The sequence below is a fragment of the Fusibacillus kribbianus genome, from assembly GCF_030053595.1.
GTDB lineage: Bacteria > Bacillota > Clostridia > Lachnospirales > Lachnospiraceae > Lientehia > Lientehia kribbiana.
In genome coordinates, this window is sequence record NZ_JASGBQ010000019.1 from 1 (window position 1) to 56,540 (window position 56,540).

Here is a 56,540-nt window from a genome sequence, read left to right on the forward strand (position 1 = left end):
GCCAAACCCCGGCCGAGATATCCCAAAATGATATCTGAGCCGGGGTTTCTGAGCTAAAAACGAAGGAGCGTTGCTCCTGACCTACAATCGTTCAGATTTTAGGTCATTCTGCAACACTCCCTGCCCTGCCGGCTATCTGCCGGCTTTTTTCTTTTGTTTTCTGTTTTCCTCTATCATCTCATGAAGCCTTCCGAGAGCTTTGTCAATGCCGCCCACCTGACGGATCAGCCCCAGGCGGACTGCATCCTCTCCCACCAGCAGGGTTCCCAGATCCTTGGTCAGATCCTGGGTATTCATCATCAGCTCCTCAATTTTATCCTGAGGGATTCTGCTGTGATCGGCAATAAATCCGGTGATCCTGTCCTGGATCCGCTGAAAATAATGATAGGTCTGAGGTGCCCCAATGGTCATTCCCGTCATCCGCACCGGATGGATCAGCATGCTGGCCGACGGAACGATGAAGGAATCATCCGCCGATACCGCAAGGGGCACACCGATGGAATGGCTGTCTCCGATCACCAGAGAAACCGTAGGTTTGCTTAAGGAGGCTACCATCTCAGCCAATGCCAGTCCGCAGGAGACATCTCCTCCCTGGGTATTGATCAAAAGGAGAACCCCCTCGATCCTGTTGCTGTCCTCGATCTCAGCCAGCTTTGGCAGCACGTGCTCATATTTTGTCGTTTTGCTGCTGCCGTTTAAATTTTCATGGCCCTCGATTTCCCCGATGATGGAAAGAAGATAAATATTTTCCCCTCCCGTTCCCTCATCCAGCATAACCTGGCCGTACTCTTCAATTCTCTCATCGTTCTCCGACTGCCGGCCGGATGAACCGCTCCCACTGTTTGTGACTGACATGCCTTTTCGCCTCTTTCCTTTCTTTTTACCCATAACCTTCCTCCGTATGGCCTTTTTTATAATATGGGAAAAAAGAGGCACTTCTATTCAGCGAAGCTGTCAATCCACAGAATACCTCATCTCAACCTGACTCTCCCGAAGCTGTCCTTTGGAATAGGACCAGAGCTCTTTGATCTGAGGCTCCAGCTCCTCATAGGTCCAGGTTTGCTGACTTCTTTCCGGACTGTTCGGATCATGGACAAGAAGCTCGTCTCCCTTGCGGCCACAGATAACAATAAAATGGCCGGTGGAGGTGAAATCCCCGGGCTTCATGCTTAAGATCAGCGGATGTCCCATGTCCAGCTCCGAATAAATTCTGTTTTTACTGAGCCCCGGATTGCTCCAGGTCAGTCCCAGCTTTCCTGCACCGGAACTCATGAGCTCCCAGCTGGTGCCCACATTTTCCAGATAAAATCCGTTCTCTGCGGAAAATTGCGCCATAGCCCGCGGATTCATCGATGTATCTCCGCTGAGTCCCACGTACACCATGGAAAGACAGGTGGGACCGCATCCGCTCAGGGCGATCAAATCATCTCCGTAAGTCTCATACCCCCACCGTTTATCCCATTGAATCAGGAGGGGGATCTCGCCCTTCGTATAATCTCCCGACAGATCGATCTCCTGGGATGCCTGATCCTTATACTCCGGGTAATGGAACACAAACTCGGTGGCCTCCGGTGTATTTTCCAGGAACGTCCTCAGGTAATCGGGATATTCCGCCGGATGGCTCTGCACGTAATTTCGCATATCGGTCAGGGTCATGGAGGGCTCCTCTTTGCTTCCGTCTCCCTCCGACAAGGTGCTGAAGCCTCCAGCCTCGATATTCCAGGCTGCTGTCTGGACTGCTCCGCCGCCCTTGGCTCCCTCCTTTTTGGAAACAGATGCCCGTCCTGCCAGAAATGAAAGAATACAGAGAACCACCACAAGGCTGATGCAGAAAATCTTTTTGTTTCTCCGCTGTCTTGCCCTCACACGCTTCTTCTCTTCCATTCTGGCTATGCTGTTCGTCCGTTTATCCCGCGGCATTTTTCTGACAGTATTCTGACCCATGTCCCGACTCCTTTACAATTTTCTTGTAAATACTATATCATACAAAAATTGTCAAACCATGAATCAAAAATGAAGATTTTCGAAATTAAGTAACCAATTTGTAAATTTCTGTCGCCAATTCTCCGGCATTTATACAGGGATTGCCTTTCCAAGACAGAAGGAATACAGGTACCGTTCCTTTACCTTTTTTCCGGTACTCATTTCCAGCGCGCACCGGTAATAGTCAAGCTGCGTCCGGTAACGCTCCACCAGGGTCTGTTCCGCCTCCGGGCCGGTTATCCGGTCCGTCTTGTAATCCACCAGAACCAGTCCGTCCTCCTCCGCAAACCAGACATCGATGATTCCCTGCACCAGCATGAGCTCTCCCTCCAGCGAGGGATCTCCATATTCCGGGCGGATCCTTGCTGCCGGAAGTCCCATGACAAACTGCTGCTCCTTTTTTAAGCTGCCCCGCCGGTCGGCATCGGCCATCCGCCGCCCCAGCGGAGAAGCAAGAAAGCGGCTGATTTTTCCAAGATCTACTGTTTCCTCTGTTCCCGCCGGCAGGATCCCCTGTCCTTCCAGGTCTCTTACCGCCTTCTTCAGTTCTTCTTCCTCCGGGCCCGCCGTAAAGGGCAGAAGCTCCAGAAGCCGATGGTATGCCGTACCTCTTGCCGCACCCGAAAGGGGTTCCGTATCCTTTAAAAATCCGGGGAGGTTCTTTTCCTCAGACGGCTCTTCAAATTCCAGCTTTTCAAAAAGCTCAGACGCTGCCTCTTCCTTAAGCTGGGAAACACTGAACACCCGGGGAGCCGACACCGCCGCTTCAAAAGGATACCTGTAGGCAAGCTCCCTCCGGAAGCCCTTCGCTAGATCATTTCCCTCCGCTTTCCCTTTGCGCCAGAGGAGATTTTCCTTCAGATACTGGTCCGACGCCTGTTTTATGGTCTCGTGATGGACCAATGCTTCAACAGTCTCCATACGGATAACAATGGGAACCGGCTCTCCATAAAGACTGTGGAGGACAGGCGGGGTGATGCCCCGTTCCGAAAGCAGTTCCCCGTAAGCCCGGTTCCGGATCAGCGCCATCAGGATCCAGTCCAGATACGAAGACGCCGACGCCACCGCACGGAAAGGAAGCCTCCGCTCCTTTTTAAGCCGCAGGCTGTTCCATTTCATAAGCCTGGATTCCAGGTGCCGGTCAGAACCGGTTACGATCAGTTTTTCCTCCGCCCTCGTGAGCGCCACATAGAGAACCCGAAGCTCCTCCCCAAGATTATCCAGACGAAGCCGTCTCTGAAGGACCCGTTTGGGAAGAGTGGCCGCCTTTACCCGATTCTCCACATCCACATAATCAGCCGCCAGTCCAAGCTCCGGATGCATCAGGATCTTTCGGTTGGTGTCCTTCTGATTGAACGGCTTTCCCGCTCCGGCAAGGATCACGATGGGATATTCCAGGCCCTTGCTTTTATGGATGCTGGTGATCCGCACGGTGTTCTCTCCGGCGATCTCCTGGGAGGCCTCCCCGAAATCCACCGAATATTTCTGCAGCCGTTCAATATAGCGCACAAACTGAAAGACGCCCTGGTAGCTGGTATTCTCATAGTCAATGGCCCGTTTGATCAGCATTTCCATATTCTTTTTCCGGATCGCTCCGCCCGGCATGGCCGCAATCACACAGCCGTACCCGGTTTTCTCCAGAATATACCGAAGGAGCTGATGAAGCCGCATGTAAACTGCTCTTTCCCGAAAATCAGACAGCAGGGCAAGAAACTCCTCTATCCTGACTGCCAGCTTTTCGGGAAGCTTTACTGTCTCCCGCCGGCAGTACAGAAGCGCTCCGTAAAGCCCCCTGAATCCTTCCTCCCCCACCGCCTGTCCGGCCTTTGCAGCAAGAATGGCCATCTCCTCAGAAGTGAAGCCGCCGATGGGCGAACGCATCACTGCCGCCAGAGGAATGTCCTGCATGGGGTTATCAATGATCCGCAGAAGATCCAGTATACAGCGGATCTCTCTGGCAGAAAAATAGCCTGTCCTTGACTGGGAGACGGCAGGGATTCCCTCCTCCATGAGACAATTGGTAAATACCTCTGCCCATTCGCTTACAGTCCGAAGGAGAATGACGATATCTCCGTAGCGCGCGGTCCTGTATTCCCCGGTTGTTCCGTCCAGGATCCGGAGACCCTCCTCCGGGTCGCAGAGCTCCCGGATCCGTTTTGCCACGGCGCGGGCCTCCAGCTCCTTTGCCTCCAGCTCTTTAAGCTCCTCATCGTCGTTTTCTTTTCCGGAATCTATGAGGATCAGTTCCATTTCCGGCCCGTTATTTCCCTTTTCCCGTCCGGAAGCCTCCCTGCCATCGGGATCCTGCGGAAACTGTCTGCCAGGTATCAGTGCTGCATTCTCATCATAGGAGATCCCTCCCAGCTTCTCATCCATCAGCTGTTCAAACAGAAAATTCGCCGCCGAAAGAACATTTTCCCGGCTTCTGAAATTTCTGTGCAGGTCAATTTTCTGATGAGCACTGTCGCTCCTTGTGTAGGAAGCATATTTTTCCATAAAAAGCTCCGGAACAGCCTGGCGGAATTTATAGATGCTCTGCTTCACATCGCCCACCATGAACACATTGGGTCTTCCGGTCCGTTCTCCGGAGACACTATTGAGAATCGCCTCCTGAATCCGGTTGCTGTCCTGATACTCGTCGATCATGATCTCATAAAAGCTCCCGCTCATTTCTTTCGCCGTCTCCGAGGGAACGAATTCCGTTCCGTCCTCCGATTTTTCCGTCAGGATCTTCAGGGCAAAATGAGCCACATCATTAAAATCCACCAGATTCTTTTCCCGTTTTGCCGCACTGTAAGCCCTTCCGTATTCCTCCGCCAGGTGAGTGAGCTCCGTCAGTGTACGTCCCATGGCACAGATATCGGAATAGATCCGGGGAAGCTCCCCCAGATAATATCCGTCTGCCAGCTCTTTCACTTCTTTTTTCATGGCATCTCTGAGAGCGCCGAGGAACTCCTTTGCCTCCTCATCCACCGGAAGCTTTTTGCTGATTCTGGGCTTCGTCATAAAAGATGAGCCTACCGTCTTCAGGACCGAAGCTGCCTCCTCATAACCGGAAGCAGCCAGAAGCCCGAGAACGATCCTCTCATCGGAATCAAACATCGTTTCATAGGGCTCCAGCCCCGGCGATTCCATACAGAGCCCTTTGGCCTCCTCATACTGCTCCTTCAGTTCACCGGCCCGCAGCTTAAGCTCCTCCATGAGGCAGCGCATAAAGAGCGAAGCATCAAGCTCCTCTGCAGATGCCGGACAAAGCTGCTCTCTCCAAAGCGCCAGCTGTACCTCCGGCTCCGGGTAAGCTGACGCAAACTGATACAGCCGGTCAATGTATTCCGCAATACTTCCGTCTCCTTTTCCCTCGGCATAGCTTTCCACAAAAAGCAGAAATTCCGGAGACGCCTCCGCATATTTTTCTTCCAGAAGTTCCTTCATCACATCCTCGCGGATCAGCTTCAATTCTCCCTCGTCACCGATCCTGAAATCCGGATCCAGATCCAGAAAGCTGAAATAATTCCGCACTACATAGAGGCAGAAGCTGTCTATGGTCATGATCCTGGCATGGGGAAGAAGATCCTCCTGCCGTTTCAGGTTCTGATTGTCAGGCTCCTCCGAACGGCACTGCTCCAGACGGGCTCCGATCCGTTCCCGCATCTGCGCCGCCGCCGCATTGGTAAAGGTCACCACCAGCAGGCGGTCAATGTCCACCGGATGCATTTCATCGGTAATGATGGCCATGATGCGTTCCACCAAAACAGCCGTTTTTCCGCTTCCCGCAGCAGCTGCCACCAGGATATTTCTGTCCCGCAGCCCGATGATCTTTTTCTGTTCTTCTGTCCATTCCACTGCCACTTTACTCACCTGCCTTCGTCCTGCTTCGCCAGATCGATCCAGATCTCACCCGGTTCCCTGTCCGCGATCCGATTATATTCATAGCCGGGAAGCTTTCTGTCAAAGCCGCAGACAGAAGAGAACTCACAATAATCGCAGCCGGTCCTGCCTTTTCTCCGGTAAGGCTTTACCGCCACGTCTCCCGATGCAATGGCCGACCCGAACTGCTCCATCCGTCTGTACACAAAATTTCTGAGATGCCCAAACTGTTCTCTGGAAACTGCCGAGGATTTCGCCGCCACCAGCTTTCCATCCTTCATGGCCGCCGGGATCCACCTGGATTTCCCATCCTCCTGGGTCTCCCTCTGAAACAGAGAAACCACCTGCTCCTCCCCATTGAAGATTCCCCTTGGACGAAGCGCCTCCAGAAAAGCATCCTCCATATGCTCCTCCGGTCCTTTCCGCTCCAGCATCGGATCCTGGATCTGATAATAAAACATTCCCGCCGGAACGATATCCTTGTCCGGATGCTTTTTCTTTTCCTTCTGCATAACGGCATCCATATATACCACAAGCTGCAGCTGCAGCCCGTTAAACACCGCATTGAGGTCAAAATCCGCCGCGCCCGATTTGTAATCAATGATCTTCACATAGACCTTGTCCTCATCCTCAAAAAGATCCACCCGGTCAATTTTCCCCTTGAGCTGCATGGTACCGCCTTCCCGGAGAGTGATCCGCATGGCCGCATTTTCCCCCGGTGCAAAGGTCATTTCAAAGGCTGCCGGAGAAAACGCCCCCGCCGCCAGCTGCTCTCCCAGGGCCCAGATCGTCTTCTCTGTGATCTGTCCCATCCGCTTCAGCAGGTACTCATTTCTGGCTGAGCTCTTTAACACGCCGTTCCCCAAAAGCTCTGCCGCCTCCGCCACAGCCTGCTCTGCCAGAGCTCTCCGCGCCGGCTCCTCCATATCGGAGAGCCGGCGCTTTCCGGCCTCCGCCTGCTGAAAGCAGAGCTCAATGGCCTTGTGAAACACATTTCCCATATCAAGGGCTGCAAATTCAAACTCTTTCCGTTTCACAAGCTTCAGACCATAAGTCAGAAACTGAGCGTAAGCGCAGGCCGCAAACGTCTCCAGCCTTGTCACGCTTCCCGAAAGGGGATCGCCGTAAAGAGCCCGAGCCGCCGCCCGGGATATCCGGTCCCCGTCATAGGAGAAAAACGCACCGTCCACCAGCTGTTCCAGAACTCTTCGGTTTTCCTCCTTTTCATACAGACAGTCATACAGGGCCTCCCAGGACCGGGAGGCAGTTCCTTTCCGGTATTCCTCCATGCCGTCGGCCAGAAAGCGAAGGGCCAGCGTCTTTGTCAGGATCCGCTCTTCTCCTCCCACCGATCCCTGAATCTCCAGCTCCGGAAAAAGCCGGAGCAAAGAAGCGATATAGGGTGACGGACTTTTCCTCTCTCCCATCTCATCAGCCAGAGCCCAGGAGAGATACAGCTTCTCAGACGGCCTTGTCACCGTCAGATACAAATAGAATTTATCAATGAGGCTCAGTTCCCTTCTGGTGGGCGCCAGCTCCGTATAGGCCTTCAGCGTCTCCCGGTCAAGCTCCGATAAAAGCCCCCGTTTTGTCTTCCTTGCAGGCACATTTCCGTCATTGACTCCGATAAAAAACAGAGCTCTGATGTCCTTAAGCCTGCTTCGCTCCACATCTCCCACCAGCACCCGGTCAAGAGCCGCCGGAATCACGCCCACCCGGATCTCCCGGCAGCCGGCATCCAGCACATCGTTGTAGGTTTTCACCGACAGGACCTCTTCTCCCAGAAGCCCGACGATCCTGTCAAACAGTGCAAGAAGCTGCTCATAGGCCTGTTCATATTCCTTGGCAAGACTGTATTCTCCCGCCTGTTCAAAGGACTGCGCCATGGAAGAAAGCTTCTCTTCCACCTCCTGCCCTGCAAGAAAATAATAGAGCTCCTCTGTCATCTCCCGCACAGTGACGCCTTTTTTCCGAAAGACCTCCCGCAAGACAAGAAGGGGCGATGCCACCTGCTCTCTCGCCTCATTGAGCTCCTTCAGATTCACATGCTCTCCGCCCCGGTAAATGGTCTCCCAAGGCTGTTCCCAGCGTTTGTGACCGCGGATTCCAAGGGCCAGCACATAATTTTCCATCTCAAAAAGGACATCCTCCCCGAAGGAAAGAAATCCACATTTTAAATACCGGAAAACACTTTCGTAAGAGAAATCCTTCTCTATGATCTCCAGTGCCGCCCGCATATATTCCACGACCGGATTGGTAAAAAGGCTTCTTTTGTCATCCAGAAAGGCCGGGATCTTTGCATCCAGGAAGGCCTGGGAAAGAAGAGGCCGGTAACTTTCCATATCCGCACATACCACAGCGATCTCCCGATACCGGTATCCCTGTTCCCGCACCAGCCTGGAGATCCGCACTGCCAGGCTCTGGGCCTCCTCCGCCGGAGTCAGTTCTCTGGATAGGACAATATCCTTCGGTGCTTCCTTCCAGCAGGTTCTTTCATTCCGGAACAGCTGTTTTGAAAGGAAGGCCAGCTCTTTGGAGCCCTGAAAGCGGAACGGAACGGAAACTCTGTCCATAAAAATATCCTCTTCCCGGCCCGCTCCGGTCTCCTTTGCCAGCCGGATCATGGTCCCGACGGTTTTCCGGCTTAAGGAAAACAGATCATCCCTCTTTTTTTCATTATATACGTCCGAATCTCCGTCAATGGTCACCGCCAGCATCACACGGCCGCTGCAAAGCAGAAGCTGCTCCAGAACCTGGTACTGAACCGGTGTGAAGCCGGTGAAGCCGTCCAGCGCGATCACACTGTCCCGGACCATGGACGAGCGGGGCAGCACCCTGCACAGGGAAGGAAGAAGCTCCTCCGCCGTGATCATCCCCTCTCCCATCGCCTCACGAAACGCCCCGAATAAAAGCTGCAGATCCTTAAGCTTCCGCTGCAGAAGAGGACGGCTTTTTGTCTGCTCAGCCAGCCTGGAAAGCTCTTCCTCCCCGATCCGATACTGATTGAATTCCGACATCATGGACTTCAGCTCGTCAATAAAGCCTGCCCTGTCCAGATGATTTTTATAAACCCCCAGCTTTTTTTCCACCGGGACGCAGGCCTTTCTGAGGAGCATGCTTTTTCCCATATCGTCAAGGACGGTCTCAGGCATGCAGGAAAGCTCCCCGAATACCCGGTAGGCCAGCCTTTCAAAGCTGACAATATCAATATTCAGAATGCAGTGGCCCGGGCTCAGCATTACCAGCTCCCGCTGCGTTTCCATGGTGAACTGCTCCGGAACAATGACGAGAAATCTCTGCTCCGGATGAGCTTCTGCCTCCGCAATCATTCTTCTGTTCAAATACGTGGATTTTCCGGAGCCTGCTCCTCCGAAAATAAACTGAAGGGACATAAACGCCTCCTTTTATGACAGATCATTAAAGTCTCCGATCATCTGCTTGATTTCCTGCATCTGCCTGTCCGTGTCGGAAATGGTCTCCGCGCAGGCCAGAAGTCTTCGGCTGATTTCCACATGGCCCTCCACCTTCTCAATATCTTTCTTATAACGAAGCTGATGCTCCAGGCTTGCCCAGAAGTCCATAGCAATGGTCCGGATCTGGATCTCCACCTTCATGGGCGTCTTTCCCTTGGAGAAAAAGACCGGGATCTCCACGATCATATGATAGCTCCTGTAGCCGTTCTCTTTGGGATTTTTAATATAATCCTTCACCTTCAGCACCGTAATGTCATCCTGCTTGGCCAGGAGTGCCGCGACCATATAAATATCATCGATAAACGGGCAGACAACACGCACTCCGGCCACATCGTGGAGGCCATTCAGGATATTTTCCTCGGAGATTTCCAGCCCGTATTTTTTCAGCTTTTTATAAATGCTGACCGGCTTTTTCACCCGGGACTGGATCGAAGAGATCGGATTTCTCTTATACCGGACCGAAAACTCGGCATCCAGAACCTCCAGTTTCGTTTTTACCTCCCGGATCGCACATTCATACATCATCATCAGATTGGAAAAGGCCCGGATATTCTCCTGCATTTCAATTCCGATTTCCATCTGGAGTTCCTTCAACCTCAGTTCTTTGTCTTCCATAAATGATCCTTTCTCCCATCCTGTACATGAATTTGCCCGCCATGACATCCGCGGGCCTTCGATACTCCGATTTATTGATCTATTATCAAAAAAAAACGAATCTCCACTGCCAAAACCCGGCAGATTTGTTATAATACTATCAGAAATACCTAATATGAGTATACTTTATTTTTACAATTATGCAACCTGATCTTTCGTATAACGGAGGGGGATATGTCAAAAGCAGTTGAACCGATGACACGCGGTTCCATTGGAAAACGGTTGATTCTTTTTGCTTTGCCGCTTCTGTTGGGAAATTTGTTTCAGCAGCTGTACAACACGGTGGATTCTCTGATCGTCGGCAATTTTCTGGGCAGCAGTGCATTGGCTGCCGTCAGTTCCTCCGGCAGTCTGATCTTTATGCTGATCGGATTCTTAAGCGGAATTTCTTCCGGAGCCGGTGTTGTGGTATCCAGATATTTCGGCGCTTCAGATTCCCAAAATGTCCACTGCGCCGTTCATACAACGGTGGCATTCGGCCTCGCCGCCGGGGTACTGATGACGGCAGCAGGCGTTTTGCTGTCCCCGCAGATCATCGTGTGGATGGGAACGCCGGAAAGCGTCATTCCGGAATCCATAACCTATTTGCAGATTTATTTTTCCGGCTCTCTCGGCTTTGTCATGTACAATATTTTTGTAGGAATCCTGCAGGCGATCGGGGACAGCCGCCACCCTCTTTACTATCTTATCATCTCCTCTGTGCTCAACCTTGTACTGGACATCCTGTTCATCGGGGTATTCCATACCGGAGTCGGGGGAGCTGCAACAGCCACAGTGATCTCCCAGGCATTCAGTGCGGTATTGTGCCTTGTCCGGCTTCTAAGAACCGGCGAAAACTATAAGCTGCAGATCAAAGCAATCAAATTCCACAGGAGGCTGCTGGGGCAGATCGTCCGCATCGGCCTTCCCACCGGGATGCAGAACTCCATTATTGCCTTTGCAAATGTAATCGTTCAATCCTATATCAACGCCTTTGGCCAAATGGCGATGGCCGGCTACGGGGCATACAGCAAGATCGAGGGCTTCGCTTTCCTGCCCATCAACAGCTTTACGATCGCGATGACTACCTTTGTCGGCCAGAATCTTGGCGCAGGACAGCTGGAGCGCACAAGGAAGGGGGCGCGCTTCGGTATTCTGGTGACCATCGGTCTGGCCGAGTTGATCGGAATCATCGTGTTCCTTTTTGCTCCTCAGCTGATTGCGGCCTTTGATTCCACGCCGGAGGTGATCCGTTTTGGTGTGGAAAAAGCAAGAAGTGCTGCCTTATTTTACTGTTTTCTTGCTTACTCCCATTCCATCGCCTCCATACTCCGCGGCGCCGGAAGATCCATCGTTCCCATGGCGATCATGATATTCTTCTGGTGTGTGATCCGGGTTCTGTTCCTCTCGGTCACAATTCCGATCACCCACAGCATCCAGATGATCTATATCGTTTATCCATTGACCTGGGTATCCAGCTCCCTTGTCTTTCTCCTTTACTATAAAAGGGCTGACTGGCTGAATCAGTCACAGCGCCGGTGAGCAGCCATGACAAATTACAGCATGGCCGGAAACGGGATTTTGGCATACCACATGGGCTTCTGTCATATCCTGTACTAAGAAAATCCGGGAGCTGTCTATGAGTTCCAAAACAAAAATTGTTGTACTTCGCATGAAGGAGCTGATCTATACCGGCATTTTCATCGCCATGGGCATCCTTCTCATTATCCTTTTAATCTGCATGTTCGCGCCGAAAAACAAAACCACCAAGTCAAGCTCGGAGGCCGCCGCCTACACTCCCGGTGTTTACACCTCCGCGCTGTCTTTGGGGAATCAGGCCGTGGACGTGGAGGTGGTGGTAAATTCGGACTCCATAAAATCCGTCCGTCTGGTGAATCTGGAGGAGTCTGTGGCCGCCATGTATCCTCTGATGGCTCCCTCCATGGAGAATCTGGCAAAGCAGGTCATTGAAAACCAGGGGATCTCCGGCATTTCCTATGACGAAGGCTCCCAGTATACCTCCATGGCACTCACGGAAGCCATACAGAGGGCCCTGGACAAAGCGCGGATCCGGGAATGACTCCAAAAAGCATCTCCCGCGCAGTCGAACCATAGAGAAAAGGAGGGCATCCCGCAGGTCTCAACTGCCTTTGGGAAAGCCCTCTTTCGTTTTTCCTGTCATTCTTTTTTTCTTTTATCCAGATACTGTATCATCCCCGGTCCAAGCTTATCGGTGGGCCGTGCCAGAAATCCGTGCTGGCTGTAGAATTCCTCCCGCCCTTTGGCGCACATGAGATCCAGCATCATCTCCGTACCGTCCTCTGTGAGAGAATCCACATATTCAATGAGCCGCTCGATCAGCATATGACCGACTCCCAGGTGCTGGGCATTGGGATGAACGATCAAATCCTGAATGTAGCAGATCACTGCTCCGTCTCCCACAAGCCGTCCCATTCCGACCGGCTGATCCGCAATATAAAGTCCCACTGTAAAAAGGCTTCCGTCCAGAGCCGCCTGGGCCTGCTTTCTGGTAAGCTTTTTCCAGCCCACAGATGCCCGCAGCTTCAGGTAGGTATCCACATCGATTACATTTTCCCTAAGTTCAAGCTCTGACATGCTCTCTCCCGCAGCTTTCGCCTATTTGACTGTATTTTTCAGGCTTCCGATTCCCTCGATGATGCATTCCACCTGATCCCCGGATCTTAAAAATCTGGGCGGTTCAAAGCCCATGCCTACTCCTGCAGGAGTACCGGTGGCAATGATCGTTCCCGCCTTCAGAGTGATCCCCTGGGAAAGCTCCCGGATAATGTGGGGAATTCCAAAAATCAGAAGCTCCGTATTACTGTTCTGTCTCAGTTCTCCGTTGACCTTCGACTGGATGGAAAGTCTGGGAGGGAATTCAAATTCATCGGCAGTGACAATGCAGGGGCCCATGGGCGTAAAGCCGTCCAGACTCTTTCCGAAATACCACTGTTTGTGACGGGTCTGTACCTGTCTGGCACTGACGTCGTTGATGATGGTATAGCCCAGTACATACTCTGCCGCATCGGCCTCTTCCACATGGCTGGCATCCTTACCGATGACCACGGCAAGCTCCGCCTCGTAATCCAGACGCTCTACCAGATCAAAATGGCCGTCAATGTGACCTCCCGGTCTCACCGCCTCGCCGACTCTCTTGGAAAAATAAACGGCATAAGGCCGCTCTCCTCCGAAGGCCTCCTTTTTGTAACGGGCAGACTCCTCGGCATGGGCCATATAATTGATGCCCAGGCAGATCATATCCTGCTTCGGGCGGGGGATCGGTGCCAGCAAGGTCACCTGATTCAGGGAAATCTCCCCGTCGCAGCCGGAGGCCACCGCCTCTTTCAGAGAAGCAAGGCCCCTCACAGCCAGAAGGTCAATGAATCCATTCATATCTGCACATTCAAATCCCAGGCCTTTTGCCGGATACACACAGGCGCCGTCAGGGGAAAGAACACCTGCTGCTTCCTTCCCTTCATATAAATATGTCACAAGCTTCATAAGATTTCTCCTTGTCCTTAACGGATCCTTTCTGAGAATCCGACCTTTTTCTGCACCTTCCGCAGGGTCTTGTTGGCATAATAGGAAGCCTTCTCCGCACCTGCCTTGATGACTCCGTCCAGATATGCCTTATCGGCAGCGATCCTGGCCTGTTCCTCCTGAAGAGGCACCAGAATGGAAGCCACTGCTTCTCCCACAGCCATCTTAAAATCACCGTATCCTTTTCCGTCAAATTCCTTTACGACCTCATCCGGAGTCTTTCCGGTACATGCACTGTAAATGTCGATCAGGTTTTTCACGCCCGGCTGCTCCTCACTGTAACGGATCTCCCCTACCGAGTCGGTCACAGCCCTCTTGCATTTTCTCATGATCGTATCCTTATCATCCACCAGATAAATGCTTCCGTTGGGATTTTCATCGGATTTGGACATTTTTTTGGATGGCTCCTGCAGGCTCATGATCTTTGCGCCCACCTTTCCGATATAAGCCTCCGGAATGGTAAACACATCTCCATAGATCGAATTGAATCTCTGGGCAATATCCCTCGTGATCTCCAGATGCTGCATCTGATCGATGCCTACCGGCACCAGATCCGCCTGATACAGAAGAATATCCGCCGCCATCAGGACCGGGTAGGTAAAAAGTCCTGCATTGATGTTATCCGCATGCTTGGCAGACTTGTCCTTGAACTGAGTCATGCGGCTGAGCTCTCCCATATAGGTGTAGCAGTTTAAGATCCATGCCAGCTCTGCGTGGGCTGATACATGGGACTGACAGTAAATACAGCTCTTTTCCGGATCAATTCCTGCGGCAATATATAAGGTGATCAGATTTCTTGCCCGTTTCCTGAGCGTTGCAGGATCCTGTCTGACTGTGATCGAATGCATATCCGCCACACAGAAAAAGCAGTTATATTCATCACTGATTTTCACCCAGTTTTTCAATGCTCCAAGATAATTTCCAAGTGTGAGATTTCCTGTAGACTGCATGGCACTGTACAGGGTTTTCTTTCCGTCTAGCATATTTTTCCTCCTAACCAGAGATACATCTCTTCTTCCGGACATGTCCCGCCCGGAAACCCCACCCAATAGTGTAACATTCCACAGGTTCGCTGTCAACCGACGGTTCGACGGTTTTACTTGCTCTTCCCGCCCGATTCCGCTATACTGATAGCAGAATCGTTACTGTATTCCATTTCAGAAGGAGATTTTTAATTATGGAAAAAATAGCCAGCTTTACCGTCAATCATCTCGCACTGCTCCCCGGTCTTTATGTATCCAGAAAGGATCATGTGGGAGACAGTGTGATCACCACCTTTGATATCCGTATGACCCGTCCCAATTTTGAACCGGTCATGAATACGGCGGAGCTCCACACCATCGAGCACCTGGGCGCCACGTTCCTCAGAAACCACCCGGTTTACGGAGACAAGACTGTTTATTTCGGCCCCATGGGCTGCCGTACCGGCTGTTATCTTCTGCTGGCCGGCGATTATGAATCCAGGGATATCGTCCCGCTCATGAAGGAGATGTTCACCTTTATCCGTGATTTCTCCAGCGAGGTTCCCGGAGCACGCGCCAGAGACTGCGGCAACTACATGGATATGAATCTTCCCATGGCAAATTATCTGGCAGACCGGTATCTGAAAGAGGTTCTGGAAAGCATCACCGAGGACCGGCTTGTGTATCCCGAATAAGCAAAAAATCCGCCGGCGGCAGCTCCTCCACGCAACTGCCATCGGCGGTTTTTTCTTCTCATCCCTTTACTGCTTTGCCCAACCGGCATCGATCTTTTTCTCCAGCTCCTCAAAGCTCTTAAGACCGCCCAGTGCATCATAGGCTTCCACACAGGAGGCTCCGGTCGCCGCCGCCAGCTGAATGCAGCGTGACCTGGAATAGCCCAGCGTCACCGCATAGAGAAAGGCTGCGATGGTGGTATCTCCCGCTCCTGTACCGGAAAGCACCTTCTCCGGCACATAGCTTCTCTCAAAGACTCTGGCTCCTGCCCAGTCAGCTTCATCCAGCTTTAAATCTCCTCCGATTGCCCTGAGCCGTTCCCCGTCGGAGGCTGCCATATAAAGCCCCCGGTAGCCGCATTTTACCAGCACTACTCCGGCGCCCCATTCCACCAGCATTTCCGCCAGTGGTCTCACATCCCGCTCCATATCAAGAAGTCCGATCATGTCTCCGTTTTCGGCTGCCTCATAGAGTCTGTTGTATTTTTCCCGGTCCAGATAGAACATAAGCTCTTCAATGCTGGGTTCAAAGAAGTCCACATAAGGTGCCATCCGTCTCATAATGTCCTTCCAGTCCTCTTTTCCGCTCTCGCATTCCGGATCCACGGCACACATATCCACGGAGGTGGCAATACCTGCCTCCTTGGCCTCCTTTAACATGGCAATGCACTCTGCGCCGCCGTTTAAATACAGCATCCTGCTTACCGGCGGGTAGCCGTAATGAAAGATCTGTGCCGTCTTATAAAGGGCCGGATCAATATCCTCTTTGCGGAAGGTATTTCCCGCGCAGGGGTCATGAAGGAAGATCCTGTCAATGCCCGGAGGTGTCAATGCAATGGAATAGGAGGTGGCTGTCTTCTCATCGATGATCAGATCTTCTGCCGCCCCGAATTTGTCATAATACCGGTAAACAATGTCGCCGAACTCGTCCTTTCCGATCTTGCCGACGATCCGCACATCCGCGCCCAGAACCTTGAGACCAAGACCCGTATTGGAAGTGGCCCCGCCCGGATGAATGTCAATACCGTCCATATGGACCACCTTACCCGGCACAAAGACCTCGTCTACCGATTTTGCCTTTTTCTGTGAATCAAACACCGGCGTCACATCCAGAGTCAGCGTTCCCGCCACAACAATGCCTTTTCTTTCCATAATCCAAACTCTCCTTTATCTTAAAACAAAATATCTGAAGCATGATAACGCAATCAGGTGTACCGGATAAAACCAGTAAAAGAAATACTGATAGCGCTTCTGCATGGTTTTTCCCTTCGGCAGATATCTTCCTCTCTCCTCGTTGTAAAAAGCGATGGGCAGAAAGGCTGCCAGCGCAAAGGGCTCGATTCCTCCCATGAGCACCAGCACAAGTCCCACACTGATAAACATGGGCACCGGCCGAAACCGGAAGAAATAGAACAGAAAAATGATCAGCACTCCCTCAGCCCCATAATCACACTTTAGGACAAAGGCCAGGCACAGCATGGACACAAAGGTCATAATCGCGTAGATCGGCTGTACATTGGCCAGAAACCGGTTGTAGAGATACAGAAGCAAAAGGCCGATAAACAGGGTGACAAACACGTTTTGATACTGGGGATAGCTGATTCCTCCCGTAAGCAGAAGATTAAAGGGGATTTCCGATATCAGGGCAAACACGCCGAGACGCAGCAGATATTTTTTGATATCGCTGCTGTGGTAAAAACCCTCCACCAGCAAAAAGCAGTAAATCGGAAAGGCCAGACGCCCTGCGATGCGCATTCCTCTGCACACCTCATAGGACAGGGTTCCGGCCAGGACCACCCCCAGATGGTCGATAAACATACTGATCACAGCGATCCATTTTAAGGCCATGCTGCTGAGGCCTGCTTTTTTCTTCAATGTCAAATCCTCTCCGTCTGCAAAATCTCATCCCTTCCGCCTTCTTCGCCGGAAACAAGCACCACGATGCTCCTGGGCTTTAACTCCAGCACCTTCTGATCCTCCAGAAGCTCCGGCTCCTCGAAAAATCCGTTTTTATCTTCCCTGGCCGTATCAATGGCCAGCTTCCAGACGCCGTCGTTGTGGGGCAGGGAAAAGAGATGGGGCTCCCAGTGCATATTGAGGATCACATAGAGATCTTCATCCTCCGCAAATTTCCCGTTATAAAGAAGTCCCAGCTGTCTTCGATAGGCTTCATACTGGGGGAACCAGGGGGACTCACCGTGAACAGAAAAATCCGGACAGCCCACTCCCCTGTCATCCATTCCCCTGAGGCCGCCCTCCCGGTGAAGCATCGGGTGTTCCTTCCGGAAACGGATCATATGACTGGCGAAACGGAAGATATCCTCTCCCATCTGATTCTTCTTCCAGTTGACCCAGCCGGTGGGGTTGTCCTGACAGTACGCGTTGTTGTTGCCGTCCTGGGAATTTCCAAGCTCATCTCCGGCCAGGATCAGGGGCATTCCCTGAGCTGTCATAAGAAGTACCCAGGCATTCCGAAGCTGGCGTTTCCGAAGCTCAATGATCCGTTTCTTTCTCACCGGTCCCTCAACGCCGCAGTTCCAGCTGTAATTATAATCGGAGCCGTCCTTTCCGCTTTCTCCGTTGGTTTCGTTATGTTTTCTGTCATAGGAGACCATGTCAAGCATAGTAAAGCCATTGGTGTTGGCCATAAAATTGACCTTGCCCCTCCTGCCTCCGTTTTCCCGAAGCTGATAAACGACTCCGTGGAGCATATCCTCATCGCCCTTCAGAAACCGGCGCATATCCACCTGAAAGTCATCCCGGTAATCGGCCAGATGACGGCTGCCTCCGCCGGTCTCTGCCGCAAAATTTCCGGCAAAGAGCTTGATCCCCGTCAGAGCCGGATCCCCGGCTGCTGCTGTGCTGTCAAAATTGCCGGAAACATGAATGCCGTCCACATGGTATTCTTCCACCCAGTGGCGCAGGCAGGCCAGCTGGAAGGCCGTTCCCATATCCGGTTCAAAATAAAGCTCCACCGCTGCCTCAAGTCCGTTTTCATGGAGCGCCTTGACCAGCTCCCGAAGCTGGATATCCGGTGCCTTTTCCCTGCCTCCTCCTACACAGTAGGAGGCCTTGGGTGCAAAGCAGTAGGCCGGACCGTAGCCCCAGTAATTGAGCCTTCCGCAGACGCTGCCGCAGACATGGGCTTCCGTCTGACCGGGAACACCGACCACATGACTCCCCTCCGGCGCCGCCGGGATCTCTGAAAATTCATCGGGAAGCATCAGCTCCACCATGGTGATCCCCAGTGCCTTAAGATACGGGATCTTTTCCCCGATACCGGCAAAGGTTCCCTTGTGCTTCACCCCGGAGGAGGGATGCTTCGTAAACCCCCGCACATGAAGCCGGTAAATGATCGTATCCTCGAAGGAGTAACCGGGGTGCCTGTCTTCTCCCCAGTCGAAGCTGTCACTCACAAAGCCGTAACGGAGCCTGCCGCTTCCCTCTCCCCATTTTTCCCGGCCTGTCACCAGACCGGCATATATATCCTCAATGGGACATTCGTCGACGGAAAGGCTGTACTCATATTCCGCCGGATCAAAACCGGAAAGTGCAATATAACGGATATCTCCCATCCGGTTCTCTTCCGGAAAAACAAATACGGCCTCCTCCTTTTCTCTTCCCTTTTTATACAGATGCAGTCTTGCAGTTCCCTTTTTTCCTGAAGCAAATGATACCCGAATTCGTCCGTTTTCCACCTGTGTTCCAAGCGGAAGCGGCCTTGCGCCCGAGGTTTCCACTGATATTTGATTCATAGCTGCCTTCCCCTTCCTAAGTTTTCGCCACAGCCTCCTCTGTCAGACTGTCTCCCCGGCTTCGATCCGGGCCGCCAGTTCCTCCAGATACATCCATCGTTCCATTTTTGCTTCCAGTTCTTTTTCCAGTCCTTCCTTCTCCTCCATCAGCCGGTTCAGGGCACCGTAATCGGTGACGGCCGCCTCGATGGCCGCCTCCTTTTCCCCGATCTGTTCCTCCAGCCGGCTGATCTCAGCTTCAATCGTCTCAAAATCCTTCTGTTCCTGATAAGTAAACTTCAGCTTCTTTGGTTTCATGCGGGCATCCTGCTTCCAGTCCGCTCCGCTCTTTCCTGTCTGGCTGTCTGTATTTTTTCCTCCGGCTTCGGCTGCGCGCCCGGTCCGGCTTCCGGAATTTGCTTCTTCCTCCGCCTGCTTTTCCGAAAGAGCCGCCTGATAATCGGTGTAGCCGCCCTCATACTGGCAAAGGCGGCCGTCCTCCCCGAAAGCAAAGATCCGGCGGACCACCCGGTCCAGAAAATACCGGTCATGGGACACAGCGATCACAATGCCCGGGAAAGTATCCAGATAATCCTCCAGAATCATCAGCGTCCGGATATCCAGATCGTTGGTGGGCTCGTCCAGGATCAGCACATTTGGTGCCTCCATCAGAACCCGCAGAAGATAAAGCCTCCGTTTTTCCCCTCCGGAGAGCCGGTCAATGACCGTATACTGGAGATCTGCCGGAAAGAGGAACCGCTCCAGCATTTTGGAAGCGCTCACGCTCCCCTCCTCCGTCACCACATATTCCGCTGCATTCCGGATATAATCAATGACGCGGAGACTTCCGTCCATATATTCATTCTCCTGGGAAAAATACCCCAGCTTTACCGTCTGTCCGATGACCACCTGGCCGCTGTCCTGTTCCGTCACTCCCATGATGATCTTCATCAGAGTCGATTTTCCGCAGCCGTTTCGGCCCACAAAGCCGATCCGGTCATTCTTCAGAAAAATATAAGTAAAATCCCGGATCAGGATCTTGTCACCATATGCCTTGGAGATATCACGAAGCTCCACCGTGGTCTTTCCGAGACGGCTCTTTACGGAGCTCATCTCCACCTGGGCATCCGTCTGGGGTGCCTCCCGGTCCCGAAGCTCTTCAAATCTCCTGATATGGGCCTTCTGCTTGGTGGAACGCGCTCTGGCTCCCCGCATGATCCAGGCCAGCTCCGTTCGAAGAAGGCTCTGCCTCTTTCGTTCTGCCGCCTGCGCAATGGCCTCCCGCTCTGCTTTTAACTCAAGGAAAGCAGAATATCCGCCCACATAGCTGTAAAGCTTTCCCTTGTCCAGCTCCACAATGCGGTTGCAGACGCTGTCCAGGAAATACCGGTCATGGGTCACCATGAGAAGCGCACCGCGGAATTTTTTCAGATAATCCTCCAGCCAGCCCGCCATCTCACTGTCCAGATGGTTGGTCGGCTCATCCAGTACCAGGATATCTGCTCTGGAGAGAAGCACGCCTGCCAACGCCACCCGCTTTCTCTGTCCACCGGAAAGCTCTCCCACCGGCCGGTCAAAGTCTGGCACCTCCAGCGTGTTGAGCATGGATTTTGCCTGACTCTCAATGTCCCATTGATTTTCCTCGGTCACATTTCCCTTCAGCACACAGGAAAGGATCGACGCTTTCTCGTCAAATACCGGTGTCTGTGGCAGATAACGGATGTGAAGCCCGTTTCCGCGGACCACAGTTCCCTCATCGGGCTCCGAAAACCCCGCCGCGATCTTAAGCAGCGTACTCTTCCCCGTGCCGTTGATTCCGATGATTCCCACCTTTTCTCCGGTGGCCATGGAAAAGGAGGTATCGTCAAAGAGCAGCCGGTTCGTATAGGATTTTGTCAGATGTTCGATCGTCAGAAGGTTCATAAGTCAATCACCAGCTCCACCGGGCAGTGGTCTGACCCTAGAATCTCCGTATGAATATCCGCGCTCACCAGACGATCCTTCAGGATCTCCGACACGCAGAAATAGTCAATACGCCAGCCGGCATTTTTTGCCCGGGCGCTGAACCGGTAGGACCACCAGGAATAGATTCCCTCTTTATCCGGATAAAAATAACGGTAGGTATCCACAAAGCCAGCCTCTAAAAGAGCGCTGAATTTGGCACGCTCCTCATCGGTAAAGCCCGCGTTCTTCCGGTTCGTCTTCGGGTTTTTCAGGTCGATCTCCTTATGCGCCACATTGAGATCACCGCAGAACACCACCGGTTTTTTCGCCTCCAGCCCCTTCAGATAGGCAAGGAAGGCATCCTCCCACTCCATCCGGTAGGGAAGCCTTGCCAGCTCATTCTGGGAATTTGGCGTGTAACAGGTCACCAGATAATAGGCGGGATATTCCAGGGTGATGACCCGGCCCTCCTTATCGTGCTTCTCCTGCCCTATGCCATAAGCCACGGAAACCGGCTCCTCCCTGGTAAAAACAGCCGTTCCCGAATAACCCTTCTTCTCTGCATAATTCCAATACTGATAATAGCCGTCCAGAGGCAGGTCGATCTGCCCCTCCTGAAGCTTCGTCTCCTGGAGGCAGAACACGTCCGCATCGGCCTCCCTGAAGTATTCGCCAAACCCCTTCGTCACACAGGCCCGAAGACCGTTGACGTTCCAGGAAATCATTTTCTTAGCCATTTTTTCTCTCCCGTCATGGATAATGTCACTCCTTTTTATTATAATCTATCATCCATGTCGGTTCAACCGAAACTTTTGCTTGCAAATTACGTATTTTCCTGTAAAATAAACATTGGTGCCCAATACCGCCGAAAATGGCGGAAAACCGGGCTTTTGACCCCCAACCTCCAAAGAAAGGATTTATTATGATTAGTGCAAACAACATTACACTCCGCATCGGAAAAAAAGCTCTTTTTGAGGATGTAAATATTAAATTCACGGAAGGCAACTGCTACGGCCTCATCGGCGCCAACGGCGCAGGAAAGTCCACCTTCCTTAAGATTCTTTCCGGCCAGCTGGAATCCACCAAGGGCGAGGTGGTCATTACTCCCGGCCAGCGTCTCTCCTTCCTGCAGCAGGATCATTTCAAATACGATGACTGCGTGGTTCTCGACACCGTTATGATGGGAAATCCCCGTCTGGTGGAGATCATGAAGGAAAAGGATGCCATCTATGCAAAGCCTGATTTCTCCGACGAGGACGGCATCCGTGCCGCCGAGCTGGAAGCGGAATTTGCCAATATGAACGGCTGGGAAGCAGAATCCGACGCAGCCACCCTTTTAAACGGTCTCGGTGTCGGCCCGGAGCTCCATTACTCCCTCATGAAGGATCTGGTAGGCAATGACAAGGTGAAGGTGCTCCTTGCCCAGGCCCTCTTCGGCAATCCCGATATCCTCCTTCTCGATGAGCCCACCAACCATCTGGATCTGGATGCCATCGCCTGGCTGGAGGAGTTCCTGATCAATTTTGACAATACCGTCATCGTGGTATCCCACGACCGTTATTTCCTGAATAAGGTCTGCACCCACATCGCAGACATCGATTACGCAAAGATCCAGCTTTACGCCGGCAACTATGACTTCTGGTATGAGTCCAGCCAGCTGATGATCAAGCAGATGAAGGAAGCCAACAAAAAGAAGGAAGAAAAGATCAAGGAGCTGCAGGATTTCATCCAGCGGTTCTCCGCCAACGCTTCCAAATCCAAACAGGCGACCTCCAGAAAACGCGCTCTGGAAAAGATCCAGCTGGACGAGATCAAGCCCTCCAGCCGGAAATACCCCTATATCGATTTCCGTCCCGAGCGTGAGATCGGCAATGAGGTCCTGGTAGTGGAAAATCTTTCCAAGACCATCGACGGCGTCAAGGTGCTGGACAACATTTCCTTCATTCTCGGAAGAAACGACAAGGTTGCCTTTGTAGGCTCCGATGAAATTGCAAAGACCACCCTCTTCCAGATCCTGGCAGGGGAAATGGAGCCGGATGAAGGTACCTACAAGTGGGGCGTCACCACCTCCCAGGCGTATTTTGCCAAGGACAACACCCATGAATTTGACAACGATCTGACCATTGTGGACTGGCTGACCCAGTTCTCTCCGGTGAAGGATGTGACCTACGTCCGCGGTTTCCTGGGACGGATGCTCTTTGCCGGCGACGACGGCGTCAAGAAGGTAAAGGTGCTCTCCGGCGGAGAAAAGGTCCGCTGCCAGCTGTCCAAGATGATGATCCAGGCCACCAACATTCTGATTCTGGACGAACCCACCAACCATCTGGATATGGAGTCCATCACCGCCCTCAACAACGCCCTGATCAAGTATCCCGGCGTGGTGCTGTTCTCCTGCCATGACCACCAGTTTGTCCAGACCACGGCCAACCGGATCATGGAGATCACCCCCGGCGGTCTCATTGACAAGATCACCACCTACGATGAATATCTGGAAAGTGATGAGATGGCAAGAAAGCGCCAGAAGAGCTACAGCCTGTCAGAATCTGACGCAGAAGATAATTAATAATATTCACGAAGCACAAAAGCGCCGCATCGGGGAAATCCCGGTATGGCGCTTTTTTCTATACAAACAGCAAATAGATCAGCACAAACAACAATCCGACGCAGACTAAAAGCAGAGCGAAGGACAGGCTGCCCGTAATGATCCGGTTGGTGCGGATGGTCTCCTCCTCAAATTCCACCAGCCCACGGACATAGGATTTTTGTATCGGATGCTTTCTCAAAAAGGTCCCGTTGGCAATATGGATACAGCCGTCCAGAAAATGTCCCAGGCTGTAAGCCAGGTGGTCTCCGATGGGCTTCTCCCTGTGGATCCCTGTCTGTCTGTGGGTGGTCTTTCTTGCCAGCAGAATGACGGAATCCGTAAGCTGATCCAGAAGGCGGCAGAAGAATCCTGTCACTGCCATAAATCCTCTGACCGCCGGTCCCAAAAGGTATTCATCCAGGATCCGGCAGATTCCTCCGAACAGCCAGGGCAGGAAACGAAGGAGCACCGGCCGGTACAAAAGCTGCTCCAGATCCAGCCATGCCGGCCACCGGTCCACATAGACCTTTCTTCCGGTCTCATCCCGCTCCATCAGGACTGTACGAATGAATCCAAAATAGATCACAACCCCAATCGCAATCGAAATCATACTTCCCTTCAGGTTCCCGACAGCAAAATACCGGACCGGATGAGCCGGACTTTCTCCGTGTAAAAATGCCTGGCCCAGATCGGCAAGCTTATCCATGACAGCCCCGGGGAACAGTCCCATGGGCAGAAGAAGCAGCGCGGAAACGGTCACTGCCGCCCTGCTTTCTTCATTCCAGTACCGGGTCATTTCGTCAAACTGCTTTTGTCTCACAGCATTCTTTTCCACAAACACTGCGACAAACAGCTTCGTCATATAGGCCACCGTCATTCCTCCCGACAGAAGGAATATCCACTCGGAAGCCTTCCAGAAAGCTGCCGGTCCCAGAACGGTCCCGTGGATGTATTCCACAATGCTTTCGTGGAGCAGCGTCTTGCTGACATAGCCTCCGAACAAAGGAATGCCGCCGATGCTCAGAGCCCCTGTCAGAAAGCAGAAGGCAAGGAGCGGCTTTTTCCGGCCAAACCCCCGGATCTCATTGAGATCCAGCCGATGCAGATTCATATAAATGACACCGGCTGCCATAAACAACACCAGCTTGATCATGGAATGATTCACCATGTGAAGGATGGTTCCCCGGACCGCCAGGGCGTTCTCCTCCCCCAGCAGCCCCTGCATTCCGACTCCCACCAGGATAAATCCGATCTGCGACATAGAGGAACATGCCAGTGTCCGTTTCAGATCCACGGAGAACACCGCCAGCAGAGCACCTCCGAACATGGTGGCAAGTCCCAGAAGAAACATACAGGTACCCCAAACCGGGTCATGACGGAAGAGATTGGCCGTTACCACCAGAATACCGAAGATTCCTGTTTTCGTCAGCATGCCGGACAGAAGAGCACTGGCCGGGGCAGGCGCCACCGGATGGGCCTTCGGAAGCCAGATATGAAGGGGAAACATTCCGGCCTTCGCTCCAAAGCCGAATGCCATCAGCCCTCCTGCCAGATACAGGGTTCCACGCCTTTCTGCAGGCAGTGCCTCACAGGCGGAAAGGAGTTTTCCAAAACTTAACGTTCCGGCCAGATGATAGAGAAGCAGGATCCCCATCAGCATCACAAGTCCTCCCAGGACCGCTACTGCCAGATACGTTCCGGCCGCCTTCATGGCCGCCTCCTTTTCTTCATGGGCCACCCAGGTATAAGAGGTAAAGGACATGATCTCAAAGAAGAGGAAGGTCGTGTAAAGGTCATCCGACAAAAACACTCCCATCACAGCTCCCAGAGTCATCAACATAAACAGATAATAACGGTTTCTGTTTCTGTAGCTTTTAAAATACTCTCTGGAAAAAACAGTCGTCATAAACCACATAAAGGCTGCGATAAGTCCGTAAAGGATCCGGAATCCGTCCAGCTTCAGCGTAAGTCCCAGGCCGCCGAAGCCGGGCCAGGAAAAGGCCGTTTCCGTAAACCCGCCTCTTCCTCCAATTCCTCCGGCAAAAAGCACCGCCAGAAGAATAAGCTCCGCCGCCGTTACCCCGTCAGCAAAGAGATCCCTTCCCGTTTTCGTTTTTCTTCCGATGAGCCAGGCAGCCAAAGCCCCGGCCATCGGCCATATAATCACAAGTAAAAGAAGGATATTTCCTGTCATAAGCTTCCGCCTCCCGTTACTTTCGTAAGAAATCCCATAAGCGGACCGGAATAAAGGCCCAGTATAACAATAACCGCTGTAAAAATGACGATCGGAACGAGCATTTTCCAGTCCGCCTCCTTTACGCCGTCCAGGCTTTTTTCGTCAAAGCCCTTCCCGGGAACATATGCCCGAACGGTGACCGTCAGCATATAGATCCCGGTCATGAGAGCAGAATAGAGAAGGACGGAAATGGACAGCACTCCCATCACACCGCCGGCCTCTGCTGCCGCCTGCGCGATATTCCACTTGCTGATAAAGCCTGCAAACAGCGGAATTCCCATCAGGGAAAGCCCGACTGCCGTAAAACAGGCAAAGGTAACCGGCATTTTCCTTCCCAGGCCGTCCAGTTCATAGACATAAGTCTTCCCGGTTCTGTGCATCACCGCTCCGGCACAGAAAAAGGCTGTGATCTTCATAAGTGCATGAAACACCATATGGCTTAAAGCCGCCGTCACTCCCGCCGGATTCATCATCACCGTTCCCAGAAGCACGTAGGACAGATTGCTGATGGTGGAATAAGCCAGACGGCGCTTCCAATGGATCTCCTTCACCGCCATGGTGGAGCCGTACACAATGGTTACAAGTACCGCAGCAGCCACCACCCAGTGGGCCCAGGTTCCTCTGAGGAAATCGGCCCCATAACAAAAGTAGGTCAGGCGGATAATGGCAAAGGCACCGGATTTGACTACGGCAGCCGCATGGAGAAGGGCTGTCACCGGCGTCGGTGCCACGGAAGCCGCCGGAAGCCAGCCATGGACCGGAAACAGAGCCGCCTTGACTCCAAATCCAAAGAAGGCCAGCACATACATGAACAGGATCACGTTGAAATTGAAACCGGGAATGCTGCTGTTTAAGACGCCGCCCAGGGTAAAGTCTGTCGTACTTCCGTAGATCAGCACAAATACCAGCCCCATAAAGGCAAAGGCTGCACCTCCGATGGAATAATACAGATATTTCCGGCTGGCCTTTCTGGCCTCTGAGGTCTTTTCATGAAGCACAAGAGGAAACGTCACCAGCGTCAAAAGTTCATAAAAAAGATACAGGGTCACCAGATTTCCCGACAGGGCAATTCCCAGAGTCACCCCATAGCTCATGGTATAAAAGGAAAAAAAGCTTCTCGCTCTCTTATCTCCCTCCATGTAGGAAAAGGCATAGAGGGTGGCGAACGGCCATAAAACAGATATCAGGCCGGCAAACACCGCTGCCATTCTGTCCATCCGGAAAAACACCTTCAGATCTCCTGCCAGATAAAACAGCACTGCTCCCTTTTCGTCCGCCCTGCCTGTAAGAAGCAGAATCCAGATGAGCACGCTGGCGGTACACACCACAAACTCCGTCAGAACGGGATGCAGCTTCGGCTCCCTTTCCGGAAACCGGAGCATGAAGGCTCCGCCCAGGATCGGCAGGAGTACCGGCACGATCAACAGTAATTGATTCATCCTGCACCCTCCCCTTTAAAACAGCAGCAAAGCTGTTCTGGAAGCCGCCCCCAGCACCACGCCGGGGAACAGCCCCAGAAGCACCGCTCCTGCTGTCATAAGGAGCATCGGCACCGTCATAAGAGGCGAAGGCTCCCGTTTTTTGAGACTGCTGTAATCAAAATCCGCGCCGGGGAAAAATCCGTGGATCGTCACCGGCAAAAGATATCCTGCTGTTAAGAGGGCACTGATCAGAAGAACGACCGGCCCCAGCCAGGAAAAGACGCCGGTTCCCGAAGCCAGTGCCCCGGTTGCCAGATACCATTTGCTGACAAAGCCGCTGGTAGGAGGAATACCCACCAGGGTGATGGAAACCAGGGTAAAGCACCAGATCACAACGGGCATTTCCTTTCCGATACCCCGAAGTTCTGTCATCAGCCGTTTTCCGGTCTGATGAATGATGGCGCCTGCCCCCAGAAACAGGGTATTCTTCACAAGGGAATGGAAGATCACATGGGCGATGGCACCGATAAATGCCGTCTTATTAAATAATGACAGGCCAAACAGAATATAAGATACCTGGCTCACTGTGGAATACGCCAGACGTTTCTTCATGACCTTCTCACAATAAGCCAGCATGGAGCCCATGAAAACCGTAATGAGAGCCAGCGTCATCCAGACCGTCTGGACCCAGCTTCCCTTTAGATAATCCGGTCCCACCACATAGTATACCGTACGGATGATAGCCAGTACGCCCATCTTTGTGATCACGCCGGAGAGGACTGCACTGGCAGGAGCAGGCGCCTCGGGATGAGCCGTCGGCAGCCATCCATGCAGAGGGAACATACCGGCCTTTGTGCCGAAGCCCAGGATCATGAGGAAAGAAGATGCCAGAAGAAGGCCTTCATGGCCAACCACTTTCGTCCCATCCAGGATCCCTCCCGGTGCAAAGGTACCGATCCCGCCGAAGCCGGCCAGGAAGAAAATTCCGAAAAGCGCCATAAAAGCGCCGGCCACCGAATAAAACAGATATTTGAGCCCGGCCATGATCGCCTCCTTCGTCCGTTCCTGGAGTACGAGAGGAAGCGATGTCAGTGTCATAAGCTCAAAGGACACATAATAGGTGACCAGGTTTGCCGCAAAGCACTGGGCAGCCAGAGATCCCTCCACCATCAGATAAAAGCCGAAAAACAGCCCCTGATGATCCTCTTCCTTCATATAGGAAAAGGCAAAGATCCCCACAAGCAGCCAGACGGCTGCCGCCAGACCGGAAAAGATCCGGGACATGCTGTCCACGGCAAATGCGACTTCCAGTGTATCCGTCAGTCTCCAGAGAGACAAAAATCCATCCGGCCGCATCAGACAGAGCAACGTCAGAAGGAGCTCCAGGACCAACGAAACAGAAACCAACACAGTCATTGCCTTCCTTCTGTCCTTTGCCCGGAAAAAGATCGCCGTGAAAAGCCCGGCTGTGATCGGGAAAAAGACAGGAAGAAGCAGTAAATAATCTTGTTCCATAATTTCCTCCAACTAGATAAACTGATTCAGACCGACACCGATGGCGTCCACAATAGGCTGGGAAAAAAGCCCCAACACCAGATTTACAACGATAAACAGAAAGGATGCTGCCTTCAGCTTCCTGGATGCCAGGAAAGAAACCTCTTCCCCATATTCCCGCTCTGCCGGAGAATAAATGCTGATGACAAGGCGCAGGAAGTAAATGGCGTTCAGGGTCGTGCTGAGCGCCAGCCCCAGAATCGTAAAGAACATCTTGGCAGGGCTCTGCACCGCCGCCGTGGCAAAAAGAAGCTTTGAGATAAACCCGGCCAGCATGGGGAATCCAACCATGGAAAGACTTCCCACCGCAAAGGCCAGCCCCGCCGTCCTATTTCTGTATCCGGATCCGCGGAGACTCAGATAATCACTCTTCCCTCCTGACACCTCATACAGACCTACCGCGCTGATAAACAGTAACGACTTTGTAGCCGCATGGGTGAAAATATGAAAGACTGCTGCCACCATTCCGGCCCTTGTCCCCAGGCCGATGCCCATGTAGATGTAACCGATCTGTGCCACCGAGGAATAGGCGATCATCTTTCTGGTGTCCGTTTCCTGAATGGCCTTGACCGAGCCCATGATCATTCCGATGAGGCCAAACCCAAAGAGCACATTGGTGATCCCGGTCTGCACCATGGCCTGATATCCCAGCACCCGGTAAAAGATCTTGATCAGCAGAAAAATATATCCCTTGGACACAAGGCTTGACAAAATGGCACTGGCTGCCGGTGTGGCATAGCCGTAAGTCTCCGGTATCCAGGAATGAAAGGGATAAAGGCCGCTCTTGATGGCAAGTCCCACCGACATGAGCGCAATGACCACAAGAAGCGGAACCCGGTACTGACCGGATGACACCAGAGAGGCGACTGCCTCTCCCGCCGGCTCCATCAGAAGCTGCCCGGTGATATCGTAAAGCATACTCAGAGAGATCAGAAACATACCGGATCCCAAAAGGCTCATGACCATATAGCGGATGGCCGCCACGATCCCGTGACCGTCCTGCTTGATCATGATCAGACCGCAGGCAGCGATGGTGTTGATCTCCACGAACACATAGGCGGTGAACAGATCGTTGGTGTAAATGAGCGCCAGCAGGGAACTCATCAGAAGATCCACAAGGATAAAAAACAGATTGGTCTTTGTCTCCTCCACATCGAAAAAAATGTGCTTCATGCCGCCCAGCAGAGACAAAAACAGGATGACCGCAAAAAACACTGCCGTCAGCGCCTCCAGCACTCCGGCCCTGATCTCATTCCCCCAGGGCGCCGGGAAATGTCCCATCATATAGATGAAGCTTCCGGCCTTAGTGGTATACCAGAGCACCGCTCCGGACAACAGCATGACAGTCGTTACCATGAACAAACACAGATTCCTTGCCTGCTTTCCCTTCAGTACTGAGGAGAGAATGCCGCAGAACATGGCCAGTATAATAGAAAAAAACGGAAAATTCCGGATAAAGTCCATTACCGCTCCTCCTTCCGCCATTCCATGACGATCTCATCCAAATCCAGAGAACCGTACCGTCTGTAAAGACGGATCGTCAGTGACAGCATCAGTGCCGTCACGCTGACGGAAACAACGATTCCCGTCAGTACCAGCCCATCCGGGATCGGATTGGTATAGGCGGAGGCATCCGTGATCCCATCGGTCAGGATCGGAACCATCCTGCCGTGAATATATCCCTTCGCCGCAAGGAACAGATAGACTGCGGTGTCCATGATATTCATGCCGATGATCTTCTTGATCAGATTTTTATGGAGAAGAAGGGTCGTAAAACCGATGCCGAATAAGATCATGGATACGGTCTCCTCCATATTTGCTGCAAGATGTGAAAGCATGCTCACATTCCTCCCTTCCGAAACAGGGTATAAAACGCATACATGGTACAGGCCACCACCAGCCCCACGCAGATATTCAAGGGCAGGATCAGGCCGCTGGAAAGTATCGCTCCCGGCGTTCCCAGAGGAATACCGCTTTCCAGATGATTGGCTCCGGTGAAAAAGGAATAGCTTTTCGCCAGACAGTAGAAGGTCAGGGCCGCAAGGGTGATGCGCCGGAAGGTCCTGTCCGTAAAAAACCGCTCAGTCTTTTTGAAGCCGAAGGCATTCAGATAAAGGATCAGGCCGGAACCAATGACAGCCCCGCCGGAAAATCCGCCTCCGGGAGACAGATGACCGTTTAAGATAATGTAAATGCCGAAAATGAAGAGCAGAGGCACCAGCACACAGGAGACCTTCTGCAGGATCAGATCGTTCTTCGGCTCATAGATCCTGTCATTTTCCTCTGCCCGCTTCTTTTTCTGCTTTTCTCTGCTGCCGGAATCATCCAGTCTGAGAAGCACCTGAACGCAGGTGGCCGCAATAAACAGCACGCAGGATTCGCCAAAGGTGTCGAAGGCTCTGTAATCCAGAATCATGCCGGTGACAAAATTGGTTGCCCCCGTCTCCTCCACGCCCTTTTCGATATACCGGGCCGAAACCTCGTTGTTGATGGGATTGTCCGGTTCCCCGAATTTTGGAAGATAAACCACCGTCCAGAGAAGAACGGCGATCAGCGTCAGGCAGAGGATCACAGAAGCCAGACGGTACAGGATCCGGAAAGCCCGAAGCTCTCTGTTATGAACCATATCATAGACTGCCGCATTGATTTTCGTTTCGTCCAGCTCGATCTCCTGCTCTTCCGGTTCCTCCGGCCTTCTGATCTCCAGCTTTCCCTTCAGAATATCCGTATCGCCTGCCATCCAGGCTTCAAATCTGTGAAACCGGCTGTTTTCGTAATTATTCTTCAGTCTGCTCATCCCGATTTTCCTCCTTGATGGCCCGGATCTTTTTCAACGTTACAAAAAACAGAAGGCTGGTGACGCCGGCTCCCACCGCCGCCTCCGTGACCGCCAGATCAGGTGATTGTAAAATGACCCAGATCACAGCCATGATCGAGCTGTAGGACATATATATAATGATCGAGGTCAGAAGCCTCTTCGTAAAGCTGACTGCCAGCGCACAGATGATCAGCCCAAGCAGAAGGCAAAGTTCAAAGATCCTCATGATCGTTCCTCCGTTTTCCTGTTTTCTGTCAAAGGCATCTCATCCTGTCCGGATTCCAGCCTCTTTACTTCGATCTCACCCAGATCCTTATCTGTCGTTACCTCCAGACGGCTGATCATATGACCTGCCACAGGACTGGCAATCCAAAAAAAGAGCACGACCAAGAGCAGCTTCAGTGAAGCAAAACCGAATCCATTCCAGATGACAAGTCCCAGAATCATAAACAGAATCCCCAGTGTGTCTCCCAGAGCTGCCGCATGGATTCTGTTTAATGCACGCCGAAACCGATTCACTCCGATAGCTGCTGTTATAAACATGAAAAGTCCCGAAAAAAGAAAAGCTGCGGAAACGCCAAACTGTATCCATTCCATTACTGTTCCTCCCTGCGCTCTGGCTTTGTATTTTCCTGATACTCGAGTTTTTCCTGATGCTCCAGATTATCCTCGATAGCTGCCTTGTCTCCCCGAATACCCTTCTTTTCCAGATAGATCCCCGTGTAGACCTTTGTCAGGACTACCACCGCCAGAAAACTGATCATGGCGTAGATCAGACATACATCCACCAGGTAGCTTTCCTTCAGATACACTGACAAGACAGCGATCAGCACAATGGTAATGGTTCCGAGCATATTGACGGCAATGACCCGGTCCGCCACCTTCGGTCCTCTCACGGAGCGGATAATAGCCGCCAGCATCAACACTGCCAATACCATCATGGTTCCTAACAGCACTCCTTCAAAATAATTCTCCGTCATCGTCCCGCCTCCATTCTCCGCAAAAGCTTCACAAAATCCGAATCGGCTATCCCTTTGGCAAATTCCTTATCAAGACAATGGACGCAGAACTCATCTCCCACCACGGAGACGGTAATGGTTCCCGGTGTCAGGGTAATCGAATTTGCCAGAAGTACCCGGCTGACGCCATACTTGAGATCTGTCCTGAAATAGATGAGCGCCGGCTCCGGTTCATATTTGGGGGACAAAATGAGCTTCAGGACGCTTAAATTGGCCCTGGCAATCTCTTTCACCAAAACTCCGGCAAAGGTAAGAAGCAAAATCAGATTCCGGAACAGAAAAAAATCCTTTCTCGGACTATATCCCATGAACCGGCAGATAAACGCATATACCACTGCCGAGATGACAAGTCCGAACAAAAGGATTTCCAAAGTAAATCTTCCATTCAAAATAATCCAGAAAATAAGAAATAAAAAATACATTTCGAGCGTACTCCTTCCAGTAGTCCCCATGATGTCTGCCCCAAAACCCAATAGAGTATAAACCCATTTTTTTGAAAATGCAAGACCTGACAAAAATTTTCCTGGTCGGAAGCTTACGTTCCGATCAAGCACACTACGCCATAAAAATCTGACCCGCCGGGTCTGTAACCTCCGGCGGGTCAGCTGATTTTCTGAGATTGCTTTATATCAGGATACTCTTTTTCCCTCAGTGCAGTGAAAGCGCTTACGCTTTCTTTGCTCCTCTCTTTGCCTCTTTCTTTTCTTCCATCTTCGTCACGATCAGTGCGCAGGCAGCGTCACCGGTGATATTAACGGTAGTACGGCCCATATCGAAGATACGGTCAACACCGGCAACAAGCGCGATACCTTCCACAGGCAGGCCGACACTCTGAAGCACCATAGCCAGCATGATCATGCCGGCACCGGGCACACCTGCGGTTCCGATGGATGCAAGAGTAGCTGTCAGGATGATGGTCAGCTGCTGAGGCAGTGTCAGTGAGATACCGAAGCAGGAAGCGATAAAGATCGCGCAGACACCCTGATAGATAGCAGTACCGTCCATGTTGATGGTCGCACCGAGAGGAAGCGTAAAGGCTGCAATATCCTTTCTTGCACCAAGCTTCTCGGAACACTCAATGTTCAAGGGCAGAGCTCCTACAGATGAGGAACTGGAGAAAGCCATGATCATGGCAGGCAGCATGCCCTTGAAGAACTTGATGGGGCTCACGCCGCCCATCAGCTTCACTGTTGAGGAGTAAACTACCACTGCATGGATGATGTAGCACAGATAAGCAACTAAAAGTACGATTGCCAGGCTTCCCAGGATCTTCGGGCCATTCTCAGCCACAACGGGAGTAATCAGGCAGAATACACCGATAGGGCTCAGTGCGATGATAAAGGACATGATCTTCATGGATACTTCGTTTGCACTCTCCATAAAGCTTCCGAATGATTTGCCCTTGTCACCGGCAAGGATAATGCCGAAACCAAAGAACAGGGATGCCACGATAACCTGCAGCATAGTTGCGTTTGCAAAAGGCGAAATGATGTTGCTGGGGAAGATCGCCACGATGGTATCCATGATGCTGGGAGCTTCCTTTGCTTCATACTCCAGTCCGGAAACCTCCAGAACCGGGAATGCACCTTTGAAAATATTCGCAAAAATAAGGCCGATCACGATGGCAAATGCTGTCGTACAGAGATAATATACAACCGTCTTTGCGCCGATGCTCCCCACCTTGCGGATATCTTTCATGGAAATAACGCCGCAGATGATGGAGAAGAACACGATCGGTACGACAATGAACTTAATCAGGTTCAGGAAGATCGTACCAAACGGTTTTATGTACTTCACCGCAATATCCGGTGCCCCCATAAAACACAAGCCTGCGATGATACCAAGAGCCAGGCCGATAAAGATTTGAATCGGTAACGCAAGTTTTTTCTTTCCACTCATAATAAAACCCCCTTTGACCGTATTACGGTGTATTTAACATATGTATATCATATACAATTTTTAGTTCTTTTGCAACCATTTTTTGTAAATTTTGAATAAATAATCTAAATTTCTTTTTTTTCATTGCTTATCCAATAATATACTGTCGACAGTACACAATTTTATTCTTCGTCGCGCATCAAAAATACGGGAGGAAGGCTTAAAAGCCTCCTCCCGTATTTTCTGTCTCAGTTTCCGGCGCTTTTCCGCCCGCATATGCTCCTCCTTTTATTCCGGACTCTCCCTCGGGATAAAGATCCGCCCCTCTGTGGATGCCGCCTTATCCTTTGCCAGCTGCTTTGCAGTCTCCTCCGCCTCTTTGCAGAATACCTCCTGAGAGTCCACCAGTACCTTTCCCCGTTTGTCCGGTTTTTCATAGGTACCGTCGGGCAGCAGCATATGGGCCCGGACATTGTCAGCCAGCTCTGCAAGCAGGATGTGAAGAGCTTTTTCCTTATTTTCCTCCACCTCCACCGGGAACAGAAGCTCCACCCGGCGGTCCAGATTTCTCGGCATCCAGTCGGCGCTTCCCATATAGATCTCATAATTGCCGCCGTTTTCAAAATAGAAAATGCGGCTGTGTTCCAGGAAGGTCCCCACGATGGAGCGGACGGAAATATTCTCGCTGACACCGGGGATCCCGGTTTTCAGACAGCAGATACCCCGGACGATCAGATCGATCTTTACCCCTGCCGCGGAAGCTTTATACAGGGTCTGGATGATCACCGGATCACAGAGGGAATTCATTTTCGCAATGATCCTTCCCTCATGTCCCCTGGATACCCATTTGATCTCCCGCTCAATGAGGGACACAAACCGGTTTTTGAGCCACAGGGGTGCCAGGGAAAGCTTATTCCAGGAAAGGGGCTCCGAATAGCCCGACAGCATATTGAACACGGCGCTGGCATCCTCACCGATGGCCCTGTCGCAGGTCATGATTCCGGTATCCGTGTACAGCTTTGCCGTGGAATCGTTGTAATTTCCGGTGGCCATATGGACATAACGGCGGATGCCGTCCTCCTCTCTGCGGACCACAAGACAGATCTTGCAGTGAGTCTTAAGGCCCAGAAGGCCGTAGATCACGTGACAGCCGGCCTGCTCCAGCTTCTTGGCCCAGAGGATATTGTTCTCCTCGTCAAAGCGGGCCTTCAGCTCCACGAGGACCGTTACCTGCTTTCCATTCTCCGCCGCTCTCGCCAGAGCCGCCACAATGGGGGAATGGCCGCTGACACGGTACAGAGTCTGCTTGATGGCCAGGACCTGAGGATCCGATGCCGCCTGCTTTACGAAATCCACCACCGGATCAAAGGATTCATAGGGATGATGAAGGAAAATATTTCCCTTCCGGATGTTGGTGAAAATGTCATCGTCGTTGGCAAATTCCGGAACCGGCTTCGGCACCCACTTTTTCTGTTTTAAATGATCAAAGCCCTCCATGCCGTAAAGCTTCATTAAGAAGGTAAGATCCAGCGGTCCGTTGATATAGAAGATCACGTCATCCTTGATGGAAAGCTCTTTTTTCAGGATCTTCAAAAGGCGCTTGTCGACGGTGTCCTCCACCTCCAGACGGATCACCTCGCCCCACTGGCGGCGCTTTAACTGCTTTTCGATCTCCTTTAACAGATCCTCCGCCTCCTCCTCATCAATGGGAAGATCTGCATTCCGCATGATCCGATAGGGATGGGCACAGACAATATCGTAATTGAGGAAGAGACGGCTCATATTCCGCTCGATGATCTCCTCCAGAAGTATAACGCTCCTTGTTCCGTCCTCTGCGGCGGGAAGCTCCACGATCCTCGGAAGCACAGAGGGCACCTGAACCGTAGCAAATTCCAGCTCTCCTTTTCCCTCTCCGCCCTTTTTCTTCTTGAGAAGAGCCGCAATATTCAGAGTCTTATTGCGGATCAGTGGAAACGGCCGGGAAGAATCCACCGCCATGGGAGTCACCACCGGATAGATGTCCTGTTCAAAATATTCGTCCACAAAGGCGGCCTGCTCCTTCGTCAGAAGCTCGTGATGGGGCACGAAAACGATCCCCTCTTTTTTGAGCAGGGGAAACAGAGAACGGTTCCAGGTAGAATATTGGGCATCCACCAGACTGTGCATCCCCTCACCGATCTTCTTTAACTGCTCCTCCGGCGTCATACCGGCAATATCCTTCTTTGTATAATCGGCATAGACCATGTCCTTCAAGGAGGCGACACGGACCATGACAAACTCATCCAGATTGGAGGCTGTGATGGACAGAAATTTCAGCCGTTCAAAGAGAAGGTTGCTCTTGTCACGGGCTTCCCCCAAAACGCGATTGTTGAACTGGAGCCAGGAGAGCTCCCGGTTCTGAAAATATTCATATTTCTGAAATTCTTTTCCTTCCGCCATCGTCATACTCCCTTCTTTTTCTTGAGCACCGGCCGGATGCCGTAAACCTCTTCAAAGAAATCTGCTTTCTCTGAGAACATGCTCTCTTCCAGCATAATATTCTCCGCAGAGGCCGTGGTAATAAACATCTGCTGATCCTTGACTGACACCCTCACATCCTTAAACTTCTGTTTATGACTTCTGTCCATGGCATTTCCGACCTTTAAAATGGCGGTCAGCTTGGCAATGATGATCCGCATGTCCTTGTCCAGGGTCACAGAATCTGCAGAATAATCAAATTCCATGGTATTGTATTTCACCACATTGGCAATGATCTCCCGCTCCCTGTGGGAAACACCGATGATCTCGGTGGACATGATGATATTGTAGGCGCTCTCTCCCGGCGTCCGCATGCTGATGTATTTTCCGCAGTCGTGGAGAATGGCGCTGATCTGCAGAAGCAGCCGCTCCCGTTTTCCCAGGCCATGGTATTTCTTCATTCCGTCAAAAATATTCAGCACATTCTTCTCAAGGATAGCAGAATGTTCCTTGTCCCCCATATATCTCTTGGCGATGTTTCTGGCTGCCACCAGAATATCCCTGGAAAAATCGTGGGCAAAGTGGATCAGCTTTTTCTGTTCCGCAAACTCGGCCACGATCCCGTCTCCCAGGCGCACTCCCGGAAGCCACAAAAGCTCCGCTTCTGTCACCTCAATGAGCCGCTTGTAAACCATGGCACCGGGCACCACAAGAGAGACAAATTCCGACGGGATATCATATTTCTCCGAGATCTGCTCCTCATTCATTTCCCGCAGATCCTTATAAAAATCCAGAAATTCCTGGGTAGTGATCCTCTGCTTGTCCGTATGGGCGCCCTTTCCCAGATACATGGCACAGACACCGGTGGCAATGATGTTCTTAACATTTCTGTCCTTTAAAAACAGCTTCCGGAAGGTCTCAATATCATTGTCGATCAGCTCCTGGGCCAGCTGCTTTCTGTCTGCCTCCGTGCCTCCCATCCGTGAGAGGATCTGATAGATCCGGAGGGCCCCCAGCTTCAGGTTCTGCGTCGTTACCAGGGCGTCCTTGTCAAACAGGGAGATCTGCATGCTTCCGGAGCCAACCTCGGCAATGGCCGTGCCCTTCTGGATAATGTTATTGAATTCGTTTTCCTTGGCTGCAATGGCCTTGTAGCATAAAAACCGCTGCTCCGAATTGCTGAGAACATCGATTTCAATGCCGGTCCGGACCTTGATCTGATCCAGGACCACCTCCCGGTTTTCCGCCTCCCGGATGGCACTGGTGCCGCAGGCCCGGTAATCATCCACCTGATATTCGGCCATGACCGCCTTGAAGCGGTGAAGAAGCTTGCACATTTCATCCACTCTGTCGTAGCTTATGATGCCCCTGTCGTAGGTATCCTTTCCCAGGCCGATGACCTTTCTCAGCCTGTCAAGCTGTATGATTCCCTTCTTGGGAGAAATCTCGTAAATGGTCAGCTCCAGCTCATACGAGCCCACGTCGATCGCCGCAAATGTCGTTACTGCCATTTTCTCCACCTCCTGCCCCTGTTTATGGTTTCTTTCCTTTCAGATACGTGATAAACTGGACTGCCGTCCTGCCGGAAATTCCGCCGTGGGAAAGCTCCCACTTATTGGCCTCCAGAAGAAGTTCTTCTTCCGGCATATCGATACCGGCCCTCTTCGCCAGGGTGGTAACGATCAGCTTAAACTCCTTTGGCTCCGGCCTTCCGAAATAAATGGTGACGCCGAACCGGGCGGAAAGAGAAAGCTTTTCCTGCACCGTATCGGAGGTGTGCATATCCACCCGCGTCTCCTCCTTGTCGGAAAAGTTTTCCCGAATCAGATGGCGCCTGTTGGAGGTGGCATAAATGAGCACATTTCCCGGCTTCACCTCCAGGCCGCCCTCAATGACCGCCTTCAGGTACTTGTATTCGACCTCAAATTCCTCAAAGGACAGATCGTCCATATAAATAATGAATTTGTAATTTCTGCTCTTGATCTGGCTGATGACCTCGGAAAGATCCTTGAACTGATGCTTGTAGATCTCGATCATCCGAAGGCCCCTGTCATAGTATTTGTGAAGGATTGCTTTGATGCTGGAGGATTTTCCCGTCCCGGCGTCTCCGAATAACAGACAGTTGTTGGCCTCCCTTCCCTCCACAAAGGCTTCCGTATTCTCGATCAGCTTCTGCTTCTGCAGCTCATAGCCGATCAGATCATCCAGATAGACATGCTCAATGTTCTTGATGGGAACGATGACGGTCTGTTCGTCTTTCCGCTCTACCCGAAATGCCTTGTGAAGACCAAATTTCCCCACACCGAAGCGGCGGTAAAAATCCGTGATGATGGAAAGCCACTGGTCTGTCGTCTCTGCCTCTGCCAGCTCTTCGGCAAGACTCTGGATGTTGTCGCGGATCCTCCTGTTGAAGATCTTGCTGTGGGTACCGGTGCTCTCATAATGCGTAAGAAGACGGAAAACCGAGCACCCCGCAGCCTTATCCAGCTCATCCAGATCATAATCAAACCATTCCTTGAAGATGACAAAGTCGTGGAGCGCCAGCTCGTTGATGGTTCCCTTCACCTGTCCCCGGATCTCGCAGGCAGTGCTGAAGGCATTTTCATTGGTCGCCAGCACATAAGCCAGCAAACTGTGCCAGAGATTCCCCCTGAAGCCATGGGCAGCGGAAAATTCCACCAGGGCTCCGGCGGTTTCATAGGGATCCGGACGATTCTCTTCCGTACCCTCCATGAGAGCGGTCATATGCTCCAGAATATCCTTATGTGCCGCTTCTCTGTATAAGATCAGTTCATTTATTTTCATAAACACTTTTTCCCTTGTCTGTATAATAATTGCCTAAGATCCGGAAGTAATTGGCTTCCTCCAGGATGCCCCGAAGGGCGTTTTTGACCCCCGCATCTCCCAGATTTCCCTCAAAATCCACAAAGAACCGGAATTCCCAGGGCCGTCCTGTGATCGGTCTCGATTCCAGCTTTAACATATTGAGGCCGTTGTAGGTCAGATGGGACAGCATATTGTAGAGGGCCGCATTTTCGTGCTTCGTCTCGAAGCAGACGCTGATCTTGTTAGCAGTGGCCTCATAAAGCTTTCTGCTGGCAACGATTATAAAACGGGTGGTATTTCCCCGATTGTTCATCACATTCCGGTCCAGGATCTTAAGTCCGTAAAGCTCTCCTGCCATTTCACTGGCGATGGCGGCGTGGGCCTTATTGCCCTCCTCCTTCACCCGCTTGGCTGAAAGCGCCGTGTTGCTGGTGCTGTAGGTGTTCCATTCCCTGTGCTCCTCCAGATAGGTGCTGCACTGCATCAGCCCCTGGGGATGGGAATAAACCATCTCAATATCGGAAATCTCCGCGTCCGGCAGACCAAGAAGCACATGGTCCACCTTCACATAGGTCTCTCCCACAATATAATTATCAAATTTCACCAGAAGATCATAGACATTGGCGACGCTGCCCGCCGAGGAATTCTCGATGGGAAGGACTGCAAAATCCGCCGTACCGGCGCAGATGGCCTTCATGGCATCATCCCAGGTCTTGACGTTGAACAGTTTTGCCTTTTCTCCGAAAAACTGAAGGGCCGCCGCATGGCTGTAAGCGCCCTCCACCCCCTGGTAGACCACCTTCGCCCTGGATTTCTGCAGATTGGGCACCATCTCAAAGGGAAGTCCGGTGATCACTCCCTTGTCCGCCAGAAGTTGATACTGAAGCTTGCGGCTGATGGACATGATCTGGGTAAAGAGCTCATTGATCCCGTAACGGTTAAAATCCGAGGAGGCCATATTTCTCACCTGCTCCAGCTTTTCCCCTTCCCGCTTCCGGTCCAGGACCTGCATGCCGCTTTTGATCTTGTACTCGGCCACGTCCCGGCACAAAGCCAGCCGCTTTTCAAAACTTTCCACCAGACTTTTGTCTATTTCATCGATCTCTTTTCTGATTTCCCCTAAATCCATTCCTTTTTCCGTCCTTTATTTATTTTCAAGCTCCTCAAGCAGCGTCTTTATCCGCTTCTTAAGGACAGGATGCACCTTCCAGGGAGCGATCTGCGCCAGCGGTTCCAGCACAAAGGTCCGCTTCTCGATCTCGGGATGCGGCACCACCAGCTCCGGAGACTCCAGTATTTCGTCGTCGTAGAACAGAAGATCCAGATCCAGTGTTCTGGGACCCCAGTGGATCAGCCGTTCCCGTTTCTCCTGCTGCTCCGCCTTATGCAGTACCTCCAGAAGTTCATGAGGGGTCAGAAGCGTCTCCAGTTCCAGACAGCCGTTCAGAAAATCGTCCTGATCCACGCCGCCGTAGGGCTCTGTGACGATCATATCGGAAATTCGTCCGAGACGGATCCCCGGCTCCTCTCTCAGCACCCGGATCCCAGCCTCCACATGTGCTCTTTTATCCCCCATATTGGAGCCGAAGGCCACATAGGCCTTGTGCCACCGCCGCTCAATGCAGACGGATACAGTCTCCAGCGGAAGTCCCACAGGAGCCCAGGGTTTTTTGATCTCCAGAACGATCCCCTTCATGAGAGGATAGGTAAGCAGCAGATGCTCTGCCAGATCCTCGGCTGCTGCCTCGATCAGCTTTCTTGTATGTGTCTTCATATAGGAGGTGATTTCCTGCGCCACCATCCCATAGTGGATAGACTGGTCCAGTTCATCACTTTTTCCCGCTGCCCGGGTATCCACAAGAAGTTCCGCGCTCACCAGAAACTTCTGTCCCAGCCTTGTCTCCTCCGGAAATACCCCATGGTTGGCGAAAACCTCCAGATTCTGAATCCTTATCCTGTCCATAATCTGTTCCTTCCTGTTTTACTCTGCCCGAAGAATGGCCTCGGTCATCCTGATGACCCGCACATTCTCCTTCACATCATGGACACGCACAAAGGCACAGCCCTTCATAACTCCCATGACGGTCGTTGCCAGTGTCCCCTCCACCCGATCCGTGGCCGGAAGGTCCAGCGTCAGACCGATCATGGATTTTCTGGAGGTGCCCAAAAGGACAGGATATCCCAGCTCGTTCAGAATCTCCAGATGATTCATCAGGATCAGATTATGTTCATAGGTTTTTCCAAATCCAATACCCGGATCCAGGATGATCTGACCATCAGTCACTCCCGCTCTCTTTGCAATGGCAACGGATTCCTTCAGATCCTCCTTTACCTCCTCCAGATAATTGTTGTAGGAGGGCTCCTTTCTGTTGTGCATCAGACAGCAGGGCACCTGATACTTTGCGATCACATCAGCAATTTTTTCATCGTATTTGCAGCCCCAGATATCATTGACCAGATGGACTCCGGCCTTCACCGCTGCCTCAGCCACACCGCTTTTGTAGGTATCAATGGAAAGAGGCACGTCAAACCGTTCCCTTACGGCTTCGATCACAGGCATGACGCGGGCGATCTCCTCCTCGTCGGGAAGGATGGAGCCATAGCCGGGTCTTGTGGATTCTCCTCCGATATCAATGATATCGGCACCGTCCCTCACCATCTCCTCCGTATGCTTAAGGGCTGCATCAAGATTATTCCATTTTCCGCCGTCTGAAAAGGAATCCGGCGTCACATTGAGAATTCCCATGACATAGGTATGGGCTCCCATCTCAAATTCTCTGTTTCCAATTTTCATATTCTTACCTCTTCACATGATAATTTTTCTGTTCCATGGGCCAGTTGCAGGTGTCCTGGGCCCGGCAGGCAAAGCAGGCCCTTGACTTTTTATCCGCCACGCAGATCAGCTTTCCGAGGGCAGATTCTCCTCCCGCCTCACCGGAGCGGTGATTTAATATGGCATCCAGGATCTCCTGCCTCTCTTCCCCGTCAAAGCCGCAGTCGATGAGTATCTGCTCCGCCAGAAGGGCTCCCGCCCGGTCATGGGGGACCCCTGTCTCATACTGAGCAGCCCTGCCGATATCGTGGAGCAGCGCCGCCGCATAGATCCTGTTCTTTTTCACCGGAATCTCTTCTTCCAATGCAGTAATATAAGCCACCCGCGCCACACTCAGAAGATGATCGATGTCATGGCGGCAATAGATCCGGTCGGCCTCCAGCCGGGAAAGCTTCTTCAGCTCCCCAATAAAAATTTCGTGCTTGATAATCCGGTCCACTCGTTCCATGGCCGTTTCTCCTTTCCTTTCCGTGAAAAACAGCCCTCCGCCAGGCTCCGGAGCTTTCGCCCCGCCCCGGCAAAAGGGCTTTCCTATCTCCCCGAACTACGGGGGCTTTTATCAGCGAATCATGGCAAACACACGATCACAGAGGGCAGGGTTGTCTTCAAATACGCCGCGACAGACATAGGTCATGGTCCTGGCCCCCGGCTTTTTGATTCCCCGCATGGTCATACACATATGCTCCGCCTCAATGACCACCATGGAACCCTTGGGCTTTAAATAAGTCATCAGTGCATCTGCCACCTGAGCGGTCAGTTGCTCCTGGATCTGAGGTCTTCTCGCGAAAGCCTCCACAGTCCGCGCCAGCTTGCTGAGGCCTACCACCCTTCCATCGGGTACATAAGCCACATGAGCCTTTCCGTAAAAAGGCAGCAGATGGTGCTCACACATGGAATAGAGGGCAATGTCCTTCTCCAGGACAATTTCATTCCCCGCTGCAGGAAATGTCTTGGACAGATGTACGGCAACCTCCTCATCGGTTCCCCCGTAAATCTCCTCACACATCCGTGCGATGCGGTCCGGCGTCCCGATCAGTCCCTCTCTGTTTACATCTTCGCCGATTCCCTCCAGAAGAAGGCGAACGGCTGCTTCAACTTTTGCTTTATCAATCATGGATGTTCTCCTTTAAGGCCGCTTTCAGCTCTCCCAGATAGGACAGTGAGCCGAATGCAATGATGCAGCCATCCTCACCAGCCCAGGAAAGGCTGTCTTTCACGGCCCTTTCTATACTCTCCCTTGTCTCCACGGTTCCGGAAAATCCGATGGTCTCTGCCTGCTCCTCAATACAGGAAGCGAGAGCCTCCGCAGAAAGTGCTCTGGAATTGTTCGGAGTCACCGTAAAAATCTTCTCCGCCATGGGAGCTGTGATCTCCACGATCCTCCGGTAATCCTTGTCTGCCAGTATCCCCATTATATATAAAATCCGTCTGTTTGTAAAATACAAGTTTATGGAATCACGAAGACGCTCCGCCGCCTCCGGATTGTGGGCTCCGTCAATGAAGAAGAATGGACTGTCCAGAAGCTTTTCAAAACGCCCCGGCCATACCACCGATGCCATCCCTTCATAAACTGCATTCTCTCCAATATCATAGCCCAAATCGCGAAGAATTTCAACCACTTCGAGGGCTGTACAGGCGTTAATTATCTGATATTTTCCTAAAAGTGGAATTTTCACATTTTTAAATGCACCATAATCAAATACGGTGCCGTCCGTCCCGGCTTTCAGAACCTTTGCCTTTTCCGGCGCCGATATCGTGAGGGAAGATCTGCGCTCCCGGCAGATCTCTTCCATAACCTTTGTGACCGTCTCACTCTGACCGCTGAGCACCACAGGACGTCCCGGTTTTATGATACCGCCCTTCACTCTGGCGATCTCCTCCAGGGTATTTCCCAGAAACTGCATATGGTCCATACTGATGGAGGAAAGAACACTCACCACCGTCGTCGTCACCACATTGGTGGCATCGGTCTCCCCACCCATGCCGGTCTCCAGCGCCACCAGATCGCAGCCCTGTTCCGCAAAATACAAAAAGGAAACTGCCGTCTCCGTCTCAAAGGCTGTGGGATGAGAAAGGCCATCCGCTTCCATTTCCTCACTGACCTGACGTACCCTGGTAAGAAGCCTTGCCGCATCCGCCTCGGAAATGGCTGTGCCGTTCACCTGGATCTTTTCACAGTAGGAAAACACAGAGGGCGAATTGTAGCGCCCCACCCGAAAGCCCGCGGCCCGGCATACCGATGAGAGAAAGGCCAGGGTCGAGCCCTTGCCGTTTGTTCCTGCAATATGAATAAAGGACAGGGAATCCTGAGGATCTCCCAGCCTGGAAAGAAGCTCCTTCATAGTAGAAAGTCCAAGGGATATCTTTTTTGCCCGCGTAAGCTCATCAATATAAGCCACCGCCTCTGTATAATTCATCTGTCTCCGTCCCCTTTCGGAATCATTTTGTGAAAAAGAAAACACATCTCTAATAATACTAACACGTTTCCCGTTAAAATCAACCTCTCCGAAACAAAACTGTGAATTTTTCAGCATATTTACGGGAAGAATTTCCCATACTGTTATTATGGAAAACAATTTTATCAAATGCGGTCTGGCAGGCTGGACCGCCGAGCTCTTCTACAGCAGCCTGATTGCCCGTACGAGGGACCATGACAAGCGGCTCATGGGAAAAACCTCTCTGTATATGTTCCCCATTTACGGCATGGCCGCAGCCATCGGTCCCCTCAAGAGGAGACTCTGCCGCCTGAGTCCCCGCTTTCAGAACAGCACTCTCTGTCGGGGCAGCTTTTATACCGGCCTTATTTTCCTCACGGAATACTGTACCGGCTGGCTTCTTCGAAAAATCGGGCGATGTCCCTGGGATTACAGCAAGGCGCGGTTCAATGTGGACGGCCTTATCCGACTGGACTTTGCCCCTTTCTGGTTTGCCCTCGGTCTCTATTTTGAACACTGTACGGAAAAAGAAAGAAGTGCACCGGAAAACCGATGCACTCCATGAAGGGTATATTTGAAAAATAAGCTTAGAAACAGGTATAAGCGCCGTCTACGATGATGTCGCTGCCGGTGGTGTAGCCGGAAGCAGAGCTTGCCAGGTAGAGAACTGCGGGAACGAGCTCTTCGGGAGTTCCCATACGATGCATAGGCATCAGAGGAGTCCATGCGTCCTTCAGCTCCTGAGGAGTGTCTACGGACATGGGAGTTGCAATGTATCCCGGGCTTAAGCTGTTTACGCGGATGCCGTACTCAGCCCACTCAAGAGCCAGAGAACGGGTCATATGCATAACGCCTGCCTTGGAAGCATTGTAGGAGCACTGCCACTGAGGAATATTTGCAATAGTACCGGACATGGAAGCCATGTTAATGATGCTTCCCTTGATGCCGTTGTCCACCATGATCTTGGCCACTGCACGTGCCATGATGTACTCACCGGTCAGGTTTACATCAATAACCTCTCTCCAGTCATCGATGGTAGCTTCAAAGGTGGACTGATGCTTGCAGATACCTGCATTGTTGAATACAACGTCGATGTGGCCGGACTTCTTCATGATCTCAGCCAGAGCTGCGTCAACATCGGCTTCCTTGGTAACGTCAGCGCGTACAAAATAGCACTTTCCGCCTTCTGCAGTGATCTTCTCAATGGTCTCATCTGCATTGCTTCTTGCGATGATCACAACCTCAGCGCCTGCCTTCGCCAGACCCTGTGCAACCACCTGGCCGATGCCGCGGCCGCCGCCGGTTACGATTGCAACTTTTCCGGATAATCCAAATACCTCGTCTAAATAGCTCATGATCTTTCTCCTTTTCTTTCTTTATTATTCGGCGTCCTTGTTGATTCGGATAACGCCCTTAACAATTTCTGCTTTCTTGTTGATGCTGTCGTCCATGGCTCTCTGTGCATCGTCCAGATCAAAGATATCGGTGACGATTCCCTTCAGATTTACCTTGCCTGCTGCAACAGCCTCAATGGCCAACGGATAAATATGACGATAACGGAACACCGTCTTGAAGGTCAGTTCCTTATCAAGTGCCAGGCTGATGGGAAGCGTCAGCTCGCCGCTCTTGGAATAGCCTACCAGAACGATGGTAGCACCCTTCTTGGTGCACTGGATCGCCTGTCTTGTGGTGATCTCGGTGCCGGCTGTCTCGATGACAAGATCTGCGCCCTTGCCGCCGGTGAGGCGCATCACCTCATCCACCATATTGACCTCTTTGCTGTTGATCACACCGGTAGCGCCCAGCTCCATGGCCTTCTCCAGACGCTTCTCCATAATATCAACCACATAAACCTTTGAAACACCCATAGCCTTGCAGGCCATCATAGATACCAGTCCGATGCAGCCGGAGCCTGTCACAACGGCAGTCATACCAGCCTGAGCACCGCCCTGTCTTGCTGCGTGGAAGCCTACAGCCAGGGGCTCGATCAGCGCGCCCTCCAGCGTGCTCACGTTTTCAGGAAGCTTAAAGCACAGATCTGCCTCATGAGCCACATACTCCTGGAATACACCGTCAACAGGCGGTGTTGCAAAGAACACAACATCGGGGCAGAGATTGTATTTACCCTCTCTGCAGAACTCGCAATGACCGCAGGTTTTCCCCGGCTCCAGAGCAACCTTGTCGCCCACCTTCAGATGGGTCACATCCTTGCCAACCTCTACAACCACACCGCCGGGCTCATGTCCCAGCACAAAGGGCGGTTCTACAATATAGTCACCGATGCGGCCTGTCTCATAATAATGGATATCAGAACCGCAGATTCCTACATAATCCAGCTTTACAAGCACTTCATTGTCCTTCGGAGTAGGGATCTCCCTCTCTGTAAATCCCATCTTTCCGATACCTTCCATGACTGCTACTTTCATTTTGCCTTCCATGGCTTACCCTCCTCAACCTGTGGATACCAACTTGATTAAACTTTTATAAAGCCTTTTAATTAAGTAACTATATTATCCCACGCCGCGGTCCAAATGTCAATACCTGACGGCAATATTACCCAATTATTTTTGCAGATTTTTTACGAAAGCCCATCAAAATATTCCTCCACAAAACGGATGCCGGCGCCGATGGCAGCCGCCTCATGCTTGTATTTTCCTGTCCGCACATAGTTTCTGTCCAGATCAAAGATCCGGTATCCGGCGATCTTATCCTCCAGTACCTCCATATACCGATCCATGTAGCCGCCCACATAACCGCCCAGGATCACATCGCAGTCAAAGGCCATCCTGAGATTGGTAATGGCGATGGCCAGATAATCCAGATATTCCTTCCACACAGCGCCGCATACAGGTTTCCCTTCTTCCAGGCCTGTGAAGAAGCGGTCCAGGTCGTCTCCCGCCCATTTTGACAAAACTCCTGCCGAGCAGTAAGCGTCCATGCATCCTTTTTTTCCGCAGTAACACGGCCGCCCCTCCGGCATCAGGATCATGTGTCCAAACTCTGCACTCCGAAAATGCATACCTTTATAAATGGCCCCGTCCATATAGATCGCTCCGCCCACCGTGTTGCTTAAGGAAAGATAAATGGTGTTCCGGCCGGTGCCCCGAAGCTCTGCGTAGGCCGCGCTGTTGGCATCGTTTCGGAAGCTGGTCCTCCAGGGAATAAATTCAGAAAACCGGTCAAGATCGAAATTTTCCAGCCCCAGGACATGGGAACGGGACATTTTCCGCCGTTCCTCGTCCACGATGCCGGGAATGGATATCCCGACTCCCAGAATCCTTTCCTCCTTCACGGGACATTTTTCCAAAAACAGGCGGAGCAGCTCTCCCAGTCCCCGATAATACCCCTCCGTATCCGAAAAGGCACACCGGATCCGTTTTTTCTGCCGAACCCGCCCACCGATATCAAGAAGCACAAAGCTTACGTGATTCCTTGTGATGTCAAGCCCCACTGCAAAATGGCTGTCCGACGCTACCGTCAGCACCTTCGCCTTCCGGCCCCCGGTGGATTCATACTCCCCGGCCTCTGTGATGATCCCCTCCGCGAGCAGTTCCTTCACCCTCTGGAGCACCGTTGGCATGGAAAAGCCGAGAGCCGCCGCGATCTCCTGCTTGGAGGCCTCCCTGTGCTCATAAATATACTTTGCAATTTTTATCTTATTCAGCCGTTTTGTCTCGGCGTTCGTCACCTTCTGTTCCATTGCTGCTTTTCGCTCCTTACCCTTCCCCTTTGCTGTAATTCAGTCTGTCTGATTCTGCTCCTCAGGAAAGCTCCCGAAGTCTGTCATAGGAAAGTGTTCCGCCGAAGAGATCCAGTGCGCTTCCCACGGTCACATCCACATGTCCTCTTCCCAGCCTTCTCACCTTCTCCAGATCCAGATCATCTGCCACACCTCCGGCATAGGTCACGGGAATATCCGTGAACCTGCCCAGAAGCTCCAGAAGCTCTTCTTCCACGCCGGAGGCCTTTCCCTCCACGTCCACGGCGTGGATCAGAAACTCGCTGCAGTAAGAAGCAAATTCGGAAAGAGTTTTCTCATTTACCGGGATCCCGGTAAATTTCTGCCAGCGGTCTGTGACGACCCAATAGGCTCCGTCCCTGCGCCTGCAGCTCAGATCCAGCACCAGACGTTCCTTACCGACCGCCCTGATCAGTTTTTTTAAATTCTCCTCATGGAAGCTGCCGTCCCGAAAAACAAAGGAGGTCACGATCACATGGGCGGCTCCCATGTCAAGAAATTCTCCCGCATTCTGGTCATTGACGCCGCCCCCCAGCTGCAGTCCGCCGGGATAGGCCCGGAGGGCTCTGGCCGCCTGCTCTCTTGTCGCTTCGTAATAGGGCGAGCCAGCAGGATTCAGAAGAATTACATGTCCGCCCTTCAGGCCATCCTTTTTGTAAAGCTCTGCATAAAACCGTGCATCCTGGCCGGACACAAAATTTTCTCTGGCATGATCGCCCTCATCTCTGAGGCTTCCTCCCACGATCTGCTTCACCTTTCCATTATGAATATCAATACAAGGCCTGAATTTCATGTCTCTCTCCCTGCCTTTCCTTTTTATAAAATCAGGCCGGAAAGGAGTATTCCTCTCCGGCCTGATTCCTGTTAAAAGCTTCCGCTAAAGATCTCTCACACGCTCTTTGCTTTTCCGGTCACCTTTCCGGAATCGCCGGCCTGCTTCATTATAACATGGATCCTCTTATAAATCAAAACAGTTATGAGTGAAACGATGGCTCCCTTTAACAGGTTGAAGGGGAGCACTGCCAGCAACACAAAGCTCCAGATTCCGGTGATGGCCGGATTGACAGCTGTTCCCATGCCGATCAGCCCCGCCAGACTCTCTCCGTCAAAGAGATGGAGCACATTCATGAGAATCACTGCCGCCGCCAGGATCACGATCTCCACTGCCATTCCGATCAGGATCGGATGGTTTCCCTTTTCTCTCCCGTAAAAAAAGAAGATGGGAAATGCAACGGCTGCCGTGAAAAATCCCATGACCAGGAAGCCATGCCATGCTCCTTCAAAGGCCTGTGCATAGGTGGGCAGCAGTACATAAGCATTGAGGAAGCAACCCACGATCGCCATGGTGACCGTTCCGACACAAAGGCCTAAAATGGCGCCCTTTTTTGTTCTGTTCTTTGCATAAATCATGGAAGCCGGGATCACCAGAGCACAGCCGATGAGCAGATTGGCCCAGTCGCCGACCCCCATGGTACTGGAGCCCTTCAAAAGAAGCTTTAAAACAATCTTCAGCGCCTCGATGACAAAACCGGCAGCCGGTCCCATGGAGAATGCTCCAACCAGAACGGGAACCTCGCTGAAATCCAGTTCATAGAAAGGCGGTGCAAACCACAGCGGGAATTCCAGGTACATCAGTACCGCTGCCACGGCGGACAGCACCGCAATGATCACCAGATTTTTCACAGTAAGCAGCTTTTCTCTTTTCATTTTTTCCTCCTGACCGTTCTTCCAAGCAAAAGCTCCGCAGGAAGCGAAGCTCTTCATAGGAGGATGCATGACTGAGCGGCTTTTGACGGAATATATAAAAATCCCCGAATACGATGTATTCGGGGATGAACTTCTGTTTCCGCTGCGCCTTTTCTGCCGGGTCTGAAAGGATCCTAAGAAGCTCCCTCCGTCCCATTGCACGGCCACACATTCTTCTTTCATCCAGACTATACTGTTGGTTCCGGAATCCAACCGGATCGGCTGCCAGAAGCAGTTCGCGGACTATACCGCCAGTGGGGACTTTCACCCCGCCCCGAAGAACCTTTATTATTTTTACAAAAGCAAGTATAGCACGCAGCCAACAGAAACGCAACTGTTTTTTCCGTAAGCTTATCCTCTGATCAACTGATTGAACTTTTTCACATCAAAGGGTTTGTCGAGAATCTCATTGATGCCGCAGGCGAGGACCTTTTCCTCAGTGACCGTCACAGATGAAGCCGTCAGAGCAACAATACGCACAGTCCCTGAATCCTTTCGTGAAAGCTCCCGGATCCTCTCCGCCAGTGCATACCCATCCATCTCCGGCATCATAATATCCGTCAGGATCACCTGAATCTCTCCTCCCATGGCATCTACGATATTCTTGGCAATGAAAAGACCCAGCCCGGTACCGGCAAAGGTTTCCGATACAATATGCTCACCGCGGTCAAAGGGCTGAAACAGCTTTCCAAGCTGCTCCTCATCCATACCGATCCCCGTATCTTTAATTTCAAAGAAAAACCGATCTCTGCAATCCGTTTCAGCTTCTGTACGAACACGCAGAAGAACGCTTCCCCCCGGTTTATTGAATTTCACCGCATTCTCGATCAGATTGAACACCAGCTGCTTGAGGCGTCGGTAATCGCCCACATACATACCGGATAGACAGCCTTCTGTCCGGAAGCTGACATGCTTCTCCTTGGACACATACTGGAAGAACTCGCGGCATGCAATCAGAAGGATCCCCATATCAAAGCTCTCACAGACCAGTTCCAGGCCAAGCTTCTGCATATGGGATACATCCACCAGATCCGCCAGAAGAAGGGTCAGATATTCGGCAGTTAACCGGACCCGCCCGGTATAATAAGAAATCTTGTCAAAATCCTTCTCCTGTGCCGCACGGTAAGTCATTTCGTTCATGCCCATAATGGCATTCATCGGCGTCCTCAGGTCATGGGAAATATGTTCCAGGAATTCTGTCTTCACACGGTTTGCCCGCTTAACCTCCTCAAAGGCACGCTCCAGCTCGCGTCTGTGATTTTCCTCGGCGATCCGCTCATCCGTAATGTCCTTGACATAAAGGATCACCTCTTCACCACCCTCGCAGGGGATCCATTCCGTCTGCGCCCATTTGTATTCTCCTTCCACAGGTCCGCGCCGCTTATAGATCACCGAATGGCGGTCCGTATTGTCAGCGACGCTTTTTCGAATGCTGTCCAGAGAAAGCTTTTTCTCAAAAGCATCCAGATAATCGGGATGGATCATGCTTTCCGCCATCCTGTCATACCAGAAGCTGTAGGAATCACAGGAGGAATACTCCTGTCTCGCCTTCCGGATCTCCGGTGCCTCTGCATATTCCTTCCGGATAAAACGGTATCGTCCGGTTTCCAGATTCAGCACCAGTATTTTATAATACGTGTCTCCCAGCATATGAATGGCTTCCGCAAACAGATCGCGCTCATCAGCCAGGCTCAGTTCCTTTTGCTTGTGATCGTCAATATCCCGGATGATTCCCAGGATACGGATAAGTTTTCCGCCGGGATTCCGCATGGCAATCAGACGGCTGCCGCACCAGTGGTAAATTCTTTCCCGGGTACGGATCCGAAGCTCCCGTTCTCCCAATTTTCCTTCCTTAAGCTCTTTCATCTGTTCCGTGAACAGTGTCAGATCCTCCGGATGGATATATTCCGTCAGGGCACCGTTCTCGATATCGAAAACTTTTCCGGCATCGCCGTACCACGCCACCGCCTCTCCTGACTGATCAAATTCAAAAATGAGGCTGTAGGAAGCGTCGACAATGGCCTTCACCCTCTGATTTTCCACATAGAGATCGCTGTGACGCATGCGAAGCCACAGATAAATGCCTGCAAACAGAGCAACAAAGCTTACTGTCAATCCAATCGCCAGAGAAACAGCCGATTTGCTCACTGCAGATTCCATGTCATTGAGGACTGACGACGGAAGATTCTGGACCAGATACCAGGAATTCTGTGACAAAGGCCTGTACATGACCAACGACGAAGCGACAGCTCCCTCATAGGATAACAGGCCGGCCCGACCGGCTTTCATATCCGCCCTTGCCTCCTCCAAAGAAGTATCTCCGATGATCTGCCGCGCTTCCAATCCTTCAAAGAGATCCTTTCCGTTGAGCCCGGTATTGCTGCCTGCCAGAATACACCCATCTGCGGCAACAAGGCCGGCGTAGCCACCATCTCCCAGATAAGCAGACTGAAGAAGCGCCTCCAGCGTCTCCCTGTAATAAATACCGGATAATACTGCCTGAATCCCGTTCTCACTTCTCACCGGCACGTAGCAGATGAAAATCTCCCGGCTTATCAGCGGAGACATGAAAGGCTCCGATATTCCTTCTTTCCCCTTCATTGCCTCCTTAAAATACTCCCGTTCCGACAAATCGACCTTTTCCCCGAAAAGGTCCCAGGTATTTCCATCCGAATATATAAAATATGCTTCGTCAAAGGGTGCATCCTTTGACATCGTCTCAAAGAGACTCTGCATTTCATCAAGTTCTTCTATGGTGGAATCCTCAAAAATAAAAGCCATATTTTTCAGATAATCCAGAGAATCCTGGAACTTCACATCAAGCTGCTGGGCCAGGCTGTCGGAATCCCGTTCCAGATAATGAAGATTCGTCTCCTCCACCTGCTTTTCATTATCGTGAAAAAATATGGAGAAGCTCACAAGGATTCCGCACACAAAAAAAGGAACCGGTAAGTGCTCCGGTTCCCCTGCATCCTCGCTTCATGCCATATGACTGTAGCAGTAATGAATGATATCCTTCCGTTTTACAATTCCGATGAAAATATCGTTATCATCCACCACCGGAACGAAATTCTGGTTGAGGACCTTCTCCATCAGATCCTCCATCCTTGCATTGACGGACACCGCCATAGTTTTTCTCTTACGCCTGATACCGGCGATTTTCACATTTTCGGCTTTCCTGAGGTTCAGATCGCACTCATCCTTCACATACCAGAGCAGATCTCCCTCGGTAATGGTTCCCACATACCGGCCTTCCCTGTTGATGATTGGCACTTCCGAATACCGGTACTGTTCCATCTTTTCTATCGTCTGCCGAAGAGAATAATCCTCATAGACAAACTCCACCTCACTCTTTGGAGTCAGGAAAAATAATATGTTCATAGCCTTCTCCTTTGTTATTTCTTACACAAAGAATACCATATTTTCTCCCGACATTCCAGAGGTTCCGCGGAATTTTAGAAAAGCTTAAGAGTTTGTTTCCGTTTTGGAAAGCTCTCTTTTCCGCCTGGTCATCATTCCTCCTATTCTTCCGGATTCTTTGGCCGACAGGGACCTCCAGCCGTTCTTGATCACCTTGTCGTAAACTCCGATTTCATCGGCAATTTCCAGCTTCAGCTTCTCCTCCGGCGTCATGTTTTTCAGATCGATCGGCTTCTCCTTCTTTTTTCCCATAACAAACGATGCTCCTTTCTCCCCTGTGGGGCTACTTAGAGCATCGCCGGTTTTACAGAAAATATTCACGTTCCATATTCTAGTCGTTGGGATTCTGCGGCATGATCAGTGCCGCCACAAAGTAGGCGATGATCCCGGCACCGGTACAGCCGAAAACAGCCCAGACCACACGGATAATGGTCGGATCAATATTGAAATATTCTCCGATGCCTCCGCACACGCCCAAAAACATCTTGTCCCTTCCTGATCTGTATAAACGCTTCGGTTCCATAACGCTTCCTCCTTTTCATTCCTCTGTAAATGTGATATCAATACCGCCTGCACTGCAGGTCAGCTGCATGTCCTTTGTTCCCGACTGCTCACCGGACAGATTGTGGGAGACCAGGCCTCCGACCTCTCTGGAACCTACGGTCACACCGCCTGCACTGCAGTCCGCCTCCACGCGAAAATCCTGCTCCTTTCCGTCCAGTATTCCCGTGACACCGCCGGCGCTGCAGTCCACATAAAGCCCTTCCTTCACATCCGCGGAAAATTCTGCCGATCCGGCCGACACATCGATCTCCATTCTCCTGCAGGTGATGTGCTCGATTTCCACTGCTCCGCCGTCCACCTCAATCTCCACCGATTCCAGACAGACACCGCGCGGAACCGTTATGTGCACCTCACCGATACCGGAACCGAAATATATTCCTTCATTATCCACGTAAACGCCTCCGTACACGCTTTCGCCATCGGAAACGCCGTCCCGGTCAGCTTCCAGACACCAGGTTCCGTTTTTCACCGTACTCTTTATCTTCCTGCCTGTGGTAACAGCTGTGACAGCAAATTCCTCACCCGCTTCCACAAAAAGGCTTCCTGCCTCCACATCAACCTCCAGTCTTCGGATCTCGCCCGTCACAGGCTGGTACACCTCCTCCAGCTGAAGTTTGCCCCGCTGCAGGGGATGCCAGCCCCGAAAGCCCAGAGCCCAGCTCACCGCTGTCAGAAGGATTCCGAAAACCAGAAGGATCCCGGCCATCCACAAACAGATCTTTGTAAACCGCTTCATGCCGTGACACCTCCCCTTCTCAGCCGTCTCCCCACAAAATTCAGGAAATTACCGATCATATGCAGAATCCCCGGCACCGCCTTTCCGCAGAGCAGCACCGCAAGCCAGACCGCCAGCACACCGAAAGACAGCAGGATAAGGCCGACTCCAAAAATCGCCATTCCCGCCAGCGGGACGGCAAACACCTTCCCGATTCCAACTCCCGCCAGAATGAGACCGGCCACCACCAGAGCCGCAGCCGCAACAATAACTGCCAGCATGACCCCTCCTGCCATACAAAAGAGTACCACCGACAGGCCGAAGAACACGGCTGCCCCGCCGATCAGAAAGGGCAGCAGAAAGATCATCCCGATGACAGCACAGATCCAGAACAGGATTCCATGACGCCGTCTGCACTGCTTCTCTGACCACTCTGTTTCCCGGCCTCCGTTGTCTTCCAGCCGGCTTCTCCTTACCTGCTCCGGTGGAACCACCTCATACTGTGGCTCCCGGTATCGGTCATTGCAATACCCGTTTTCCGTATATTCCGCATATTCTTCTGATTCCGCCTCAAAGCCGTTTCCCGCGCCCTCCCGGATGATGGCTGCCAGCCGCTCCGGGCTTCCCAGCTCACCGATGACCTGGGCCTCCTTCTCCGGTCCGGCATCGTCAAAGTAATCCTCATAATACTGAAGGGCCTCTTCCTTTTCCCCGTCAGGCAGATCCTGCAGAAGATAGGCCAGCTCCCTCATATATTCCGCTCTGTTCATATTCACACCTCCTGCAGAATCGCAGATATTTTCCCCGAATACCGCTTCCATTCATTTCGGTAAAGCATAAGCTGGGCAGCACCTTTGGGTGTCACCTTATAATATCTTCGATTCCTGCCCCCGTATTCCATGTCGTAAACCTCCAGGCATTCATCCCTCTGAAGCCTGCGAAGTACCGGATAAAGCGTCGATTCCGATATATCAATGGCCTCGCGGACCTCCTGGGTAATCCTGTACCCATAGGTCCCCTCCTTGTCTCTGGAAACGACAGAAAGTACGATGGCATCCAGGAGGGCAGCTCCCGTGTTAAAAACCATTCTATCCGCTCCTATTAATGTTTTATAATATTGTTTTATGATTAATACTATATATTATATAATATTATTTGTCAACCAAATATTTGCTTGATCTTTAATAACGATACACCAAAGGACACGGAGACTCCTGCCTTTTTTTTGCAATAAGAAACATAAAGAAAAACAAAAGAGTCAAATGAACCGTTTATCAAAAAGAAAAAGGGGCTGTAAAAAAACTCCCCTGACAGAAAAATCGCCCAGACCGTGAGGTCTGAGCGATTTTTTGGTATAATTAATTATGCTACTAAATAACAATACCAGTACTAATTATACTATGC

49 protein-coding genes, 1 pseudogene and 1 riboswitch are annotated in these 56,540 nt (G+C 51.7%); of the genes and pseudogenes, 5 read left to right on the forward strand and 45 right to left on the reverse strand.

Going from position 1 to position 56,540, the window contains the following annotated elements:
* Positions 1-132: 132 nt before the first annotated feature.
* From QJ036_RS09965 to QJ036_RS09985, 5 genes are all read right to left on the reverse strand, one after another.
* Positions 133-888 carry a ClpP family protease gene (locus QJ036_RS09965; RefSeq protein ID WP_283231241.1) on the reverse strand — a complete coding sequence of 252 codons (756 nt, stop codon included), beginning with the start codon at positions 886-888 and terminating at the stop codon, positions 133-135.
* 66 nt (positions 889-954) lie between these two features.
* On the reverse strand, positions 955-1,944 hold the full coding sequence (locus QJ036_RS09970; protein WP_283231242.1) for a C39 family peptidase: 990 nt from the start codon (positions 1,942-1,944) through the stop codon (positions 955-957).
* A gap of 129 nt (positions 1,945-2,073) precedes the next feature.
* Positions 2,074-5,841: a helicase-exonuclease AddAB subunit AddA gene (addA, locus tag QJ036_RS09975; RefSeq protein ID WP_283231243.1), complete on the reverse strand. Its 3,768-nt coding sequence runs from the start codon at positions 5,839-5,841 to the stop codon at positions 2,074-2,076.
* Positions 5,838-9,242 carry a helicase-exonuclease AddAB subunit AddB gene (gene addB / locus QJ036_RS09980; protein ID WP_283231244.1) on the reverse strand — a complete coding sequence of 1,135 codons (3,405 nt, stop codon included), beginning with the start codon at positions 9,240-9,242 and terminating at the stop codon, positions 5,838-5,840. Before addB ends, addA begins: the two co-directional genes overlap by 4 nt.
* A 12-nt stretch (positions 9,243-9,254) precedes the next feature.
* Positions 9,255-9,938: a GTP pyrophosphokinase gene (locus QJ036_RS09985; protein WP_331487524.1), complete on the reverse strand. Its 684-nt coding sequence runs from the start codon at positions 9,936-9,938 to the stop codon at positions 9,255-9,257.
* A 177-nt stretch (positions 9,939-10,115) separates the two neighbouring features.
* Between QJ036_RS09985 and QJ036_RS09990 the strand changes: the two are divergent.
* A pseudogene (locus tag QJ036_RS09990) lies at positions 10,116-11,498 on the forward strand (MATE family efflux transporter); the annotation flags it as partial.
* 97 nt (positions 11,499-11,595) lie between these two features.
* A complete protein-coding gene (locus tag QJ036_RS09995) occupies positions 11,596-12,036 on the forward strand; it encodes a hypothetical protein (RefSeq protein ID WP_283231245.1) in 441 nt (146 codons plus the stop codon).
* 98 nt (positions 12,037-12,134) lie between these two features.
* On the opposite strand, the gene QJ036_RS10000 is transcribed toward QJ036_RS09995, so the two are convergent.
* Genes QJ036_RS10000 through trpS form a run of 3 tightly spaced genes read right to left on the reverse strand, consistent with a single transcriptional unit; the run spans position 12,135 to position 14,500 of the window.
* The gene (locus QJ036_RS10000) at positions 12,135-12,572 is read right to left on the reverse strand and encodes a GNAT family N-acetyltransferase (protein ID WP_283231246.1); all 438 of its coding nucleotides are present in this window, start codon (positions 12,570-12,572) and stop codon (positions 12,135-12,137) included.
* Positions 12,573-12,593: 21 nt separating this feature from the next.
* A complete protein-coding gene (locus tag QJ036_RS10005; RefSeq protein ID WP_283231247.1) occupies positions 12,594-13,478 on the reverse strand; it encodes a fumarylacetoacetate hydrolase family protein in 885 nt (294 codons plus the stop codon).
* 17 nt (positions 13,479-13,495) lie between these two features.
* Entirely contained in the window at positions 13,496-14,500 is a 1,005-nt protein-coding gene (gene trpS, locus QJ036_RS10010; RefSeq protein WP_283231248.1) for a tryptophan--tRNA ligase, read from the reverse strand.
* 194 nt (positions 14,501-14,694) lie between these two features.
* On the opposite strand from trpS, the gene QJ036_RS10015 reads away from it, so the two are divergent.
* Positions 14,695-15,174, forward strand: coding sequence for an S-ribosylhomocysteine lyase (locus tag QJ036_RS10015; protein WP_283231249.1), 480 nt, complete (start codon positions 14,695-14,697; stop codon positions 15,172-15,174).
* Positions 15,175-15,240: 66 nt separating this feature from the next.
* Here the strand turns inward: QJ036_RS10015 and QJ036_RS10020 are convergent, their stop codons facing one another.
* From QJ036_RS10020 to QJ036_RS10040, 5 genes are read right to left on the reverse strand one after another with little or no spacing between them, the layout of a single operon-like run.
* A complete protein-coding gene (locus QJ036_RS10020; RefSeq protein ID WP_283231250.1) occupies positions 15,241-16,365 on the reverse strand; it encodes a carbohydrate kinase family protein in 1,125 nt (374 codons plus the stop codon).
* A 15-nt stretch (positions 16,366-16,380) separates the two neighbouring features.
* Positions 16,381-17,088, reverse strand: a complete 708-nt coding sequence (locus QJ036_RS10025; protein ID WP_283231251.1) for a TraX family protein — start codon at positions 17,086-17,088, stop codon at positions 16,381-16,383.
* Between the two features lie 2 nt (positions 17,089-17,090).
* Complete coding sequence (locus QJ036_RS10030) at positions 17,091-18,968, reverse strand: alpha-amylase (protein WP_283231252.1); 1,878 nt, start codon at positions 18,966-18,968, stop codon at positions 17,091-17,093.
* Positions 18,969-19,010: 42 nt separating this feature from the next.
* Positions 19,011-20,870, reverse strand: coding sequence for an ABC-F family ATP-binding cassette domain-containing protein (locus QJ036_RS10035; protein WP_283231253.1), 1,860 nt, complete (start codon positions 20,868-20,870; stop codon positions 19,011-19,013).
* A complete protein-coding gene (locus QJ036_RS10040; protein ID WP_283231254.1) occupies positions 20,867-21,628 on the reverse strand; it encodes an exodeoxyribonuclease III in 762 nt (253 codons plus the stop codon). Before QJ036_RS10040 ends, QJ036_RS10035 begins: the two co-directional genes overlap by 4 nt.
* A 185-nt stretch (positions 21,629-21,813) precedes the next feature.
* Here QJ036_RS10040 and QJ036_RS10045 point away from each other — a divergent pair, with 185 nt between their 5' ends.
* Positions 21,814-23,454: an ABC-F family ATP-binding cassette domain-containing protein gene (locus QJ036_RS10045; protein WP_283231255.1), complete on the forward strand. Its 1,641-nt coding sequence runs from the start codon at positions 21,814-21,816 to the stop codon at positions 23,452-23,454.
* Between the two features lie 58 nt (positions 23,455-23,512).
* On the opposite strand, the gene QJ036_RS10050 is transcribed toward QJ036_RS10045, so the two are convergent.
* The 20 genes from QJ036_RS10050 to QJ036_RS10145 form a co-directional block, all read right to left on the reverse strand.
* Entirely contained in the window at positions 23,513-25,669 is a 2,157-nt protein-coding gene (locus QJ036_RS10050; RefSeq protein ID WP_283231256.1) for a complex I subunit 5 family protein, read from the reverse strand.
* Positions 25,666-27,150 (reverse strand): complex I subunit 5 family protein, encoded by a 1,485-nt coding sequence (locus tag QJ036_RS10055; RefSeq protein WP_283231257.1) that lies wholly within the window; start codon positions 27,148-27,150, stop codon positions 25,666-25,668. The genes QJ036_RS10050 and QJ036_RS10055 overlap by 4 nt, the downstream gene beginning before the upstream one ends.
* A 15-nt stretch (positions 27,151-27,165) precedes the next feature.
* Positions 27,166-28,647 carry a complex I subunit 5 family protein gene (locus tag QJ036_RS10060; RefSeq protein ID WP_283231258.1) on the reverse strand — a complete coding sequence of 494 codons (1,482 nt, stop codon included), beginning with the start codon at positions 28,645-28,647 and terminating at the stop codon, positions 27,166-27,168.
* A gap of 12 nt (positions 28,648-28,659) precedes the next feature.
* The gene (locus QJ036_RS10065) at positions 28,660-30,150 is read right to left on the reverse strand and encodes a complex I subunit 5 family protein (protein ID WP_283231259.1); all 1,491 of its coding nucleotides are present in this window, start codon (positions 30,148-30,150) and stop codon (positions 28,660-28,662) included.
* On the reverse strand, positions 30,150-30,524 hold the full coding sequence (locus QJ036_RS10070) for a sodium:proton antiporter (protein WP_283231260.1): 375 nt from the start codon (positions 30,522-30,524) through the stop codon (positions 30,150-30,152). Before QJ036_RS10070 ends, QJ036_RS10065 begins: the two co-directional genes overlap by 1 nt.
* Positions 30,525-30,526: 2 nt before the next feature.
* Positions 30,527-31,483 (reverse strand): hydrogen gas-evolving membrane-bound hydrogenase subunit E, encoded by a 957-nt coding sequence (gene mbhE, locus QJ036_RS10075; RefSeq protein ID WP_283231261.1) that lies wholly within the window; start codon positions 31,481-31,483, stop codon positions 30,527-30,529.
* Positions 31,464-31,730 carry a hydrogenase subunit MbhD domain-containing protein gene (locus QJ036_RS10080; RefSeq protein WP_283231262.1) on the reverse strand — a complete coding sequence of 89 codons (267 nt, stop codon included), beginning with the start codon at positions 31,728-31,730 and terminating at the stop codon, positions 31,464-31,466. The genes mbhE and QJ036_RS10080 overlap by 20 nt, the downstream gene beginning before the upstream one ends.
* A complete protein-coding gene (locus tag QJ036_RS10085; RefSeq protein ID WP_283231263.1) occupies positions 31,727-32,101 on the reverse strand; it encodes a cation:proton antiporter in 375 nt (124 codons plus the stop codon). Before QJ036_RS10085 ends, QJ036_RS10080 begins: the two co-directional genes overlap by 4 nt.
* The gene (locus QJ036_RS10090; RefSeq protein ID WP_283231264.1) at positions 32,101-32,484 is read right to left on the reverse strand and encodes an MrpF/PhaF family protein; all 384 of its coding nucleotides are present in this window, start codon (positions 32,482-32,484) and stop codon (positions 32,101-32,103) included. Before QJ036_RS10090 ends, QJ036_RS10085 begins: the two co-directional genes overlap by 1 nt.
* On the reverse strand, positions 32,481-32,975 hold the full coding sequence (locus QJ036_RS10095) for a Na+/H+ antiporter subunit E (RefSeq protein ID WP_331487525.1): 495 nt from the start codon (positions 32,973-32,975) through the stop codon (positions 32,481-32,483). The genes QJ036_RS10090 and QJ036_RS10095 overlap by 4 nt, the downstream gene beginning before the upstream one ends.
* A 214-nt stretch (positions 32,976-33,189) precedes the next feature.
* Complete coding sequence (locus tag QJ036_RS10100) at positions 33,190-34,422, reverse strand: dicarboxylate/amino acid:cation symporter (RefSeq protein ID WP_283231266.1); 1,233 nt, start codon at positions 34,420-34,422, stop codon at positions 33,190-33,192.
* Positions 34,423-34,689: 267 nt separating this feature from the next.
* Positions 34,690-36,840, reverse strand: coding sequence for an RNA degradosome polyphosphate kinase (locus tag QJ036_RS10105; RefSeq protein ID WP_283231267.1), 2,151 nt, complete (start codon positions 36,838-36,840; stop codon positions 34,690-34,692).
* Between the two features lie 2 nt (positions 36,841-36,842).
* Positions 36,843-38,369 carry a Ppx/GppA phosphatase family protein gene (locus QJ036_RS10110; RefSeq protein WP_283231268.1) on the reverse strand — a complete coding sequence of 509 codons (1,527 nt, stop codon included), beginning with the start codon at positions 38,367-38,369 and terminating at the stop codon, positions 36,843-36,845.
* A 22-nt stretch (positions 38,370-38,391) separates the two neighbouring features.
* A complete protein-coding gene (locus QJ036_RS10115; RefSeq protein ID WP_283231269.1) occupies positions 38,392-39,663 on the reverse strand; it encodes an ATP-binding protein in 1,272 nt (423 codons plus the stop codon).
* Positions 39,650-40,813, reverse strand: a complete 1,164-nt coding sequence (locus tag QJ036_RS10120; protein ID WP_283231270.1) for a bifunctional chorismate mutase/prephenate dehydratase — start codon at positions 40,811-40,813, stop codon at positions 39,650-39,652. The genes QJ036_RS10115 and QJ036_RS10120 overlap by 14 nt, the downstream gene beginning before the upstream one ends.
* 15 nt (positions 40,814-40,828) lie before the next feature.
* Positions 40,829-41,647 carry a 2-amino-4-hydroxy-6-hydroxymethyldihydropteridine diphosphokinase gene (gene folK, locus QJ036_RS10125; RefSeq protein ID WP_283231271.1) on the reverse strand — a complete coding sequence of 273 codons (819 nt, stop codon included), beginning with the start codon at positions 41,645-41,647 and terminating at the stop codon, positions 40,829-40,831.
* An 18-nt stretch (positions 41,648-41,665) separates the two neighbouring features.
* Positions 41,666-42,478: a dihydropteroate synthase gene (gene folP, locus QJ036_RS10130; RefSeq protein ID WP_283231272.1), complete on the reverse strand. Its 813-nt coding sequence runs from the start codon at positions 42,476-42,478 to the stop codon at positions 41,666-41,668.
* 4 nt (positions 42,479-42,482) lie between these two features.
* The gene (locus QJ036_RS10135; protein WP_283231273.1) at positions 42,483-42,965 is read right to left on the reverse strand and encodes an HD domain-containing protein; all 483 of its coding nucleotides are present in this window, start codon (positions 42,963-42,965) and stop codon (positions 42,483-42,485) included.
* A 111-nt stretch (positions 42,966-43,076) separates the two neighbouring features.
* Complete coding sequence (gene folE / locus QJ036_RS10140; protein ID WP_283231274.1) at positions 43,077-43,631, reverse strand: GTP cyclohydrolase I FolE; 555 nt, start codon at positions 43,629-43,631, stop codon at positions 43,077-43,079.
* Positions 43,624-44,934 (reverse strand): bifunctional folylpolyglutamate synthase/dihydrofolate synthase, encoded by a 1,311-nt coding sequence (locus QJ036_RS10145; RefSeq protein WP_283231275.1) that lies wholly within the window; start codon positions 44,932-44,934, stop codon positions 43,624-43,626. The genes folE and QJ036_RS10145 overlap by 8 nt, the downstream gene beginning before the upstream one ends.
* A gap of 148 nt (positions 44,935-45,082) precedes the next feature.
* On the opposite strand from QJ036_RS10145, the gene QJ036_RS10150 reads away from it, so the two are divergent.
* A complete protein-coding gene (locus QJ036_RS10150) occupies positions 45,083-45,517 on the forward strand; it encodes a putative ABC transporter permease (RefSeq protein WP_283231276.1) in 435 nt (144 codons plus the stop codon).
* Between the two features lie 22 nt (positions 45,518-45,539).
* On the opposite strand, the gene QJ036_RS10155 is transcribed toward QJ036_RS10150, so the two are convergent.
* The 12 genes from QJ036_RS10155 to QJ036_RS10210 all read right to left on the reverse strand — a co-directional run bounded on the left by QJ036_RS10155 (position 45,540) and on the right by QJ036_RS10210 (position 56,223).
* The gene (locus tag QJ036_RS10155; protein ID WP_283231277.1) at positions 45,540-46,307 is read right to left on the reverse strand and encodes an SDR family oxidoreductase; all 768 of its coding nucleotides are present in this window, start codon (positions 46,305-46,307) and stop codon (positions 45,540-45,542) included.
* 24 nt (positions 46,308-46,331) lie between these two features.
* A complete protein-coding gene (locus tag QJ036_RS10160) occupies positions 46,332-47,390 on the reverse strand; it encodes an NAD(P)-dependent alcohol dehydrogenase (RefSeq protein ID WP_283231278.1) in 1,059 nt (352 codons plus the stop codon).
* Between the two features lie 140 nt (positions 47,391-47,530).
* Positions 47,531-48,652, reverse strand: coding sequence for an ROK family transcriptional regulator (locus QJ036_RS10165; protein ID WP_283231279.1), 1,122 nt, complete (start codon positions 48,650-48,652; stop codon positions 47,531-47,533).
* 61 nt (positions 48,653-48,713) lie between these two features.
* The gene (gene hisA / locus QJ036_RS10170; RefSeq protein WP_283231280.1) at positions 48,714-49,484 is read right to left on the reverse strand and encodes a phosphoribosylformimino-5-aminoimidazole carboxamide ribotide isomerase; all 771 of its coding nucleotides are present in this window, start codon (positions 49,482-49,484) and stop codon (positions 48,714-48,716) included.
* 95 nt (positions 49,485-49,579) lie between these two features.
* Positions 49,580-50,398 carry an ECF transporter S component gene (locus QJ036_RS10175; protein WP_283231281.1) on the reverse strand — a complete coding sequence of 273 codons (819 nt, stop codon included), beginning with the start codon at positions 50,396-50,398 and terminating at the stop codon, positions 49,580-49,582.
* 206 nt (positions 50,399-50,604) lie between these two features.
* A riboswitch (FMN riboswitch) is annotated at positions 50,605-50,723 on the reverse strand.
* Positions 50,724-50,788: 65 nt separating this feature from the next.
* Positions 50,789-53,356, reverse strand: a complete 2,568-nt coding sequence (locus QJ036_RS10180) for a hybrid sensor histidine kinase/response regulator (protein WP_283231282.1) — start codon at positions 53,354-53,356, stop codon at positions 50,789-50,791.
* A 60-nt stretch (positions 53,357-53,416) separates the two neighbouring features.
* Complete coding sequence (locus QJ036_RS10185; RefSeq protein WP_283231283.1) at positions 53,417-53,818, reverse strand: CBS domain-containing protein; 402 nt, start codon at positions 53,816-53,818, stop codon at positions 53,417-53,419.
* Between the two features lie 84 nt (positions 53,819-53,902).
* A complete protein-coding gene (locus QJ036_RS10190) occupies positions 53,903-54,109 on the reverse strand; it encodes a small, acid-soluble spore protein, alpha/beta type (RefSeq protein ID WP_283231284.1) in 207 nt (68 codons plus the stop codon).
* Between the two features lie 79 nt (positions 54,110-54,188).
* Positions 54,189-54,380, reverse strand: coding sequence for a PspC domain-containing protein (locus QJ036_RS10195; protein WP_283231285.1), 192 nt, complete (start codon positions 54,378-54,380; stop codon positions 54,189-54,191).
* A gap of 15 nt (positions 54,381-54,395) precedes the next feature.
* Positions 54,396-55,157, reverse strand: a complete 762-nt coding sequence (locus tag QJ036_RS10200; protein ID WP_283231286.1) for a hypothetical protein — start codon at positions 55,155-55,157, stop codon at positions 54,396-54,398.
* On the reverse strand, positions 55,154-55,906 hold the full coding sequence (locus tag QJ036_RS10205) for a DUF1700 domain-containing protein (protein ID WP_283231287.1): 753 nt from the start codon (positions 55,904-55,906) through the stop codon (positions 55,154-55,156). Before QJ036_RS10205 ends, QJ036_RS10200 begins: the two co-directional genes overlap by 4 nt.
* Before the next feature lie 2 nt (positions 55,907-55,908).
* Positions 55,909-56,223: a PadR family transcriptional regulator gene (locus QJ036_RS10210; protein WP_283231288.1), complete on the reverse strand. Its 315-nt coding sequence runs from the start codon at positions 56,221-56,223 to the stop codon at positions 55,909-55,911.
* Between the last annotated feature and the right edge of the window lie 317 nt (positions 56,224-56,540).

Excerpts from the sequence above, each read along its gene's own strand:
- QJ036_RS09965 (WP_283231241.1), bottom strand. The coding sequence starts at position 888 with ATGGGTAAAAAGAAAGGAAAGAGGCGAAAAGGCATGTCAGTCACAAAC.
- QJ036_RS09970 (WP_283231242.1), bottom strand. The coding sequence starts at position 1,944 with ATGGGTCAGAATACTGTCAGAAAAATGCCGCGGGATAAACGGACGAAC.
- addB (WP_283231244.1), bottom strand. The coding sequence starts at position 9,242 with ATGTCCCTTCAGTTTATTTTCGGAGGAGCAGGCTCCGGAAAATCCACG.
- QJ036_RS09985 (WP_331487524.1), bottom strand. The coding sequence starts at position 9,938 with ATGGAAGACAAAGAACTGAGGTTGAAGGAACTCCAGATGGAAATCGGA.
- QJ036_RS09995 (WP_283231245.1), top strand. The coding sequence starts at position 11,596 with ATGAGTTCCAAAACAAAAATTGTTGTACTTCGCATGAAGGAGCTGATC.
- QJ036_RS10000 (WP_283231246.1), bottom strand. The coding sequence starts at position 12,572 with ATGTCAGAGCTTGAACTTAGGGAAAATGTAATCGATGTGGATACCTAC.
- QJ036_RS10005 (WP_283231247.1), bottom strand. The coding sequence starts at position 13,478 with ATGAAGCTTGTGACATATTTATATGAAGGGAAGGAAGCAGCAGGTGTT.
- trpS (WP_283231248.1), bottom strand. The coding sequence starts at position 14,500 with ATGCTAGACGGAAAGAAAACCCTGTACAGTGCCATGCAGTCTACAGGA.
- QJ036_RS10015 (WP_283231249.1), top strand. The coding sequence starts at position 14,695 with ATGGAAAAAATAGCCAGCTTTACCGTCAATCATCTCGCACTGCTCCCC.
- QJ036_RS10020 (WP_283231250.1), bottom strand. The coding sequence starts at position 16,365 with ATGGAAAGAAAAGGCATTGTTGTGGCGGGAACGCTGACTCTGGATGTG.
- QJ036_RS10030 (WP_283231252.1), bottom strand. The coding sequence starts at position 18,968 with ATGAATCAAATATCAGTGGAAACCTCGGGCGCAAGGCCGCTTCCGCTT.
- QJ036_RS10035 (WP_283231253.1), bottom strand. The coding sequence starts at position 20,870 with ATGAACCTTCTGACGATCGAACATCTGACAAAATCCTATACGAACCGG.
- QJ036_RS10040 (WP_283231254.1), bottom strand. The coding sequence starts at position 21,628 with ATGGCTAAGAAAATGATTTCCTGGAACGTCAACGGTCTTCGGGCCTGT.
- QJ036_RS10045 (WP_283231255.1), top strand. The coding sequence starts at position 21,814 with ATGATTAGTGCAAACAACATTACACTCCGCATCGGAAAAAAAGCTCTT.
- QJ036_RS10050 (WP_283231256.1), bottom strand. The coding sequence starts at position 25,669 with ATGACAGGAAATATCCTTCTTTTACTTGTGATTATATGGCCGATGGCC.
- QJ036_RS10055 (WP_283231257.1), bottom strand. The coding sequence starts at position 27,150 with ATGAATCAATTACTGTTGATCGTGCCGGTACTCCTGCCGATCCTGGGC.
- QJ036_RS10060 (WP_283231258.1), bottom strand. The coding sequence starts at position 28,647 with ATGGAACAAGATTATTTACTGCTTCTTCCTGTCTTTTTCCCGATCACA.
- QJ036_RS10065 (WP_283231259.1), bottom strand. The coding sequence starts at position 30,150 with ATGGACTTTATCCGGAATTTTCCGTTTTTTTCTATTATACTGGCCATG.
- QJ036_RS10070 (WP_283231260.1), bottom strand. The coding sequence starts at position 30,524 with ATGCTTTCACATCTTGCAGCAAATATGGAGGAGACCGTATCCATGATC.
- mbhE (WP_283231261.1), bottom strand. The coding sequence starts at position 31,483 with ATGAGCAGACTGAAGAATAATTACGAAAACAGCCGGTTTCACAGATTT.
- QJ036_RS10080 (WP_283231262.1), bottom strand. The coding sequence starts at position 31,730 with ATGAGGATCTTTGAACTTTGCCTTCTGCTTGGGCTGATCATCTGTGCG.
- QJ036_RS10085 (WP_283231263.1), bottom strand. The coding sequence starts at position 32,101 with ATGGAATGGATACAGTTTGGCGTTTCCGCAGCTTTTCTTTTTTCGGGA.
- QJ036_RS10090 (WP_283231264.1), bottom strand. The coding sequence starts at position 32,484 with ATGACGGAGAATTATTTTGAAGGAGTGCTGTTAGGAACCATGATGGTA.
- QJ036_RS10095 (WP_331487525.1), bottom strand. The coding sequence starts at position 32,975 with ATGGGGACTACTGGAAGGAGTACGCTCGAAATGTATTTTTTATTTCTT.
- QJ036_RS10100 (WP_283231266.1), bottom strand. The coding sequence starts at position 34,422 with ATGAGTGGAAAGAAAAAACTTGCGTTACCGATTCAAATCTTTATCGGC.
- QJ036_RS10105 (WP_283231267.1), bottom strand. The coding sequence starts at position 36,840 with ATGGCGGAAGGAAAAGAATTTCAGAAATATGAATATTTTCAGAACCGG.
- QJ036_RS10110 (WP_283231268.1), bottom strand. The coding sequence starts at position 38,369 with ATGGCAGTAACGACATTTGCGGCGATCGACGTGGGCTCGTATGAGCTG.
- QJ036_RS10115 (WP_283231269.1), bottom strand. The coding sequence starts at position 39,663 with ATGAAAATAAATGAACTGATCTTATACAGAGAAGCGGCACATAAGGAT.
- QJ036_RS10120 (WP_283231270.1), bottom strand. The coding sequence starts at position 40,813 with ATGGATTTAGGGGAAATCAGAAAAGAGATCGATGAAATAGACAAAAGT.
- folK (WP_283231271.1), bottom strand. The coding sequence starts at position 41,647 with ATGGACAGGATAAGGATTCAGAATCTGGAGGTTTTCGCCAACCATGGG.
- folP (WP_283231272.1), bottom strand. The coding sequence starts at position 42,478 with ATGAAAATTGGAAACAGAGAATTTGAGATGGGAGCCCATACCTATGTC.
- QJ036_RS10135 (WP_283231273.1), bottom strand. The coding sequence starts at position 42,965 with ATGGAACGAGTGGACCGGATTATCAAGCACGAAATTTTTATTGGGGAG.
- folE (WP_283231274.1), bottom strand. The coding sequence starts at position 43,631 with ATGATTGATAAAGCAAAAGTTGAAGCAGCCGTTCGCCTTCTTCTGGAG.
- QJ036_RS10145 (WP_283231275.1), bottom strand. The coding sequence starts at position 44,934 with ATGAATTATACAGAGGCGGTGGCTTATATTGATGAGCTTACGCGGGCA.
- QJ036_RS10150 (WP_283231276.1), top strand. The coding sequence starts at position 45,083 with ATGGAAAACAATTTTATCAAATGCGGTCTGGCAGGCTGGACCGCCGAG.
- QJ036_RS10155 (WP_283231277.1), bottom strand. The coding sequence starts at position 46,307 with ATGAGCTATTTAGACGAGGTATTTGGATTATCCGGAAAAGTTGCAATC.
- QJ036_RS10160 (WP_283231278.1), bottom strand. The coding sequence starts at position 47,390 with ATGGAAGGCAAAATGAAAGTAGCAGTCATGGAAGGTATCGGAAAGATG.
- QJ036_RS10165 (WP_283231279.1), bottom strand. The coding sequence starts at position 48,652 with ATGGAACAGAAGGTGACGAACGCCGAGACAAAACGGCTGAATAAGATA.
- hisA (WP_283231280.1), bottom strand. The coding sequence starts at position 49,484 with ATGAAATTCAGGCCTTGTATTGATATTCATAATGGAAAGGTGAAGCAG.
- QJ036_RS10175 (WP_283231281.1), bottom strand. The coding sequence starts at position 50,398 with ATGAAAAGAGAAAAGCTGCTTACTGTGAAAAATCTGGTGATCATTGCG.
- QJ036_RS10185 (WP_283231283.1), bottom strand. The coding sequence starts at position 53,818 with ATGAACATATTATTTTTCCTGACTCCAAAGAGTGAGGTGGAGTTTGTC.
- QJ036_RS10190 (WP_283231284.1), bottom strand. The coding sequence starts at position 54,109 with ATGGGAAAAAAGAAGGAGAAGCCGATCGATCTGAAAAACATGACGCCG.
- QJ036_RS10195 (WP_283231285.1), bottom strand. The coding sequence starts at position 54,380 with ATGGAACCGAAGCGTTTATACAGATCAGGAAGGGACAAGATGTTTTTG.
- QJ036_RS10200 (WP_283231286.1), bottom strand. The coding sequence starts at position 55,157 with ATGAAGCGGTTTACAAAGATCTGTTTGTGGATGGCCGGGATCCTTCTG.
- QJ036_RS10205 (WP_283231287.1), bottom strand. The coding sequence starts at position 55,906 with ATGAACAGAGCGGAATATATGAGGGAGCTGGCCTATCTTCTGCAGGAT.
- QJ036_RS10210 (WP_283231288.1), bottom strand. The coding sequence starts at position 56,223 with ATGGTTTTTAACACGGGAGCTGCCCTCCTGGATGCCATCGTACTTTCT.